The following is a 56,885-nucleotide window of genomic DNA, read 5'->3' as shown; positions in this document are numbered from 1 at the left end:
AACGCCTTGGCCCCCGACTCCGTGGAGACCGGCATGAGTCCGGGGCTGTTCGTGGTACCGGTGCTCGGCGAATTGCGGTCGAAGGAGAAGAGCGCGAGCCGCGAGGGCGTGCCGGTGAGCGAATCCGTCAGCTTGTCGGTGGCCAGCTTCAGCTGCGGCAGCGCGCTGCCGACGGACGCCGACATGTCCAGCACCACGGCGACGTCCAGTCCGCAGGATTCCGGCATCGGGGGATTCGTACGGGACTGCTGCCAGATCCCGCCGGAGGCGACGTACGGGGTGGCCGACCAGTTCGTGCTGAACATGAAGTCGCTGGTGGAGGAGTACGTCTGACCGCTCGCCAGCTCGGGAGTCCTGAACCGGTACGGCGAGCTGACCGAATCCGAGCCGCTGCCCGGCCCCGTGCGCAGGGACGGGTTGGTGTACCAGCCGTCCGGCACACCGTCCTCGACCTGCCGCACCCAGAACCGCTTGCCCTCGTTGGCCTCGCCGCTTCCGGTGTCCGGCACCGTGAAGTTGCAGTCGCCGTCGGAGTCGGATTCGCACCGGCCCCAGTCGTCGGTGACGGGTGCGGTGGCGTCCTCACTTTCGTACAGGGCGAGCCGGACCCCTGCCAGCGGGGACACGTCGGCGTCGCCCTCGCGGTCGGCCCCGGTCTTCACCGTGATGACTGAGGTGCCTGCGGCGGGGGTGGGTACGTCGGCGATGGCCGTCGCGACAGCGGCGGGCGAGCCGGTGAGCATCAGGGCCAGGGCTGCGAGCCCCGCCCCGAAACCGCCCCGGTGGCGGCGGGACGTGCGGATATGCCGTCTCACGAGTGGACTCCTCGATTCGGGATTTCACCGAGGCAACAACTTATCCGTTTGTACTTTTATGTCCATGTATGCCCCACCCTGCGTGTCGCCGTTCGGACCGCGGTGCGGGCCACGCACAAAGCCCTTCACCTCGGGGAACCTGGGGGCCTCACCCGTTCACCGCACCGACTGGGTGAGGGAACGGCCGGACCTGTTTACACACGCCGGTCCGCGCGCAGGTCTCCCCGGTCACCGCCTCACCGATGCCCCCGGGCCCGTCCACATCCGGAGTTCCCATGCGCAAGACCGTCCGCGCACTGCCCCTGCTTCTGGCGCTGTCCGCCGTCCCCCTGGCCGCGTCCCCCGCCCACGCGGGCGGCACCTGCTTCGCGACGCACGCCGACGCCCCCCTCTACGCGGGCAGCAACCCGTGGACCGGGATCGTCGGTTACCTGGACCCGGGCATCCCGGTGCACGGCACCCGGCCGGGCGCGGACGCGCTCTGGCAGGTATCGCGCACGGACAACGGCGCGCAGCTCGGCTTCATGCGCCCGCAGGACCTGCGCTGCGACGGCGGCTGACGCCCGCACTCACCGGGCACGGACGCGCCCCGGGCACCGCCGCCCCGGCCGCCCGGTCCGCTACTTGACCGGCCGCAGCCCCAGCGGTCCCGCGATCTCCTCGACCATGACGCGGCCCGCCTCCTCGGCCAGGTCGTCGTCGCCGGCGTCCTGGCCGGTGTCCAGGCCGTCGAGCTCCTGGAGGGGCTGGTTCAGCCGGATGTGGGCGATCAGCGACTGGAGCGCGCGCAGGGTGGCGGAAGCCGTGGAGCCCCAGTTGGAGAAGTAGGAGAACTGCCACCACCACAGGGCCTCCGTGGCACGGTCCTCCTCGTAGTGGGCCAGGCCGTGGCGCAGGTCCGTGACCAGGTCGGCCAGGTCGTCGGAGATACGGGCCGGGACCGGGGCCTTGCGGGGCTCGTACGGGTCGAAGACCTCGGAGTAGACGTCGATCGGCTCCAGCAGGGCCGCGAACCGCTCGCGCAGCCCGTCCGCGTCCGGCTCGGCGCCCAGGTCCGGCTCGTAGCGCTCGTCGGGAAGGATGTCCTCGTACGCGCCCAGCCGGCCACCGGCCAGCAGGAGCTGGGAGACCTGGAGGAGCAGCACCGGGACGGCCTCCTCCGGCTCCTCGACCATGGACACCTCGGTGACCGCGACGATGAACGTCTTGATCTGGTCGGCGATCTGGACCGCGAAGTCGCCGGGGTCCTGCGTGACAGTGTTCAGCGTGGCGTCAGACATCGAGGAGACCTCCCGTGGGCACGGTCGCAGACGGTGAGCAGAAGATACCGGCGCTGAACGCAAAGCCGCCGTGAGACCGGCAGCCGATGGCCGGAAGGCGATCAGACATCGAGATCAGACATCGAGCAGACGCCTCCCCTCGAAGGCGCGGCCGAGGGTGACCTCGTCCGCGTACTCCAGGTCGCCGCCCACCGGCAGGCCGCTGGCCAGCCGGGTGACGCGCAGACCCATCGGCTTGACCATCCGCGCCAGGTACGTCGCGGTGGCCTCGCCCTCCAGGTTGGGGTCGGTCGCCAGGATCAGTTCGGTGATGGAGCCGTCGGCGAGACGGGCCAGCAGCTCGCGGATGCGCAGATCGTCCGGCCCGACGCCCTCGATGGGGCTGATCGCCCCGCCCAGGACGTGGTACCGGCCCCGGAACTCACGGGTCCGCTCGATCGCCACGACGTCCTTCGGCTCCTCGACCACGCAGATGACCGTCCGGTCGCGGCGCGGGTCGCGGCAGATCCCGCACTCCTCCTGCTGGGCCACGTTGCCGCAGACCGCGCAGAAGCGGACCTTGTCCTTGACCTCCAGCAGCGCATGGGCGAGACGGCGCACATCCGTGGGCTCGGCCTGGAGGATGTGGAAGGCGATCCGCTGCGCGCTCTTGGGACCGACGCCGGGCAGCCTGCCCAACTCGTCGATGAGGTCCTGAACCACGCCTTCGTACAACGGAACGCCTTTCGAGCCGGGTCGGCTGCGTCGTGGTACGTACCGTAGGGGGTACGTACGGTCTTGGATACGTCCGCGGTGCCGAGCGGTACGTACGGGGGTCGTGAGCGGTACGGGGACGTGAGCGGTGCGTCCCCGGTCAGAAGGGGAGGCCGGGCATGCCGCCCAGGCCCTGGGCCAGCGGGCCCAGCTTCTGCTGCTGGAGCTGCTGGGCGTTCTCGTTCGCCGCCTGGACCGCCGCCACGACGAGGTCCGCCAGCGTCTCGGTGTCCTCCGGGTCCACCGCCTTCGGATCGATCACCAGGCCGCGCAGCTCACCGGAGCCGGTGACCGTCGCCTTCACGAGGCCACCGCCGGCCTGACCGTCGACCTCGGTCCTGGCAAGCTCCTCCTGCGCCTCGGCGAGGTCCTGCTGCATCTTCTGGGCCTGCTGCAGCAGCTGCTGCATATTGGGCTGGCCACCACCGGGAATCACGGTCACTCCAGGCATTTCGACGACAAATGTTTCGGTAAGCCGAGCCTACGTGGTCCCCGGGCAGCGCGCCCCACCCACTGGCGAGCAACTCTTTCGAGTGAGTGCGCGTAGGCGATGGCAGGACTCCTATACCTGACCAGAGGCCCAGTGCGCCCGGGAATACCGCGATTTCGACCCCACGGCCCACCATTCGGCGGTAGGAAGGGGTGCGTCCCGGTACACGCAAGCGCACCTCCCGTCACGCAAGGTTACGCACGAGGAACTGCGGGTCGCACCGGGGCCGGTGAGCAGCGAGTGCACAGAGGGCGGTGATCCGCCCATCGTCGAGTACGCGGTCGAGAACACGCGTCGCAACACAGCATGCAGAGGAGTACCCCGGTGAGTCAGCCGGAGATGCAGCCCGAAGGGCCGCCCCGCAACGAATCCGGTGTGCCCGGTCCGGCCGCTTCCTCCGGTGCGGGCTCCGGCGCCCGGAGCCATCGGGCGCGGGGCAGGGACCTGACCGGGACACCGTTCCCGCTCGGCGACTGGGGCGAACCCGCCCAGCGGCTGGACGAGCTGTACCGATGGGTCGAGAAGGACGCGCTGCGCACCGCCGACTGGTATCTGGGCGACCGGGTGTGGAAGCGGCGCGGGGCCCGGGTGCTGCGGATGGGCACGGCGGCCGGGGCGGTCGCGGGCGCCGCGCTGCCGCTGCTCGACCTGACCGGCGCGCTGCACGGCGCGGCCGGCTGGGGGTATCTCTCGCTGCTGCTGGGCGCCGCGTGCATGGCGTGCGACCGGTACTTCGGGCTGACCTCGGGCTGGATAAGGAATCTCGCGACGGCACAGGCCGTGCAGCGGCGGCTCCAGGTGCTCCAGTTCGACTGGGCCTCGGAGTGTGTGCGCGAGATGCTGGGACCGACCGAGGGAACGGCGAGCGAGGCGGCCGAGCGGTGCCTCGGAGTGCTGCGGCGCTTCTCGGAGGACATCACGGAGCTCGTGCGGTCGGAGACCGCGGACTGGATGGTGGAGTTCCGGGCCGGTCCCGCGCCGATGGGCATGCAGGCGCTGGTCTCCGGCGGTTCGGGCGGCGGGCGCACCGAGCCGGGGACGCAGCCGGGAAGGTTTCCGCTGCAGTCGATGGGCCGGCCGAACATGCCGCGGCAGCGGCCGCCGGAGTCCCCGCGGTGACCGGACACCGGTAAGCACCGCGGGGCGCGACAGCGGGCGGCGGGGAGCGGAGAGGTCCGCGCCCCACGGCACGGGTCCACGCCCCACGGCGCAGGGTCCGCGCCCCACGGCCTCTCAGCTGAAGATGATCATCGAGCCCTGGGCAAGGCTGCGGGTGACCGCCGCGTGCAGGCCGAGCCAGACGTGGCGTTCCCGGGCGAACGGGTTGTCGTCGTACGGGATCGGCAGCGCCGGTTCCTCCAGCTCGGTGGGCGCGGCGGGCGGCAGCGGGGCGGGCGGGGGGTTGGCCGGATCGATGCCGATGGCCGGGCCGACGTACTGGAGCTCCCGCAGCAGCCCGTGTGCCGAGCCGAGCGGACCGCCGCCCTCCAGCAGGGCGTCGGTGGACAGCGGCACGGCAAAGTCCACGGGGACGTAGGCGCCCGCGTGGTCGTAGTGCCACACCAGGTGCGACTGCTGCGCTGTCGGCTCGAACATCTCCAGCAACTGCTCGTAGTCCCCGCCCAGTTCGTCGACCGGGGTGACGCCGAGGCCGCTGAGCTGGAGGAGGTAGGCGCGGCGCAGGAAGTGCAGCGCGTCGTAGTCGAAGCCCGCGACCGGGGCCACGTCACCGGTCAGTCCGGGCATGTACGCGTAGACGGGCACGGGCGGCAGCCCTGCCTCACCGAGCGCTCTGTCGTAGACGGCTATCTCTTCGGCGAAGGGGTTGTCGGGGCTGTGGCACAGCACATCGACGAGGGGGACCAGCCACAGGTCACAGGCCACGAAGTCTCGCTCTCATACGGGGATGCGTGTCGGTACACGTGCGGGATCGGTGTCGTACGCGTGCGGCGACACGTACGGGATACGTGTCGGTACGCGGACGGGACGGGACGGGTACGGAATCGGTGTCGGTACACGTACGGGGACGGGTACGGGATGCGTGTGGAGACGGGCGCGAGGACGGGTGCGATGGTCGGGACAGCGTAATGCGGTCGGGACGTCGCGGACAGTGGTCCCTCGGGACCGGCTCGCCCCCGCTCGTCCGCCGGGCGCACGGCCGGTGCTCCGGGCGTACGGGTCAGAGCTCCGGGCGTGCCCCGTCCTCCGGCCCGTCCGCCGGCCGGGTGTGTCCCGGACCGGCGGGCTCCCCGGCCGCAAGCCGGTCCGCCCAGCTCAGGGCATGGCTGTTGTAGTCCTCGACGGCCCTGTGCAGGGCCCCCCGGTCGCGGTGCGAGATCGCGGCGACGAGTTCGGGGTGCCCGTTCCACAGCCAGTTCCGTACGTGGGCGTCACCACGCAGGTACGGCACGGCGAACACCCAGGCATGGACGCGCAGCCGGTGCAGGAAGTCGGTGATGTAGCTGTTGCCGACGAGCATGCCCAGCTCACGCCAGAAACGCAGGTCGTAGCCGATGAGGATGTCCAGATCGCCGCCGCGCGCCGCGCGGCAGGCCTCCTCGGCGCGACGGCGTACGGAGACGAGGGCGTCCCGGTAGGCCTCCTGTGCCCCCGGCGCGGGGGGCGGCCCCGTGAAGACGTCGCGGATGACCGCGTCCATGACCAGGGCGCGGGCATCCACCATCGCGCGGTAGTCCTGGACGGTGAACTCGTGGACCCGGAACCCCCGGTGCTGGTCGGATTCGAGCAGGCCCTGCGCGGAGAGATCGAAGAGCGCCTCGCGGACGGGCGTCGCGGAGACGCCGTACTGCTCGGCGATCTGTTTGACGGTGAACTCCCGTCCCGTCTGCAAACGACCGGCCAGCACCTCATCACGCAACGCGTCCGCGATCTGCTGCCGCAGCGTACTGCGGGTGACCGCTCCGCTCGCGCGCATGGCGCCCCTCCCCATTTCGGCCTCGGGCCACCTTAGACGAGGGGAAGGGGGAGGGGCGCGACCGTGTTACGCGGTGTACTCGTCTGCCACGGACAGAGCGGCGTCCAGAGCGGCCAGGCCTTCCTTCGCCTCGGCCTCGGTGACGTTGCAGGCAGGAACTGCGTGGGTGCGGTTCATGTTGACGAAGGGCCACAGACCGTTCTTCTTCGCGGCGGCGCCGAAGGCGGCCATCGGCGCGTTGGCCTCGCCCGTCGCGTTGTACGGGACCAGCGGCTCGCGGGTCTCCTTGTTGCGGACCAGGTCCAGCGCCCAGAACGCGCCGAGGCCGCGGACCTCACCGACCGACGCGTGGTTCTTGGCCAGTTCGCGCAGACCGGGGCCCAGCACGTTCTCGCCGATGTGGGCGGCGTTCTCGATGACCTTCTCGTCCTCCATCACGTGGATGGTGGCCACGGCGGCGGCACAGGCCAGCGGGTGGCCGGAGTAGGTGAGGCCGCCGGGGTAGGGACGGGTCTCGAAGGTGGCGGCGATCTCGGCGGAGATGGCGACGCCGCCGAGCGGTACGTAACCGGAGTTGACGCCCTTGGCGAAGGTCATCAGGTCGGGCGTGACGTCGAAGTGATCGGCGGCGAACCACTTGCCGGTGCGCCCGAAACCGGCCATGACCTCGTCGAGGACGAAGACGATGCCGTACCGGTCGCAGATCTCGCGGACTCCGGCGAGGTAGCCGGGCGGTGGCGTCATGATGCCGGCCGTGCCCGGGATGGTCTCCAGGATGATCGCGGCGATGGTCGCGGGGCCCTCGTACGCGAGGGTGTCCTCCAGATGCTGGAGTGCGCGGGCGCACTCCTCCGCCTCGGTCTGCGCGTAGAACGGCGAGCGGTAGAGGAACGGCGCCCAGAACCGGACGACGCCCGCCGAGCCGTTGTCGGACGCCCAACGGCGGGGGTCCCCGGTCAGGTTGATCGCGGTGGAGGTGGCGCCGTGGTACGAGCGGTAGGCGGAGAGCACCTTCGTGCGGCCGGTGTGCACCCGGGCCATCCGGACGGCGTTCTCGACGGCCTCGGCACCGCCGTTGGTGAAGAAGATCTTGTCCAGGTCGCCGGGGGTGCGCTCGGCGATGAGGCGTGCGGCCTCGGAGCGCGCCTCGATCGCGAAGGCGGGCGCGAAGGTCGTCATCTTCGCCGCCTGCTCCTGGATCGCGGCGACGACGGTGGGGTGCTGGTACCCGATGTTGGTGTAGACGAGCCCGCTGGTGAAGTCGAGGTAGCGGTTGCCGTCGTAGTCCCAGAAATACGCCCCCTCGGCGCCGGCGACGGCGAGCGGGTCGATCAGGCCCTGGGCGGACCAGGAGTGGAACACGTGCGCGCGGTCGGCGGCCTTGACGGCCGCGCCGGCGGCGGAGTCGACAGGGGGATGAGGGGTCATGCGACGAGCGTAGGCGGCGGCGGGCGGCGGCGGGTATGGCCACCTTGTATGGCCTGGGCCGTCTGGTTCGGCAGGGTGTCGGGTCGCCGCGCATTCCTCGGCCCGTCGGAAGGGCGCGCACGAGCGTGGTCCGCCTCGGCCCGCCGGACGGGCCCGCACGAGCGTGGTCCCGCCTCGGCCATTGAGCGGGCGCGCACGAGCGTGGTCCGCTTCGGCCCATTGAGCGGGCGCGCACGAGCGTGGTCCGCTTCGGCCCATTGAGCGGGCGCGCACGAGCGCGGTCCGCTTCCGCCAGGCGGCCGCCGGTCACACGGGCGGCGCGCGCCGCACCCGGCCGGGGGCGCCGCGCCCCCGCACCGCGCCCCCGGCACCGCACGAGCGCGCCGCTATTCTCGACCCCGTCCGGCGTGTCGTCGTACGGGGGAGGACCACACACCATGGAGAAGCTCGGGGCCACCGATCCGCTACGCATCGGCGCCTACCGCCTGCTGGGCCGGCTCGGCGCGGGCGGCATGGGCCAGGTCTACCTGGCCCGCTCGGACCGCGGACGTGTGGTCGCGATCAAGCTCGTCCGCGAGGAACTGGCCGAACAGCAGGAGTTCCGCGACCGGTTCCGGCAAGAGGTGCGGGCCGCCCGCCGGGTCGGCTCCACCTGGACCGCCCCCGTGCTGGACGCCGACACCGAGGCCGCCGTCCCGTGGGTCGCCACCGGGTACGTCGCCGGCCCTTCCCTCCAGGCCACCGTCTCCGGGCGCGCGAGCACGTCGAACGGCCCGGCCCCGGGCGCCCACGGCCCGCTGCCCGACCGCTCCGTCCACATCCTGGGTGCCGGTCTCGCCAACGCCATCCGGGCCATCCACACCGCGGGGCTGATCCACCGCGACCTGAAGCCGTCCAACATCCTGCTGACGATCGACGGCCCGCGCGTCATCGACTTCGGGATCGCGCGAGCCCTCGACACGGTCAACGACAGCGGCGTCACCCGCACCGGCGCCCTGGTCGGCTCGCCCGGATTCATGTCGCCCGAGCAGGTGCACGGCGAGCGCGTGACCACGGCGTGCGACGTGTTCTGTCTGGGGTCGGTGCTGGCGTACGCCTCGACCGGACGGCATCCGTTCGGCACGGCGGCCACCGGGGTACACGCGCTGATGTTCCGGATCGCGCAGGAGGAACCGGACCTGACCGGGGTGCCGGCCGATCTCGTGGAACTGATCCGGGACTGCCTCCGCAAGGACCCCGGGGCCCGCCCGTCCACGGACGCGATCCTGGAGCGGCTGGACGAGGGCGACAGCGCGGAGCCCTGGCTGCCGGGCGCGCTCATCGCTCAACTCGGGCGTCACGCGGTGGGGTTGCTGGACTCGGAGGACCCGACGGGCCCGGTCCCGGACGACGTGGCCGCGAACGACGGGGTCCCGGACAGCGTCGCCCCCGCCGAAGCGGCCCCCGCCGACATGTCCCCCGCGGACGTGCCCCCCGCCGGCAGCGCCTCGTGGCCCTCTGCCACGACCGGAGCCCCGACGGCCACCCCCGCCACCCCGCCGCACCCGGGCCAGGGATACGGCTATCCCCAGCAACAGCACCCCAGCCAGGGCAACACCTACGGCTATCCCCAGCAGCAGAGCCCCAACCAGGCTCACGCATACGGCTATCCCGGACAACAGGACCCCAACCAGGCTCACGCATACGGCTATCCCGGACAACAGGACCCCAACCAGGCTCACGCATACGGCTATCCGCAGCAGCCGGGCTTCGGCTCCACGCCCCCGTACGGCCCGCCCCACCCGGCCGGAGGCCCGCCGCCCGCACCCGCCGGGCCCGCGCGCCGGAGCGCCGGCTCGACGGTCGCCCTCATCGCGATCGCGGTAGTCGTCGCCATCGGGGCCGGCGGGTCCGTCTACGCGCTCATGAGCGACCGGGGCGCCTCCACCACCGCCTCCCCGTCGGGCGGTTCCTCCCACTCGGCGTCCCCCGACGGCTCGCAGGACCCGTCGCCCGGCGACGACGGGCAGAACGGCGACGACGAGGGAGCCGTCCCGGAGGCGTACGTGGGCACCTGGTCCGGCAGCGTGGACAACGCCACCGGCCACTCCACCCGCGAACTGGTCATCCGGCAGGGCCAGGTCGGAGAGGCCGTCCTGACCCTCACCGCCGAGGGGCCGCTGGACACCGGCGGCACCTACCGCTGCGTCTTCGAGGCGGACCTGGCCACCGAGCCGGCCGACGGCGGACCGGTCGGCCTCGGTCCGTCCACGGTGACGGAGGGCGAACCGATGACGTCCTGCACCCCCGGCAGCTCCACCACCCTCACCCTGCTCCCGGACGGCACGCTGAGCCGGGTGAACACGGACTCCGGCGAGAAGATCACGTACACGAAGTCGGGCTGACTCAGAACAGCCCGCGCACCACGAGTCCGACGCCCACACACAGGACGGCCAGCGCGGTGAGGACGCTGCCGTACGGGGTGTAGCGCCGCAGCGAGGGCAGCCGCCGCTCGGCCAGGGCGGCGGCCCTGTTCCCTCCGCCGGACAACAGCAGTCCGGCAGAGGTGAGAGTGAGGGCCATCCCGACCCCGTAGCCGATGACCAGCAGGACGCCGAAGAACGTACGGCTGAGCGCGATGGCGCCCAGCAGGACGACGAGCGCGGACGGACTGGGCACGAGCCCGCCCGCGAGCCCTACTCCCAGCAGGGCGGGCAGCCCCTTGCGCCGGGACGGACCTGCCCCGGAACGCTGCCCGTGGACGTGACCATGGACATGCTCGTCCCCACCGTGCCCGTGCCCACCGTGCCCATCCCCACCCGCACCGCTGAGGCTGTGGCTGTGGCTGTGGCTGTGGCTGTGGCTGTGGCTGTGGCTGTGGCTGTGGCTGTGGCCATGATCGTGCGCGGCCGGGCCGCCCGCCCTCACCGCCCGTACCGCTGTCACCGCGAGTGACGCCCCCAGGACCGCGATCACCGCCCCGCTGGCCGCGCCCAGCCACCCCAGCAGCCGTTCACCCAGGAACCCGCCTCCCGCGGTCAGCGCCAGCCCCACGGCCAGCACCCCCGCGGTGTGCGTCGCCGTCACCGTGGCGCCGACGGCGAACGCGGCCCGCACACCGCCCTCCCGGCGGGCCAGACAGGCGGCGACCGCCAGCTTGGCGTGCCCGGGAAGCGCCGCGTGCCCGGCGCCGAGCAGCATCGTCAGCAGGACCGCGAGAAGACCGACCGGCACCGTCAGGTCCCGGCCGGAGGTGAGTCCCGTGAGCCGTTCCTCCAGGGCCGGGAAGAGGATCGCGCCCCGGTCCACCGCCGGGGCCGCGTCGGGGCGGCCGGGCCCGGCCGCCCCGCCCGCACCCGGTTCCGTACGAAGGTCCGCGGCGACCACCTCCAACGGCCCTCCGCCACCGGACGGGTACTTCCGCAGCACATCGCTCGAACTCCGCGCCGGCACCGACGACCGCACCACGCGTACGCCGTCGCCGACCGCCGTGACCTCCTTCCAGCCGGTCCGGCCGGAGTCCGCCGCCGAGGTGAACACCACGTCGGCCGGGCGGGAGAGATCGGCGTCGGCGCGCAACGCGCAGGTCAGCCTGGCGATGGGCAGCCCGGCCGCCCCCTTGCCGTACGTCAGCTCACTGTGCCCGACCCGCCACGTCAGCGGCTCGCCGCCCACCGCGGCCCTGGTCCGCCGGGCGAGCGCCGTGCACCGCTGCGCCGCGCGCCCGGCCGCCTCCGCCGGGGAGACCGTGCCGTCACCGTTCCGGTCGGTCGGCCCGCGGTCCTGGGCCGTCGGGATCTCCGCGCTGTCGACCACGGCCGTGTCCGTGATGCCGTCCCGTGCGAGCCGTAGCCCGTCGTAGTGGTTCAGGCTGAAATTGCCCAGCGGGTGGGCCGGTTGGGCGGCCGCGGCGGCGGAAGGCCCCGCGAACAGGCAGAGAAGCAGTGCGGCAGGCAGCGCACGGGCGGTTCGCATCATCGGTTCGGTAACTCGGTTCTGTTCGGCTCGTGTTGCTTCAGGTCTTCAGCAGACGTCGCGCCAACAGCGCGTGGTACGGGGAGAAGTGCGGGTTCAGAGCAAGCGCCTCGCGCAGATGGCGGTCGCCGTCGGGCAGTCCGAGGGCGCGCTCGATCACGCCTCGGTGGTAGCGGAAGAGCGCGTTGTCCCAGCCCGTCCGGGCGGCCTTGCGGGCATAACCGAGAGCCTCGGAATCGTGCCCCGCGCGGTGCAGCGCCCATCCCAGCGCATCGGCGACGACGACGCTCCGCGCGCGTGTCCACTCGCCCCGCATGAGCTCCACGGCGATGTCCGGATCTCCGTGATCGGCGACGTACAGAGCGAGATGCGGATCGACCGGACCGCCCGACACCCGCAGCAGCCGTACCTGCGCGTCCAGCGCCGCCCGCTCGGTGCGGACCCGGGCGCCGTCCTCCCCGCCCAGTTCCACGGCCTCCGCCAGGAACTGGGGCAGCGGTGTCCGCCCGGTCAGTTCCCGGTACATGTCCAGGGCCTTCGCCGTGTCGCCGCGCGCGGCGCAGACCCGGGCCAGCCCGGATTCCCCGTACGGGTGACCGGGTACGGCGTCCACCGCGAGCCGGAAGTGCCGCTCCGCCCGGTCCACCGCACCCTGCGACCACGCCAGCTCACCCAGCCTGGCCTCGGCGAATGCCCGTTCGTCCGAGGTGGCCGCGCTGTCCACGGCTCGCTGGAGGGCGATCGCGGCGTCCTCGGGTCTGCCGTTGGTCTCCAGGTCGTACGCCGCCCTGCTGTAGGCGGCACCCGCCGGGGCGATGTCCAGCAGCCGCTGTACGGCTCTCCTGGCCGCCGGGTAGTCGCCGAGCTGGATCTGCGCGTCGGCCAGTACGGCGTAGGCGTCCGGGCGGTCCGGCGCCATCCGGGTCGCGCGGAGCCCGAAGTCGCGGCCCCGGGCGAACGCGTGGCGGGCGTTGGCCACCACTCCCTGCCCCGTCACCGCGGCGTAGTTGTCCTCGCGTCGCAGCGACAGGGATCTGCTCAGCGCGCGGTCGGCCGCGTCGAGAGGGCCCGCGTCGAGCGTGATCCGCGCCTGTTCGGCCTCGGCACGCGCCAGGTCCGACCAGGCGGCGGGGTCGTCCGGAAAGCGTTCCGTGCGGGCGCGGGCGGTGGCGACCGCGAGGTTCGCGGCCCCGGACGGCCCTTCACCGGCCTGTGGAACGGCGGCAGGGACGCCGGCCTGCGGAGCCGTGGTCATCGGGCGGGGGCCGTCGGCGGGGCCGAGGGACAACAGTCCGGCCAGGCACCCGGCGACGGCCACCGCTCCGCCCGCCGCGCAGAGCGGACGCCTCACGGGCCCGCGTGCGGGAGGTTGAGGTAGGGGAACGTGCTCTGCGCGTCGGCGACCTCCAGCGCGGCCACCGGCTTCGGCAGCAGCCCCGGCGGCGACGGCTGGGCGGGCTCGCCCTCCAGCATGCGCAGCAGGGGGCCGTCGATGTTGTCGTTGAGGCGCCGCCCGTTGGGGAAGCCCTGCGGGTCTCCGTCGACCACACCCATGGCGCGCGGTGCGGCGGTGACCGGCGTCATCAGGTTCAGCCGCAGCTCCTCGGCCATCACGATGCGGGCCGGGTCGGCGTCCGCGTTCATGGTGTGGGTGTTCAGGTCGAAGCCGAACTTCGATCCGTTGTCCTTGCCGATGCCTTTCAGGAACAGGGCCTGGATGTCGGTACGCGGCGTGGCCGGTGCCTTGAACCCCTGGGCGGTCTCGATGCGGTGGGGCGGTACGGGATCGAGGGTGTCGGCCAGGAAACCGGCCTCCAGATGATCGTCCTTCGGCGCACGTGCCTGGAACCGGTCCTCGGGCCCGCCCGGCTCGGAGAGGCCGACGGTGGATCCGTACACGGCGAACGCCACGTGCGGGTTGCCGTGGCGCGAGACCTGCCGGAAGGCGGGGGCCTGCTCGGCCAGGCCGCGCCGCAGGTCGGCTCCCTGCCGGGAGACCGCGGCCCAGACTCCGATCACCGGATTGCGTGCGGGGTCGCCGTTCAGCGCCACCTCGCGCTTGGGCACCTGGATGATCAGGCTGTTGACGTTGAGCGCGGACAGCGGCTGGGCGTCCGGCAGCCAGCCGGGGACGGGGCCACGCGTGCCGACCGTGTAGAGGCCGAACACCTGGGTGTCCGCCTTGAAGGAATCCGCCACCTGACCGGCCAGCGTCCGGCCGCCGCCAGGGAGTTCACGGGTCGCCTGGGTGCGCAGCTTGCCGTAGTCGGGCATCAGGAGCCGGCCGGTGTGGGTGGGCGCCGCGATGGCGTCGCTCAGCAGCGTCTGCGTACCGTCGGCCGTGACCCGTTCCAGGCTGTACTTCTGGCGCACCCCGAGCGAGCGGTCGTCCAGTGAAGTCACCGGCTCCGGACCGACCTTGGGGCCCAGCCCGAAGGGACGCCGGTCGTCGTCCCTGAACGTCCAGCGGTACGTGGTGTCGGGTGCCCCGTCCCCGTCGGCGTCGGTGTGGATCTCGTACCGCGCACCGGTCGCGAACGGGTAGTCGACGAGTGCGTTGGCGGCCGTTCCCGGCAGCTCGAACGGCCGGACGTTCGCGATCAGGGTGACCATGTCCGGGTTGTCGGGGCTGCTGAACGCGTAGACGTCGGTGAGGTCGGCCGCGGTGTCCGTCAGCGCCGACGGTGCGTCGATATGACCGCCCGCCTCACTGCTTCCGGTCAGGGGTCCCCAGAGGGATGCGGTGGTCAGCGCGACGGCCGTGGCCGCCAGTACGGCCATGCGTCCGCGTGGTGATCGGCGCGGAAAACTGTTTGTCCGATGGTCAGTTGTGGACATGCGGCGCTCCGGTGCTCGGGTGCGGGACGCGACCAGAGTGGTGCGTTGTCGATCAGGAGGAGGATTCACCGCGCCGCTCAGACCCGAACGCGTGGTGGTTTCCATCGAACAGGTGAGGCGCGGTTTGATCATGCGCACATGTATGCATGAATGGACATGTCCGGCAGGCAGTCCCACACGGTCGCAGCATGCCGCTGTGCCGTCAACTTCAGGCTGTCCAAAACCTGTTGGCCTCTTCCGGACCCTCGCGTCCGCAATCCCCCCACGCTTCATCAGACCTGGAAGGTTTCATGAATATGCGCGCGATCCGCCGCCTCACCGTTCTCGCCGCAATTGCCGCCCTGTCCGTGCCGTTCGGCATGGCGAACGCCGGAGCGACCGACACCCAGGCCCCGGCCACCCGCACGGCGGCCGCGGCCGACCCGTTCCCCGGCGTGTACATCTCCCCGTGGGGTGACGCCGACGTCGAGCTCAGCGACGAACTGCTGGTCTGGATGCGGGACAACGGCATCACGCTGAACGCCATCAGCCCGTTCGCGATGGCCCCGGACGGCCGGAGCTTCTCCATGCCGATCGGCTCGACGGCAGGGGACGGCCTCGACTCGCAGGGGCGGATCTTCTACCCCGGCGGTCTCAACTTCCACAACGCGGCCTCCGACAAGACCATCACGCTGAAGCCCACCTACATCCGTGTGATGCCGTCGCCCGGCTACTCGGCGGGTGTCACGGTGGACGGTGTGCCGCGCGCCGACGAGCTGATGGTCGCGGACACGACCCCCGCCGAGGCCCTGCTCGGTGCCCGCCCGAGCCCCACCGGCTTCCGCCTGGAGAAGGTGCCGTTCCGCATCACGGCCGAGGCGTCGCAGATGTTCGCCGAGGTGACCGGCGCCGAGGGGCCGCGCGTCGGCAGCCTGCTCGGCACCCTCACCCCGAACTTCGACTACATCCCGGGCCGGACGCCGACCGGCTTCCCCGGCCTCTGATCCGTACCGGCCCCCGCGCTCGAACACCCCTGTTCACGGGCCGGTGTCCGGACTGATCCCCTTTCGGGGGACCGGCCGGGCTCCGGCCTGTTCGGGCCGTCGGCATCCGGCCGGTATATGTGCACGTCCTGTGAAGTCCATGGCATAACCTACGGTCCTCGGCCGCGCCCCGGTCCCATCTACGGGTGTCACGCGGCCCCTTTACCGTGGGGGTAGACGTCATCATCATGCGTACACGAAGAATCTCCGCCGCGACCTCGCTCGCGGTCCTCTTCAGTTCGGTCGTCCTGGTCGGCGGTGCGGCCGGCCCCGCCGCCGCCGACTCCAGCAAGCTCCTTCCTGTCACGTCCTTCGGCGACATCGTCACCGACGGCGTGAACAAGCACGTCTTCATCAGCGACCCGACCGGCGGCCAGGTCGTCGTCACCGACTACAGCGGTGCGGTCGTCGCGAAGGTCCCGTCGCTTCCCGGAGTGACCGGGCTCGACCTGTCCGCCGACTCGGCCACGCTCTACGCCGCGGTGCCGGGCGCCGACGCCATCGTCACGATCGACACCACCGCGCTCACGGAGTCCGCCCGGTACGACACCGGCAGCGGCACGGGCCCCAAGCACCCCGCGCTCGCGGGCGGAAAGCTCTGGTTCGGCTACGGCTCGGGCGGCGCCGGCCAGATCGGCTCGCTCGACCTGACCGGCGCCGAGCCGGTCGTGAGCCTGGGCCAGGAGACGGACGGCACCTGGTACGCGGCGCCCACCCTGGCCTCCGCGCCGGGCGCACCCGACGTGCTGGCGGCCGGCATCGAGGGCCAGAGCCCGACGGAACTGGCGACGTACGACGTGTCCTCGGGCACGGCCACCCGGACCGCGTTCACCCGCGCCGACGGGAGCAATCTGGGCGACCTCGCGCTCAGCCCGGACGGCACCCAGGTCGTGGTGGCCAGCGGCGCCCCGTACAAGCACCAGGCGTACCGGACCTCGGACCTCGCGCCCGACATCGCGTACCCGTCCGACGCGTACCCCAACGCCATCGACATCGCCCCGGACGGGACGGTCGCGGCCGGCATCTTCGCCTGGTACGACCCGGATGTCTACGTGTACAAACCGGGCGTCACCGCCAAGCCCGTGCGGACGTACGAGTTCCCCAACACCGGGAACTCCAGCGGTTCGGACACCCTGGCTCCGGCAGGGCTGGCCTGGGCGCCGGACAGCAGCCGGCTGTTCGCCGTCACGGAAAACAGCTACGGCGAGCGCTCCCTGCGGGTGCTCACCGACCCCAACCGGTCCGTGACCACGGTCACCGTCAACGCCCCGGCGAAGACGAAGCGCGGCAAGAAGCTCATGGTCACCGGCATGGCGGCGTCGAACGCCCCGTTCACCGCGGGTGCCACGGCCACGGTGACGCGTATCGACCTCGAATCGCCCCAGGCCAAGACCCTGCCCCCGGTGGCGCTGAAGCCGGACGGCGCGTTCCACTTCATCGACACGCCGCCCGCGGGCGGCACGGTCACGTACAAGGTGTCGTACGCGGGAGACGCCACCCACTCCCCCGGGTCGGGCAGCGACAAGGTCGCCGTCTCCCGTGCGGCCACCTCGCTGTCCCTGAACCGCAACAAGGCGCTGTACGCGTACGGCACCGACGTGTCGTTCACCGCGCACCTCGGCACGACGTACAAGAACCGCACCGTCGAGCTGTGGGTGGACCCGTTCGGCGCGGACAAGCCCAAGAAGCTGGTGAAGACCGGCAAGGTCAACTCCAAGGGCAATCTGTCCACCACGGTCGACATGACCCGGGACACCACCGTGACCGCCGTCTTCAAGGGCGACGGCCGCTACGCGCCCAGGACGGTCACGTCCACGGCGTACGCCAAGGTGGCGGTCTCGACGACCATCTCCAAGCAGTACAAGAACGTCAAGATCGGCTCCACCACGTACGCGTACTTCCACAAGAAGACCAACCCGGTCTTCACGACGAAGATGACGTACTACAAGAACCGCAGCCACCTGCTCTCCCTGCAGCTCTACTACGCGGGCAAGTGGTACGACGCGGGCTCGCAGTACTTCAAGCTCGGCACCGCCGGCTCCATCGTGACGCTGGAGGGCACGCACGAGACGGGTTACCGGATGCGGGTCCGTGCCTCGTACGTGAACGACTCGTCGGGTGACAACGTGAACTCGACGACCCACGGCGCCTGGAAGTACTTCTACTTCACCAAGTAACCGGGCAGGCCGCCCCGCTGCGGGACCGGACGTATGCGGTCCGGTCCCGCGGCCGGACGTCGTGGGACCGGCCCGCAGGCGGGCAGCGCCCTACATCAGCGGCTTGACCGACATGAGCAGGTGCTGGTGGGACGGCTCATCGGCGCCCGCCGCCGCCTCCCGGTCCTCATGCCCGGTGACCATGGCGCGCTGGCCGGGGCCCATCAGCCGGAACCGGACGACCGGGGTGTCGAAGGTGGACAGCGCGTCCATCAGATACGAGGGGTTGAACGCGACCGTCAGCTCCTGGGCGCCCGCCAGCTCGGCGGGCAGCCGCTGGGACGCCACATCGTCCTCGTAACCGGCCTGGAGCAGCACCGAGCCCTCGCCGAAGACGAAGTGGAGCGGGCTGCCCCCGTCCGCCACGACCGAGACCCGCTTCACGGCCTCCACCAGGGGTTCGCGCTCGGTCACCGCCGTCATCGGGTCCGAGAGCGTGAACAGCTTGTCGTGGCGCGGGAGCCGGCCGTCCAGCAGCCGGACCGTCGTCCGCATCCCGTCCAGCTCGAAGCCGGCCGAACCACTGTCCAGCGCCAGGCTGACCAGGCCCGCCCGGCCGAAGGAGCGGGCGATCTCGCTGAGCCGGCGGGCCGAGACGACGACATCGGCCGACACGTCCGCCGCCGCGGGCTTCCACGCCAGCCTCCGGACCGCGAAGCGGTACCGGTCGGTGGCCGCCAGAGTCATCCGGTCCCCGTCGAGCGCCAGCCGGATCCCGGTCAGCGTGGGCAGGGTGTCGTCCCGGCCCGCCGCCACCGACACATCGGCGACGGCATCCGCGAACTCCTGCCCGTCCACGGCCCCGAGCACCTCGGGCAGCGGCGGCAGGGCCGGATGGTCGTCGAGCGGCAGCACCGACAGACCGAATCCGGCACCGCTGCCCGTCACGGTGAACCGGGATCCCTCGACCGCGCACTCCACCGCCCCCTCGGACAGCACCCGGCACACGTCCAGCAGCCTGCGGCCCATGACCAGCACCCTGCCGGGCCGCGCGGTCTCCGCCGGCACCTCGATGCGGGCGGACGCCTCGTAATCGAGGCCGGAGACGCTGAGCCTGCCGTCCGCCGCCTCCAGCAGCAGACCGCCCAGCACGGGAACGGGTGACCTCGTCGGCAGCACTCTGGCCGCCCAGGCCACCGCGTCCGCCAGCTCGCCGCGTTCGATCCGGAACTCCATGGTGGTGACCTCTCCTTGTGCGCCGACCGTCTCCGGTATCCGACGCTAAGGGGCACCACTGACATTGATGCCGGTACTCAGGTCCCGGTGGTTGTGGCTCCACCACTGACTGACGCCAACGCGGCACGAAGGCGGCTGCGGCTGCGGCAGCGGCCACCCCCGTGAGCCGATGCCGCCGTCCCCCGAACCTCTCCCCCGAAAGGCCCGCAGCCGCGTTCGGACTCTAGGACGTGGGGGCAGGCGGGGGAAAGAATCAGTTCGCACGGTGTGGTCGGGCAGGGGTATCAGTTCGCACAGCCGAACCGGTACGCTGCACTCCGGTTTTTTGACGGGACCACGGCAACACGGGACCACGGCAACAGGGGACGGGGGCGACGCGCGTGCACGCGCCGAGTCGGGCGGACGACGTCATACGCATGCACGGCCTGGCCCGGTCGGGCGGCTCCCAGGAGCTGCTGCGCTGGCTGTCGGGACGTGCGGACGGCTGGGCGGGGCTGCTCGGCGGTGACGGCACCGTCCTGCACGGCGTGGCGAGAGCCCCCGACCGGGCGAGCGCCGGATCGGCCGCCCTCGCGGCCGAGTCCGCCAAGGAGCTGACCGCACGCGGAGCCCGCTCCTTCTCCCTCGACAGGGGGGCGCACACCGCGCTGTTGTTCACCCTGGAAGTACCGCCCGACGTCCCCGCGCCCGTACTCGCCGTGGTCGGCAGGCGCCCGCTTCCCGAAGGGCTGGCCACGCTCCTCGCCGACGCGGCCCTGCCGCTGGCCATGTGCTGGGCGGCCGAGACCGTCGAGCGCAAACGCCGTCGCGTCGATCTGGCGGAGTCCCGGGGCCGGGAAGCGGTCCTGCATCTGCTGATGACCGGCCAGCTGTCGATCGCGCACCAGGTCGCGGGCGCGCTGAAGCCCAGCCTGCCGGACCCGGTGCGGGTCTGTGTCGTCGAGTGCCCGGGGCCCGACCGCGACGAGGTGGCCCGCGTCTGCACCGACCTCTCCGGCGGGCGGTCCTGGATCGTGCGGTGCCCGGTGTACGCACGCCATCTGATCCTCATCGTCCCGGCGGCCCCCGGGCAGGCGGACGGGGGACTCGGCCCGCGGGTCGCCTCGGTGGTGGACGGCTGCGTCGTCGGCGTCAGCGAGGACGTGACACTGGCCGACACGGCGACCGCCTACCGCCAGGCGTTCCACGCGCTCGCCGTGGCGCGGGGCCTTCCGGAGCGGCACGCGCACTTCGGCTCGGCCCCCGAACTCGCCCTGGTGGCCGGTGCCGAAGGCGCCCGGTGGGCGGACGCGCTGCTGGCCCCGCTGCTGACCCATCTGCCGCGCCGCGGCCAGGACCCGGGCAGCCAGGAACTGGCGGCGACGCTCACCTCCTGGCTCGCGTTCTCCTCGCACGCGACCGACCACCTGAAGATCCACCGCAACACCCTGGCGGCGCGGCTGCGGCTGATCGGCGAACTGCTGGAACTGGACCTGGACAAGGTCGCCGACCAGTCCGCGCTCGATCTGGCGCTGCGCATCCGCGCCACGCCCGCCCTGCCCAGGCCCGCCCCGAAGAGGCACGGAATGCCGGGGCACGCGCTGTCCGGGCAGTCCGGAGCTCCGCCGGAGCCGGTGCGCCCGACAGAGCCCGTGCGCCCGAGGGAACCGGTGCGCTCGTGGGAGCCGGTGCGCTCGCTGGACGAGATCCTGCGTCTGCCGGCGGTCCGTTCCTGGGCGGCGCAGCAGCTGCGGCCGCTCGGCGCCCCGGGGGAGACCGGCGGCCCGGCGGATCCGTACACCACGCTCCGTACCTGGCTGGCGTGCGAGGCCCAGCTCGCGCCGGCCGCGGCCGCGCTGGGCATCTCCGTGCCCGGGGTGCGCAAGCGGCTGACCCGGCTGGAGAGCGTGCTCCAGCGCTCGCTCCTGCGCACGCCGAGTGCCCGCTACGACCTGTGGCTGGCGTTCCGGGCGCAGGACCTCGCGGACGGCGGATGACCGCAGCGGGGGGGGGGGGGGGGGGGGGGGGGGGGGGGGGGGGGGGGGGGGGCGGCGGGGCGGGGGGGGGGGGGGGCGGGGGGGGGGGGGGGGGCGGGGGGGGGGGGCCCCCCCCCCCCCCCCCCGCTGCGGAGGAGTCGGGCCGGTCAGCAGCTGAGGTTCGATCCGGCCGTGGTGCCGAGGATCTGGACGAAGGCCTGGTACTTGTCGATCCGGCTCTGGACCTGGGCGGGGTTGCCGCCGTTGCACTCCAGGGAGCCGTTGATGGAGCGGATCGTCTCGCCGAATCCGGCACCGTTCACCATGGCGTTGTGGGCCGTCATGGTGCCGGGTCCGTTCTGGGTGTTCCAGTACCAGAGGCCGGTCTTCCAGGCCACGGACGCGTTCTGCTCGACCAGATAGGGGTTGCCCAGCAGATCGATGCCGAGCGCGTCACCGGCCGCCTTGTAGTTGAAGTTCCAGCTGAGCTGGATCGGGCCCCGCCCGTAGTACGCGGCCGTACCGGCCGGACAGCCGTAGGACTGGCTGGTGTCGCAGTAGTGCGGGTAGTTGGCCGTGTTCTGCTCGACCACGTACACCAGACCGCCCGTCTCATGGCTGACGTTGGCGAGGAAGGCCGCGGCCTCCTGCTTCTTCACCGTGTCGCTGCCGGTGTTGGCGAAGCCCGGGTAGGCGCTCAGGGCGGCGGTCAGACCGCTGTACGTGTAGAACGAGTTGCGGCCCGGGAACATCTGGTTGAACTGGGCCTCGCTGACGACGAATCCGTCGGACGAGCCCGGCTCACCCGGGTTGGTGCCGCCGCCTCCGCAGCTGCCCTGGTCGGCCCAGACGTCGGAGCTGCCGGGGGTCTCGTTCTGGGTCCACCACTTGGCGGTCCAGTTGTGCCCGTTGTACGAGGCTGCGCCGCCGCCCGTATAGACGGACGAGGAGTTCCAGGCTGCCGCGCACTCGGCCGCCGACGCGGTGGTGGCGGGAAGGACGACGATCGTGGCGACGACCGCGCTCAGCGCGGCGAGCAGGCCCATGACGCGTTTGATCATGTGAGCACTCCTTCGGCGCGGCGCACCGAGCTCATCGGTGCGCCGCCATGGGGGGTTCCGTCACTCAAGCGGGATGGTCTGGACCTGTCAAGGTCTAGACCATCGTGAGGAAACCTTCCCATCACACGGTCCCGGCACACCCGAACACCGGCCCCGCCACGCCCCGGCGTCCCCCAACAGGGCGTATCCCGAGGGGGGTCGACACGGATCACGCGGGGAAACGACGACGGGCCCGAAGGTAAAACCTTCGGACCCGTCCAGCATGCGGGACACCGCAGCGGTGCGGCCGTATCGCCGTTCAGGACCCACACCTTGATGCACTGTCAATTTCCCCAGCGTTCATCGGCACGCATCGCGCCCAGCGGATCCCGTCGGCCTTCGTCAGCAAGTGAGCCGGGATCCGGGGTCCACATCCACGACGCCCGCGATGCGCTCGTACGCCGCGACCCGCGCCCGCACCGAGGCAGGGTTGCCGCCGTCGCACTCCAGCGCCCCGTTGAGCGACCGGATCGTCTCACCGAAGCCCGCGCCGCCGACCATGGCGTCGTGCGACGTCATGGTCCCGGGACCGTTCTGGGTGTTCCAGTACCAGAGTGCGGTCTGCCAGGCGACCGAGGGATCCCGCTCCACCAGCCAGGGATCGTTCAGCAGATCCAGGCCCAGCGCGTCGCCCGCCGCCTTGTAGTTGAAGTTCCAGCTGAACATGATCGGCCCCCGCCCGTAGTACGCGGACCGACCGGCCGGGCAGCCGAACACCTGGCTGTAGTCGCACTTGATCCAGTAGTTGGCCTCGTTGATCTCCTTCACGTATCGCAGGCCGACCGATTCGAAGTCGGCATGCGTCAGGAACGCGGCGGCCTCCCGGCCCCTCGTCGCCTCCGTCCCGGTGTTGGCGAACCGCGGATAGGCGTGCAGGGCGTCGATCAGACCCTGGTACGTGTAGAAGGGGGCGCGTTCCGGGAAGATCGCGTCGAACTCCGCCTCACTGATGACGAAGTCGGAGACCCCGCCCGTACAGGCGCCCCGGTCGGTCCAGACGGTGGCGGCGCCCGGGTTCTCGTTCCGGGTCCACCACTTCGCCGTCCAGTTGCGGCCGTGATGCGCGACGGTACCGCCGGCCGTGTAGACGGACGAGGAGTCCCAGAGGGGAGCGCACGCGTTCGCGGGGGCGGGTACAGGGGCGGGCGAGGCGGCGCTCGCGGGGGCGGGGAGAAGGGCCACCGTCGCGACGGCGGCACCCAGTGCGGTCAGAAGGCTCTTGATGCGGTTCAGCGCTGCTCACTCCTTCGACAAGGCGCCCGAACCGGCTCCGGCATGCCGTCCGGGCATCCCGACACTCCATCCCGATTGGTCTGGACCTGTCAAGGTCTGGACCAGCCACCCTTTGCCCCAACGGCGGGCGAACACCTGGCGACGGAACCCGGTACTCGCCACCGCCCGCACCCCGGGATGCCTACGGTGACCCGCACCCGTACGGGCGTCCGACAGTCAGGGGAACGGGTCGTGGAGTGGTTCAGCGCCGAGAACATCGTGGCCGTGCTCACCGCGGTGCTGGGCGTTCTCGCCTCCGTGGGCGTGCTCTGGTACGAACGCCGCGTGCCGCGCCGCAAGCGCATCGGGTACCGCGTGCAGATGGACACCCCGATCGGCAGCGAGGTCAGCCAGGCGCGGGCCAATGTGCGGCTCGGACTCTTCGACGAGACCCCGGACATGGCCGACGCCACCCTCGTCCTGCTCCGCGTCGAGAACGACGGCTCGCAGTCGGTCGACCGAGGGGACTACACCGGACCGGACGGACAACTCCACGGGCTGGTGGTCGAGTTCACCGATCGCCGGGTGCGTGGCATCGCCGTCACGCACTCCCCGGGCGCCGACCACCTGATGGACCACTTCACCCCGTCCGAAGGACTCCGCGGCAGCGGGTCCCTGATCCGGCTGCCGCGCGTCCCGCTCAACCGGGGCGAGCACTTCAAACTCCTGGTCCTGCTGACCGGTTCACGCGTGGGCAGCCCCGTACGGATCACCGGCGGCATCCGCGACGGCGAGGTACGGCCGAACACCGCCGCCCGGCCGGACGAGAAGCCCCCGCTGTTCGGCCGGGCCGCCCGGTTCATCACCGTGGCCCTGACCGTCTGCGTCATCACCCTGGCCTCCATCATCCTGGTCCGGGACGACACCCCGCCCCCGATCGGCTGCGCCCGCGGCGAACTGACGGTGACCGGCTCCACCGCCTTCGAGCCCGTTCTGGACGAACTGGCGGAGAAGTACGGCAAGGCGTGCGACGGCGCCACCGTCATCGTCGACCCGCACGGCAGCACCGCCGGGATAAGGGAGCTGGCCGAACGCGGCGCCGAGGCGGGGAGGTCCGGCTCCCCCGCCCTCGTCGCACTCTCCGACGGCCCGAAGCCGAGCGGCTTCCCGCAACTGCGCGAGAACCGCGTCGCCGTCTCGCTCTTCCGCCTGGTCGTCAACGACAAGGTCCCGCTGAAGAACCTCACCCTCGCCGCGATCCGCGCCGTGTACCGGGGCGACATCCGTAACTGGAAGGAACTCGGCGGCCCGGACCTCCCCGTGCTCCTGGTCAGCCGGGACGCCAACTCCGGCACCCGCGAGGTCTTCCAGCGCCGCGTCCTGGGCCGCAACGAACCCGCCCAGTCCTCCCGCGACTGCGCCACGAAGGACGACCCCGAGGCCCCGGTCATCCGCTGCGAACTCGACTCCACCGACCAGGTCCTGGCCGAGGTCGGCCGACTCGACGGCGCCATCGGCTACAGCGAACTGCGCACCGGGACCAAACCGGCCGGGGCGCACCAGATCGCCATCGACGGCGCCACCCCGTCCGTCGACACGATCGGCACCAGCAGCTACCCGTACCGGGAGATCGAGTACGCGTACACCTACGGCAGCCCGCCCGCCGACTCGCTGGCCTCCAGCTTCCTCGCCTACCTCGGCCGGGGCAGCGGCCAGGACGTCATCCGCACCCACGGCCACCTGCCGTGCGCGACGCCGGAGGGACTGCGGATCTGCGGGGAGGACTGAGACCGTGTACACGCCAGGGCCGGGCGCTCGTCATGCCCGGTCCGCGTCAGCCGAGGTCGCCCATCCAGACACGACGCCCCAGCTCGTCCAGCTCGGTCTTCAGCCGACGGCATTCCGGCAGCGCACGGCCCAGGAGGCGTCAGTAGTCGGGGCCGTGCCCCGGAACCCGGACATGGGCCAGTTCATGGGCCACCACGTAGTCGACGAGGTGCATCGGAAGCTGGAAGACCACCCAGTGCAGGGAGATCGTCCCGTCACCGGCCGCTCCGACCCGGTAGCTGCCCCAGCGGTGTCCCAGGTCCCGCACCCGCACGGCCGGTTCGGGAAGGTCCATGCGAGCGGCCCAGGGCTGGAGCCGCCCCCGCATCCAGCGCTGCCCCGCCCGGCCGTACCAGTCGGCGAGCGCCTCACGCGCGAGCACCGGATCTGCCGCGACACCTCCGTCCAGCCTCAGCCGCCCCGCGACGAGGCGGACGGCGGGCGTCGGCCGGTCTTCGTCCGGCGCGTCGTCGACGACGAGGATCCGGTAGTCCCGCCCCAGGTACCGGTGGATCTCGCCGTCCCTGAGGGACCGTGTGGGGTGGAGCTGCCGGCGCTCCTGGCTGAGGCGCGCCTTGGCCTCGATCCAGCCCGCACTGGAACGTACGAAGTCCTCGGCCCGCCGGACCGCACACCCCTTGGGCACGTTCAGCGTGAGCGATCTGTCCCGCTCGACCGTCAGACCGAGGCGCCGGCGGCGGAGACTGATCCGCACCCTCAGCTCCCGGCCGTCGACGACCAGCACCCCGTCCTCGGGGCGGAGGAAGTCGATCCGGCCGTTGCCGATCTCACCCCCTGGGAGTAGGCGACCTTGATGCCCTCCTTGTCCGCGAGCTCTCGGGCCTCGCGGATGTTCAGGTGGTCGTCGCGGTCGAAGAGGACCCATACCTCGGGGTAGTTCCAGTCCTTGGCCGTCAGCCCCGCGTCCTCGGCCTCGCGCCGGACCTTGCGCAACGTGAGGACGGCGTCCTTGACCATGGCGTAGGGCTTCCGGTGCTTGCCCACGGCGTTCTCGTTCTCGAAGTGGTGATCCACACCGCGGCCCGGTGTCGCCGGTGTGCCGTGCTTCAGGATGATGTCGATGTACTGGGGCTCGGTGACCTCACCCTCGGTGAAGATGTACACCTGGCGAGCGCGGTTCGCACGCCCCTTCCCGCCGCCCTTCTTGCGGGAAACGCTGTCCCCACCCCTTGACCTGGCCATCAGCCCTCTTCCGCCTCCATCCGCGCCAAGTCATCCGTCCGCGCCAGCCGTCGCCCGATCTGGCCCTCGGAGACCTTGGGCACCGCGCCGAAGGACCCGGCGAGATACGACGCCATGAGGTCCTCCTCGTCCGTCGGCTCCCAGTCGGCGACCGACGACAGCTCCGTCGCACCGCGCTCGTCCTTCTCCGTGAGCCAGAGCTGTCCCGGCTCCAGGAGCCGGCCGCCGCCGGGCGTCCGCAGCAGGGACGGATCGTGGCCCGTGAAGACCAGCTGGGCGCCCTCGGGGTTCACCCACGGCGCCTGGAAGAGACGGACGACCTCTGCCGCGAACCGCGGGTGCAGGCTCGCGTCCAACTCGTCGACGAGCAGGACGGCGCCCGTGTCGAGGGCGAGCAGGAGCGGACCGATCAGGGCGAACCAGGAGCGGGTCCCCCAGGACTCCGAGGACCAGTCCATCGCGGTGCGTTCCCCGCCGCTCGCGTGGATGAGGTGAACGACCGGGCGCCCGGACTCGGACCGCTCGACCTCCACCCCCGCGATACCGAGATCGGCGACCCGCAGCAGTTCCTCGGCCCGGCGCCGGAAGTCCTCGTTCCGCAGAAGCTTCGTGGCCGTGTAGTCCTCGCGCTGGGTGCGCTCGGTCTCGGGGGTGACGTCCCAGAGGTTGTTCTTGAACCAGTCGAAGACCGGGGTGAGCTGCTCGTGACCGTCGTTGGCGGCGCGTGTCAGGAGCAGGGCGTCCTGCCGGGTCGTACGGGCCAGGCGGGCGCGGTCGTGGAGCCGGTCGCCGGGAAAGTCGAAAACCTTGTCACGGGCGGCGTCCCGGTCGAACCACACCTGGCGGCGGCCCTTGGGGTAGGCGTAGAGCCATTCCGCCTCCACCCGCCGGGCGCCGAGCTCGAATCCGTACGTCCAGCGGATGCCGTCACCGAGGACGAAGTCCGCCTCGTACAGAGAGGTCTCGGCCGCGGCCTCGGGGTCGAGAGCGAACTCGTCCCGGGGGATGCCGTCGTAGGACGTCCATTCGGCGTAGGAGCGCAGGACCGCGTGCTTCATGTTCTTCAGCGCGGCGATCACATTGGACTTGCCGGAGGCATTGGCTCCGAAGACACCGACAACGGTGTGGACGGGGAGACGGCTGCCGTCGGAAAGGGCGAGTTCGCGTGCCGCGGCCCGCTCCCTCTCGCTCCCCTCGGACGCGACGAACGACAGTTCCTGCTCATCGCGCAGTGACCGGACGTTCGCCACCCGGAATCTCAGCAGCATCCTGGCTCCTTCATGGCGGACACATTAGTCACACCATCCCGCCCACGTATGCGGGTGCGGAATGCGGCGGTGGCCGGCAGGTCGTGCCCGCCGGCCACCGCCGCCGTGCTCCTTACAGGAACGAGTTGATCTCGATGGTCTCGGTGCGGCCGGGGCCGACACCGATCGCGGAGATCGGGGCGCCGGACATGTCCTCCAGCGCCTTCACGTACGCCTGGGCGTTCTTCGGCAGGTCACCGAAGGTCTTCGCCTTGGTGATGTCCTCGGACCAGCCCGGCAGCATCTCGTAGACCGGCTTCGCGTGGTGGAAGTCGGTCTGGTTGTACGGGAGCTCCTCGACGCGCTTGCCGTCGATCTCGTACGCCACACACACCGGGATCCGCTCCCAGCCCGTCAGCACGTCGAGCTTGGTGAGGAAGAAGTCGGTCAGGCCGTTGACCCGGGTCGCGTACCGCGCGATCGGGGCGTCGAACCACCCGCAGCGGCGGTCACGGCCGGTGGTGACACCGCGCTCGCCACCGATCCTGCGCAGCGCCTCGCCGTCCTCGTCGAGCAGCTCCGTCGGGAACGGACCGGCGCCGACACGCGTCGTATAGGCCTTGAGGATGCCGATGACCCGGCTGATCTTCGTCGGACCCACACCGGAACCGGTGCAGGCGCCGCCCGCGGTCGGGTTCGACGAGGTGACGAAGGGGTACGTGCCGTGGTCGACGTCGAGCAGGGTGCCCTGGCCGCCCTCGAAGAGGACGACCTTGCCCTCGTCGATGGCGTTGTTCAGGATCAGCGTGGTGTCGGCGACGTAGGGCTTGATCTGCTCCGCGTACTGGAGCATGTCCTCGACGACCTTGCCGGCCTCGATCGCGCGCCGGTTGAAGACCTTGGCCAGAAGCTGGTTCTTCTGCTCCAGGGCCGCCTCGACCTTCTGCTCCAGGATCGACTCGTCGTAGAGGTCCTGGACGCGGATGCCGACCCGGTTGATCTTGTCCGCGTACGTCGGGCCGATGCCACGCCCGGTCGTACCGATCTTGCGCTTGCCGAGGAAGCGTTCCGTGACCTTGTCGACCGTGACGTTGTACGGAGTGATCAAATGGGCGTTACCGCTGATCAGCAGCTTGGACGTGTCCACGCCGCGGTCGTTCAGCCCACTCAGCTCGGAGAGCAGGACCGCAGGGTCGACGACGACACCGTTACCGATGACCGGGGTACACCCCGGTGACAGGATTCCGGAGGGGAGGAGATGAAGTGCGTACTTCTGGTCACCGACGACCACCGTGTGGCCGGCATTGTTGCCGCCTTGGTAGCGCACCACATAGTCCACGGATCCACCGAGGAGGTCGGTGGCCTTTCCCTTGCCCTCGTCACCCCACTGAGCACCGAGCAGCACAAGTGCGGGCACAGGCGTACACCCCTTCCGGGCGGGGCATGTCCAAGGTCAGGGGGCGTACGTAAACGCCGTACATGCCGTACGACGTTGTACGACAAGGCCTGAACCGTCGAACCGGGTGCCCCGGAATAGACGAAGCCCCTGGCGCAATAGCGCAAGGGGCTCTTGCACCAAGATGCTACCCGAGGAAGGACCGAGGTGTCGGCTGCCCAGCCCCCCGGTAACGGTGCGCCCCATCTGCTGGTGGTGATCGATCCGGTCGCCCGCCGCACGGACGGCGAGTCCGTCCGGATCGCGAAAGACGTGCTGAGCGCAGGTTCGCACGCCAAGATCTGCCTCCCCGACGGGCCCGAGGAGTTCGCCCGCGCCCTGGCTCGCCGGGGTACCCGGAGGCCGGTGGTGATAGGCGACGACCGCGCGCTGCGGCGTGCGGTCGCCCTGCTCCACCGGGAGCGAGAACCAGCCATGAGCGCCCTTTCGCTCGTCCCGGTCGGGACCGGGGCCACGCTGGAACTCGCGCATTCGCTCGGCGTGCCGAAGGGCGCGGTGGCCGCGGCGCGCACGGCGCTGGACGGGGCGGTACGCCGACGGGACCTGCTCGTCGACGACAGCGACGGCGTCGTCCTGGGCGCGCTGCGCATCCCGCCCCTGAGCGGCGCCCCGGGCACGCGGCCGGACCGCTCGGGCGTCTCCGCGGTCTGGGACACCTGCCGCTCCCTGGTCCGCACGCTGGTGAGCCCCGTGCCCTCGGAGCCGGTGGCCGCGCCGGGCACGCACCGGCTGCGCGTCGAGGCGGACGGTCTCGTGCTGCACGACCTGGACCGCGCGGTCGAATCGGTGACGGTGACCTCGGGCAGCGGCGACGGCGGCCTCGCCGAGGTGACGATCCACGCGCCGGACGGCGATCCGGTGACCACGGAGGCCAAGGCCGTCACGGTCTCGGGCACGGACTTCCGCTACCGGGCGGACATACAGGACGGCGGTCCGGTGCGGACCCGGACGTGGACGGTGCGGCCGGGTGCCTGGGGGCTGATGCTGCCGGTGGTCCAGGGGTAGCCTCCGCTACGGGGGAGGGCCGGACCGATCGGGTGAGCCGGCGCCGGTCCCCAGGGACCTGCTGAACCGACCGGCCCGCCCGCACCCGCACGCGATGTGAGCTACGCGCCTGCCGGACCCTCGTGCCGCCCGCTGCCTGCCGCCTGCCGCCTCACAATGGCGCGATGTGCTGAACCGATCGCTCCGTTACGGAACCTCGCGGGGCCCACAGGCGTCGTCTCCAGCATGGAAGACCGACGGGAAGCCCTGACCGGAGTCGCCGGATTCGCGATGGCGGCGGCCGGCGCCGCTGCCGGAATGCTCATCTGGGCGCCCTACGCGCGCCGCCGCATCTTCGGCGGTCTGGAGGGCGAGGCCGAGTGGGAAGTGGTCTGGCAGGGCCTGCCGGTCATGGTCCTCGGCGGCATCGCGGCGGCGCTGGGCGCCCTGTACCTCGTACGGCGGAAGTGGCGGCAGGCTCTCGGCTTCGGCGCGCTTCTCGCGGTGATGGCCGTCCTCGGAACGACGTTCCAGGTGCTCGAAGGGCCGCCGTCGCTCTGCGGTCCGGTCTGCTGAGGGCGCCCCGGAAACCGCCGGGACCCGCCGGCCTCCGAGTCCTCCGAGTCCTCCGCTGTCCTCCGAGGGGCGCCAGAGGACAGCCGGCCCCGCCCGGTCACAGCCCGCCCTGAACCCTCCCACCCGGTCACAACTCGACGCGCAGCTCCTTCACGCCCCTGATCACATAGCCCGGGTTCCACTCCGGTTCCGCGGCCAGCCGCATGCCGGGCGCCCGGCGCAGCAGTTCACCGAAGGAGGCGGCCAGCTCCACCCGGGCCAGTGGCGCGCCCAGACAGAAGTGGATGCCCGCACCGAAGGTGATGTGCGGGTTCTCCCGCCGGGAGAGGTCCAGCGTGTCCGGGTCCGTGAACCGGGCCGGGTCGCGGTTGGCCGAGCCGAAGAGCAGGGCCACCTCCGAGCCGCGCGGAATGACCGTGTCCCCGATCTCGATGTCGTCGAGCACCCAGCGCTCGAACATCTGCAACGGGGTGTCGTACCGCATCAGCTCCTCCACCGCGGTGGGCAGCAGTCCGTGGTCCGCCCGCAGCGCGGCGAGCTGTTCCGGGTGGCGCAGCAGCGTCCACCAGCCGTTCACGGTGGTGTTGACGGTCGCCTCGTGTCCCGCGTTCAGCAGCAGCACACAGGTGGAGACCATCTCCTGCTCGGTGAGCCGTTCGCCCTCGTCGTGGGCGGCGATGAGCGCGGAGATCAGGTCCGTGCCCGGGTTCCCGCGCCGTTCGGCGATCAGTTCACGCAGATACGCCGAGAAGTCGACGGACGCCCGGACGGCGGCTCGTGCGGTCTCCTCGGACGGGTTGAGTTCGAACATTCCGCAGATCGCCGCCGACCAGGGCCGCAGCGGAGCCCGGTCGGATTCCGGAATGCCGAGCATCTCGGCGATCACGGCGACCGGCAACGGCTCCGCGACGGCCGTGAGCAGATCGCCCCCGCCCTGCGCGACGAAGTCGTCGACCAGTGCGGACGCCAGCCGCTCGACGGTCGGGACGAGCTGTTCGACGGTGCGTGGCGTGAACGCCTTGGAGACCAGGCGCCTGATCCGGGTGTGGTCCGGCGGTTCGAGGTCCAGCAGCCCCTGCCCGTTGAGCGTTTCGAAGGGCTCGTGCTCGGGGGGCGGCGGTGTCCGGCCGAACTCCTCGTGCGTGAACCGGTGCAGATAGGTGCGGCCGAGCCGTCGGTCGCGCAGCAGCGCCGACACATCGGCGTAGTGCGGGACGAGCCACTGGCCGGTCGGCTCGAACCAGTGCGCCCGGCCGGTCGCGCGAAGCTCGGTGTAGGCGGGGTACGGGTCGGCGACGAACGCCGCCGACCAGGGGTCGAACAGTGCGTCCTGGCCGGAGTCGGGGGGCGTGGGCTGGTCCATGGACCGACGCTAACCGGCCATTCACGCCTGGGCCAGCCCTGCCGGGAACCAGGCCCGCCCCGCACCGGACCGACCGGGCGGAGGGGCCGGAGCATCCGCCTCCGCCCGCCCCTCCCGGACGACCCCGGACGACTCGGAGCGGGGGTGTCCTCAGGACGGCGTGACCAGCCGGGCCTCGTACGCGAAGACGGCGGCCTGGGTCCGGTCCCGCAGGCCCAGCTTCACCAGGATGCGGCTCACATGGGTCTTGATGGTGGACTCGGCGACCACCAGGTGCGAGGCGATCTCCGCGTTGGACAGGCCTTGGGCGATCAGGACGAGCACCTCCGTCTCGCGCTCCGTGAGATCGCCGATCTGGGCGAGGGCCGGTGGCCTCGGGGCTGCGGCGAGCTTGGAGAACTCGGTGATCAGGCGCCGGGTGACCGTGGGGGCCAGCAGCGCCTCGCCCGATGCCACCACGCGTACACCGTCCGCGAGTTGCCGGGCCGAGGCGTCCTTGAGGAGGAAGCCGGACGCGCCTGCGCGCAGCGCCTGGTAGACGTACTCGTCGAGGTCGAAGGTGGTGAGCACCAGCACCTTGGCGTCCGCGTCGGCGGCGACGATCTCGCGGGTCGCCTCGATGCCGTTGAGCTCCGGCATCCTGATGTCCATCAGCACCACGTCGGGGCGGAGGGCGGCGACCTGGGACACGGCCTCGCGTCCGTTGACGGCCTCGCCGACGACCTCGATGCCCGGCATCGCGTTGAGCAGCACCGAGAAGCCCTCGCGGACCATCATCTGATCGTCGACGATCAGCACCCGGATCGGGGTACCGGCGGAGCCCGTCACGCCTGCCCCCCGGCCGGAGCGACGGACGGGGCGGGGGCAGGGGTATCGGACGGGGCGGGGGTGTCGGACGGGACGGCGGCCTGCACGGGGATGAAGGCGGTGACCTCGTAGCCGCCCTCCGCCGTCGTCTCGGCGGTCATCTCACCGTTCAGCATCGCGACCCGCTCCCGCATCCCCGTGATCCCGTGCCCGGCACCGGGTGAGGGCTTGACCGGACCGGTGGGCGGACCGTTGACGACGCGCAGCCCGAGGCCGCCCAGCACATAGCCGATCTCGACCTTGGCGGTGGCTCCCGGCGCGTGCCGCAGACTGTTGCTGAGGGCTTCCTGGATGATCCGGTACGCCGACAGCTCGACCCCCTGGGGCAGTTCGCGCACCGCGCCGGTCACGGTCTTCTCCGCCGGCAGCCCGGCCTCACCGACATTGGCGAGGAGCCCGTCCAGCTCGGCCAGGGTGGGCTGCGGGGCGTCCGGCGCCTCGTAGTCCTCGGCCCGTACGACGCCGAGGACCCGGCGCAGTTCGGTGAGGGCCGCGACGGCGTTCTCCCGGATCGTGAGGAAGGCCTGCTCCAGCTCGGGCGGCGGATTCTCCACCCGGTAGGGGGCGGCCTCGGCCTGGATCGCGACGACCGACATGTGGTGGGCGACCACATCGTGCAGTTCGCGGGCGATGGTGGTGCGCTCCTCCAGCAGGGTGCGCCGGTCGCGTTCGACGGCGGTGACGGTGCGCTGCACGGTGACCTCGCGCTCCGCCTCCCGCCGGATCTGCACCACGCTCACCAGCAGCAGCGCGAACGCGGAGACCACCGCCATGGCCGCGGTGGACCCCACGAAGTCCCACCCGGCGACGTTCTCCAGGAGCGTGCCGAACAGCACGGTAAGGCCCCACATCCACGCCGCGGCGCGCGGCCGGGTCCTGGCCGCGACGACGGACAGCACCACCAGGTGGGCGAAGAAGGTGCTCGGCCCCCACGGCCCGTCCTCGCCGCCGACGGCCATGGTCACCGGGACGAGCGCCATCGACATCCAGAACGCCCCGACCGGCCTGACCAGCGTCATCGCGACGCAGGCGGCGGGCAGCAGCCCCGACACGAGGACACCGGCGTTGCCGGTACGGGAGAACCCCGCCACGAAGGTGATCAGCGCGGCCGTCAGGACCACCGCGTGCGGAGTCCACGCGGCCCGTGCCCGCAGCCCTTCCGGCAGCCGCTTGGTCAGCAGCCCGTCGGTCCGCATCTGCGGCGACGGGCGGTAGGCGAACGCGTCGTGGATGAGGTCCTGGCGCAGGCCTGCTATCGCCCTTGCGGCCACCCGGAGTTCCGGACTTCTGGTCTTGGTCTCGGTCACGTTTCCACGGTAGGGGGCCCGGCGTCCCGGGTCGTCAGCACCGATGCGGATCCTGAACCGTCCGTCGCAAGTACTACCCGGGTCCCCCCGCCACGTACCGCCGGCCTCACCAGGCCAGCTGGGCGATCTCCTCGGCGACGACCGCGCACGCGTCGGCGGCCGGATCGATCAGCGGAAAGTGTCCGACGTCCGGCAGCAGCGTCAGCCCCACCGTCTCGCCCTCCTTCGCCGCCGCGTCGACGAACGCCTCCGAGACGGCCTGCGGCACGGTGAGGTCGGTGGTGCCCTGCACCACGGCGGTCGCGATGCCGGTGGGCAGCAACAGGGCCGGATCGGCGTGCACGCTCCGCTCGGCGAAGTCCTCCGCGCTCCCCAGGAACTGCCCGATCGCACCCGAGCAGACATCCAGTGCGACGGCCGAGGCGAAGTCCGCGATCGGAGCGAGCGCCACCACACCACGCAGCGCGGGCGGGCGCGGCAGCCGCCACGGCGAGCCCTCCGGCAGGACGTGCCGGGCAGCGGCCCACAGGGCCAGCTGCCCGCCCGCGGAGTGCCCGGTGACAACGGTCCGGCGGGCGTCCGCCGCAGGCAGGTGGAGCGCCAGCAGCTCCGGCAGCGCGTCCATCGCCGCCGCGACATCGTCGAAGGTCTCCGGCCAGCGGCCCGCGACGGGGCCCGAGCCCCGCTGCTGCGGGAGCTCGCTGCCGCACCGGTACTCGACGTTGGCGACGGCGAAGCCACGCCTGGCCAGGAAGTCCGCGAACGGCGACACATGGTGCCGGTCGTACGGTGCCCGCCATGCCCCACCGTGCAGGACGACCACGACGGGGGCACCGGCACGCCCGTCACGCGGGGCGTAGAAGTCGATCACCTGGTCGGGGTGGCTGCCGTAGGCGGCCGAGACATCGGGGGCGACCACCGGATGCGAGAACGCCGACTCGGTCTCGGCTGCGTCCTGATCACGCGCGGCAGAATCCGACATGCTGCTCCAACCGTCCCTGTGACATGCCCAACTGGCTTGACCTGCGGGGACGGTATCAGTACGGCAGCGTCCGCTCCCCCGCGGCAGGTGATCCGGCGTCAGGCGGGGCCGGGCCCGGCGTAGTACCTGCCGTACAGCCCGCCCCGGAGATCGCCGAAGAAGGGGACCCAGGGACTTTCCCGGGACTCCTCCTCGGAGAAGGCCACCGGGTCGACGCGTGCGAACTCGTCCCGGACCCTGTCGGCGAAGCGGGCGAGCTCGGCGTACGGCGCCGGCGCGGCCCGCTCACCGCGGGCCGGCTCGCGGTCCGCCTTCCTCGCCCGCTGGTGCAGAAGTTCCAGCAGGTGGCGGAGCGAGGAGAGGTCCGTGTGGACCTGGCGCAGGTCCCCGTCGAAGAGCTCCAGCTCGTCGGGAAGGGCATGCACCGTGCCGTCGCCGAGGTGGAGGAAGAGATACCAGGCCTGGACCGCACCGAGGAGCAGCAGTACGCCGGACTCCTCCTCGACCATCTCCACCTCGTCCCCGAGGTCCACCACCGGACGGCCCTCCCCGACCGAGCAGCCGTCCTCGGCAAGGGCCGGGGCCAGCCAGAAGGGGCGCTGCGGAAAGCCGATGTCGCACAGCGCGCGAAGATCCTCCGGGCGGTGCACCACATCGGCGAGGACCTGGCGCGAGGCCCGTATGTGGCCGGAGCGGTCGATCCCGTCCTCGCCGGCGAGGTCGTTGTCGATGTCGAAGAGCATCCGGTGCCACCCCCTGGCCATCCGCCATCGGCCGTCGTCACGGCCGTTCCGCTGCCCGTTCCGCTGCCCGTCCGGCGACCGGGGCGAGCCGGTCACCGGACGGACCCGGCAGCCTACTCCGCCGGAGCGGCCGTACCGGTCAACACGTCCGCGAGCACCCGCGCCGCACGTTCCGCGTCGGCGAAGCCCACGTACAGCGGGGTGAAGCCGAACCGCAGCACATCCGGCCGCCGCAGGTCCCCGACGACGCCGCGCGCGATGAGTGCGGCCATCACGGGTTCTGCGTCCTCGCAGCGCAGCGCGACCTGGCTGCCGCGTTCCGCGTGGGCGGCGGGGGTGGCGGAGGTGACCCGGCCCTCGGGGGCATAGGCCTCCACGCACTCCAGGAAGAAGTCCGTCAGCGCCAGGGACTTGGCCCGGACCGCCTCGATCCCGACCCCGTCCCAGACGTCGAGGGACGCCTCCAGGGCCAGCATGGACAGGATGTCGGGCGTCCCGACCCGGCCCCGTACGGCGCCGTCCGCAGGGGTGTAACCGGATGTCATCGCGAACGGGTCGGCGTGCGACGTCCACCCCGGCAGGGGGGAGTCGAAGGCCGCCTGGTGCCGCTCGGCGACGTACAGGTACGCGGGCGAACCGGGGCCGCCGTTGAGGTACTTGTACGTACAGCCGACCGCCAGGTCCACCCCGTGCTCGTCCAGTCCGACGGGCAGGGCGCCCGCGCTGTGGCACAGGTCCCAGACGACGGCCGCGCCCGCGGCGTGCACCGCCGACGTGAGGCCGGGCAGGTCGTGGAGCCTGCCGGAGCGGTAGTCGACGTGGTTGAGCAGGACGGCTGCGGTACGCGGACCGAGCGCGCCCCGCACGTCGGCGGGGGCGACCGGGACGATCCGGTGGCCGGTCATCCGGGCCGCCGAGGTGGCGATGTACCCGTCGGTGGGGAACGTGGAGGCGTCGACCAGGATCTCGTCGCGGCCCTCCGGCGCCAGCCGGGTGGCGGCGACGACGGCCTTGAAGACGTTCACGCTCGTCGAGTCGCCGACGACGATCTGCCCGGCCGCCGCGCCGACGATCGGGGCGATCCGGTCGCCGATCCGCTCCGGCGCGGTCCACCAGCCGCTCTCGTCCCAGGACCGGATGCGCAGCTCGCCCCACTCGCGGGCGAGGATGTCCTGGATCCGGGCCGGAACATGGCGGGGCAGGGCACCGAGCGAGTTGCCGTCCAGGTAGACGGTGTCGTCGAGGGTGAACAGCCCGCGCAGCGGTGCCAGCGGGTCCGCGGTGTCGAGCGCCTGTGCGCGCTCCTGGAGATCAGACATGGCTGCGGGCCGTCCAGAGCTCGGGGAACACGTTCTTCGTGGCGCGCTTCTCCAGCCAGGCGACCCCGGCGGAACCGCCCGTCCCGGTCTTGGAGCCCATGGCCCGCCGGGTCGCGACGAGGTGGTCGTTGCGCCAGCGCCACACGAGCTCGCCCACGTCGGTGAGCGCCTCGCCGAGGCGGACCAGCTCGTCGTGCTGGTCGGGGTTGGCGTATATCTCCGCCCAGACGGCCTCGACCTCGGGCGACGGCTCGTACTTCCGGGTGAGGTCGCGGCCGAGCACCGCCTCGGGCACGGCGTGGCCGCGCCGGGCGAGGAGCGCCAGCGTCTCGTCGTACAGACCCGGCTCGGCCAGTGCCTTCTCCAGCTCGGCGTGGACGCGGGGCGCGCCCCGGTGCGGTACGAGCATGGAGGCGGACTTGTCGCCGAGCAGGAACTCCATCCGCCGGTACATCGCCGACTGGAAACCGGATCCCTCGCCGAGCGCGGACCGGTAGGAGTTGAACTGGGCGGGGGTGAGCTGGGCGAGCGGCGTCCACGACGCGTTCAGCGCCTCCAGCTCCCGCACGGACCGCTTCAGCGCGTCGCGTGCGACGGCCGTCCGGTCCTGGCGCAGGGCGTGCGCGGCGGTCTCCCACTCATGGACGATGACGGTGAACCACAGCTCCATGACCTGGGTGGTGACCAGGAAGACCATCTCGCCGGGGTCGTCCGAGCGGAGGTGCTGGAGGTGGGTCAGGACATCCGCCTGGACATAGTCCTCGTACGGAGTCGTTCCCGCGAAGTCGAGGTGCGGGGTCTGCGCACCGGTGGCTTCGGGGTCGGGGTGAATCGTCGACATCGCTGTCTCCTCGACACGAGCTTCCGGGTAGCGGTCCGCCCCCACCGTGAGGTGGTGGAGCTCCGGTCCCCTGCCCGCATCCTAACGACCTCTCCCGCCTACGGCAGCGGCCCCGCGGACAGTGATCGTCCACGGGGCCGGCAGAGGTGGGCGCCCTATCCGAGGGTTTCGGCGGCGGTCGGCGAGGAGTCGCGGAGGAACGTCGAGCAGCGCTCGTACTCCTCCTGTTCACCGATCGACTGCGCGGCGCGCGCGAGGGCGTGCAGGGCGCGCAGGAAGCCCCGGTTCGGCTCGTGCTCGAACGGTACGGGGCCATGGCCCTTCCAGCCGGCCCGGCGCAGGGCGTCCAGGCCCCGGTGGTAGCCGGTGCGGGCGTAGGCGTACGACTCGATGACCCGGCCGCCCTCGAACGCCTCGTCGGCGAGCTGTGCCCAGGCCAGCGAGGAGGTCGGGTACTTCGCCGCGACATCGGCGGGCGCGGTGCCGGCGGCCAGCATCTCGCGCGGCTCCGGGTCGTCGGGCAGGTGGGTCGGGGCGGGGCCCCCGAGCAGGTTCTCGTGGATCGACATGGGTTCAAGTGTGCCTGGCACCGGGCCCGCCCGGACACCAGGTGCGCACAATGTCCGCGCGGGCGCCGGGACTACCGGCCGGTTTCCGGCGCGGGTTCGAGCGGAGGGCTCGTGACGCCGCAGTTCACCGTGCACTCGGGCTGCGCGGCCTCCTCGGCGACGGGCGGCGTACGCACCGTCGCCCAGGCGATGAGGGCACCGAGCACCAGCAGCCCGGCGCACATCGGCATGGCCCGCCGGAAGGTCGCGGCGAACTCCCCGGCGTCCCGGTAGGCCTCCGGCCCCATCCCGGCGAGCAGGGGCAGGGCGGCCACCGCGATCAGCCCGGCGGCGCGGGCGGCGGCGTTGTTGATTCCGCTGGCGAGACCGGCCCGGCTGGTGTCCACGGAGGCCAGGACGGTCGCGGTGAGGGGTGCCACGAGGGTGACCAGGCCGATACCGAGGACGGCGACGGCGGGCAGTACGTCGGTCAGGTATCCGGTCACGGAGCCGGACCCCGGGCCCACGCGCAGCATCAGCAGCATGCCGGTGGCGGCGATCAGCGGACCGGCGGTGAGCGGGATGCGGGGGCCGATGCGCCGCCCCAGTTCGCCCGAACGGGCCGAGAAGAGCAGCATCAGGACGGTGGTCGGCAGCAGGGCGGTGCCCGCGCCGAGCGCGGAGTAGCCCGCCACGACCTGGAGCTGGATGGCGGAGAGGAAGAAGAAGCCGCCGAGCGCCGCGTAGACGCAGAGGGTGACGAGGTTGACGACGGTGAACTGCCGGGACGCGAACACCGACGGCGGCAGCATGGGGTCCGGCCGCCGCCGCTCGACCTGGACGAACGCGACGCCGAGCAGTACCCCGCCCACCGCCGCCCCGATCACCGCCGGGGACGCGCCTTCACCCGGCGCCTCGATCAGCGCGTACGTCACCAGCGCGAGCGCGAGGGCCCCGAGTACCGCGCCCAGGACGTCGAAGCGGCCCTGCTCGTCCGGGTTCCGGGACTCCGGTACATGGCGCAGGGCGACGGGCACACAGAGCGCGGCGAGCGGCAGGTTGAGCAGGAACACCCACCGCCAGCCGGGCCCGTCGACGAGCCAGCCGCCGACGAACGGTCCGACGGCGGCACCGACCCCGCCGAGCCCCGACCACAGCCCGACCGCGCGGGCCCGGTCGTCCGGATGGAAGCTCGCCTGGATCAGCGCCAGCGACCCGGGGGTGAGCAGGGCGCCGCCGACGCCCTGGAGGGCGCGGGCGGCGATGAGCACATCGGCGTTCGGCGCGAGGCCGCAGAGCAGTGAGGCGGCGGCGAACCACACGACACCGACGACGAAGACCCGGCGCCGCCCGTACCGGTCACCGAGCGCTCCCCCGAGCAGGATCAGACCTGCCAGGGTCAGCATGTAGGCGTTGACGGTCCACTGGAGGGCGGCCAGGCCGGTGCCCAGGTCCTCCCCGATGCGGGGCAGGGCCACGTTGATGACCGTGGAGTCGAGCATGGCCATGCTCGACCCGAGGACGGTCGTGAGGACGACCCAGCGGCCGGTGGGGGAGGCGACACGGATACCGCCGGGACCTGCTGAGCTCTCCGCCATGGACTCAGCATCGCAAAATCAGGCCCCTCCGGCGATTGAGGAACGGGGCCCGAGGGCGGCTCCCCGGAACGGCCCGCGCCCCCGCCTCACCCCCAGGACGCCGCTACGCGGCCTCCCGTACCGCTTCCACCCCACGTATCAGCGCCGCGACCCCCGCTTCCACCTTGCTCCGCGCACACCCCACGTTCAGCCGTACGAAGCCCGCAGCGCCGTACACGCTCCCCGGCATCACCGCGACGCGTTCCCGGTCGACCAGTACGCGCTGAAGCGCCTCGTCGTCCGTCACGCCCACCCGTCGCAGGTCGATCCAGGCCAGGTATCCGGCCTGCGGCGGCTCCCACTCCAGACCCGGGAACGCCGCGTTGAGCCGTTCGGCGACCAGTTCCAGGTTCCCGGCGACATACGTGCGCGCGGCGTCCAGCCACGCCGCGCCGTCCCGGTACGCGGAAATGTGCGCGGTCAGCGAGAGAACCGCCGGCGAGGCCAGGCCTTCCGCGGTCTCCATCCGGCGCAGGTACTCCGTCCGGTCCTCCGCGCGGCCGATGATCCCGTACGAACCGGTCAGCGCGGGGAAGTTGAACGCCTTCGAGGCGGACGTGATGAGCGCCCAGCGCCCGTCGCCCCCCACCTGTGTCCACGGCACGTGCGGGCGCCCGCCGTGCACGAAGTCCGCGTGGATCTCGTCGCTGATCACGGCGACCCCGTGCCGTTCCGCGAGCGAGGCCATTCCGGCGAGCTCCGCCCGGGTCCACACCCGCCCCGACGGGTTGTGCGGCGAACAGACGACGAGGACCTTGCTGTCCTCCCGCGCGAGCTCCCGCTCCAGCGCGGCCGTGTCCCCCAGGCCGACGCCCCGCAGTTCACGGCCGAGCCCGGTGACCGCCTTGCGGAACCCGTCGTACGTCGGGGTGTGGACGACGACGCCGTCCCCCTCGGCCGTCCACATCTGGAGCAGCTGCGACAACTGGCTCAGCACCGACGGCCCGTAGACCAGCCGGCCGGTGTCGATCGTGGTGTCGTACCGGGTCACGTACCAATGGGCTATCGCCGCGCGGAAGTCGCCCAGCCGCCAGTCCGTGTAGCCGAACACTCCGTGGTCAAGCCGGGCACGCAGGGCGGCCAGCACCTCGGGGGCGGTCTCGAAGTCCATGTCCGAAATGGTGAACGGCAGCAGTCCGTCCACACCGAACCGGTCCGCGACACCGTCCCACTGCACACTCCAGGTGCCGCGCCGGTCGATGACGGTATCGAAGTCGTAGGACGTACTCACAGCTGTTCCCTCACATCGTTCCTGCCGGGCACGGACATGCGTGGGCCCGGCAACCCCAAGGGATTGCCGGGCCCACGCAGACATCCGTACGGACGGACTTACTTCAGCTTGGTGCCGGTGGACCGCAGGTTGGCGCAGGCCTCCGTGACGCGCTTGGCCATGCCGCCCTCGGCGGACTTGCCCCAGCTGCGCGGGTCGTAGACCTTCTTGTTGCCGACCTCGCCGTCGACCTTCAGGACGCCGTCGTAGTTGCGGAACACGTGGTCCACGATCGGGCGGGTGAAGGCGTACTGGGTGTCGGTGTCGAGGTTCATCTTCACGACGCCGTTCTCCAGCGCGGTGGCGATCTCCTCGGCGGTGGAGCCGGAGCCGCCGTGGAAGACGAAGTCGAACGGCTGGCTGCCGGCCGGCTTGCCGTACTTGGAGGCGACGCCCTCCTGGAGGTCCTTGAGGAGCTCGGGACGGAGCACGACGTTGCCCGGCTTGTAGACGCCGTGCACGTTGCCGAAGGACGCTGCCAGCAGGTAGCGGCCCTTCTCGCCCAGGCCCAGGGCCTCGGCGGTGCGCAGCGCGTCGTCGACGGTCGTGTAGAGCTCGTCGTTGATCTCGTGGGTGACGCCGTCCTCCTCGCCACCGGTCGGGGTGATCTCGACCTCAAGGATGATCTTGGCGGCGGCGGCCTTGGCCAGCAGCTCCTGGCCGATGGCCAGGTTGTCGGCCAGCGTCTCGGCCGAGCCGTCCCACATGTGCGACTGGAACAGCGGGTTCAGACCCTTGGCGACGCGCTCCGCGGAGACCTCGATCAGCGGACGGACATAGGTGTCCAGCTTGTCCTTGGGGCAGTGGTCGGTGTGCAGCGCGACCGTGATGTCGTACTTGGCGGCGACGATGTGCGCGAACTCGGCGAGGGCGACGGCGCCCGTCACCATGTCCTTGTTGTACTGGCCGCCCAGGAACTCCGCCCCACCGGTGGAGATCTGAACGATGCCGTCACTCTCGGCCTCAGCGAAACCGCGCAGCGCAGCGTGCAGGGTCTGCGTCGACGTCACGTTGATGGCCGGGTAGGCGAACTTGCCTGCCTTCGCCCGGTCGAGCATCTCGGCGTAGACCTCGGGGGTTGCGATGGGCATCTGTCCGCTCCTTGGGATGTGCGGGTGTGCGTTGCTGGTTCCCTGACCTGGGGGCGACGTCATCGTCGCCCCCATCTTCCCAGACTCTGGCCTCGGCTCCACCCGGTGTACTCCCCCAGCGCTCCCGGCCTCCCGGCACAGAGATACGACAAGGGGGGCCGGTTTCACGTGAAACCGACCCCCCTTGAGGGAAACCGCAGGTCAGGACAGGTCGAGGTCCGGAACCGAGTAGACGTGGACGTAGGGAAGGCCCGCCTCGGCGATGGCCGGAGCCGCACCCCGCTCCACGATCACGGCGACGGCGACGACCTCGCCTCCCGCCTCCCGCACCGCCTCGACGGCGGTCAGCGGCGAACCGCCGGTCGTCGAGGTGTCCTCGACGACCAGGCAGCGGCGGCCCTTCACATCCGTGCCCTCGATCCGGCGCTGCATCCCGTGGGCCTTCTGCGCCTTGCGCACCACGAACGCGTCCAGCTCCTGCCCGCGGGCGGCGGAGGCGTGCAGCATCGACGTGGCGACCGGGTCGGCACCCAGCGTCAGCCCGCCCACGCAGTCGTAGTCCAGCTCCGCGGTGGCGTCGAGCATGACCTGCCCGACCATCGGAGCGGCCTTGCCGTCCAGCGTGATGCGGCGCAGATCGATGTACCAGTCGGCTTCGAGACCGGAGGAGAGCGTCACCTTGCCGTGTACTACGGCCTTGTCCTTGATCTGCTGCAACAGCTCAGCACGTACGTCAGTCATGGCTACGAGGATAAGGCGCCCGCTGTCGCCCCGTACTCACGGACCGCGGCGCCCCGGACACATGAACCGCAGCCGTCCCCGCCCTCACAGGCTGCGCCAGCTCCAGGTCGTCGCGATCTCCAGGGGCTCGATCGGGGTGACATAGCGGGGTGCGGTGTTCAGTCCGTTCGGCGGGCCCGACTGCGGCTCCACACAGACGGCCTCGTCCTGCTCGTCGTAGATCACGACCCACTCGGTCCGGCTCTTCACGGTGAGCTCCAGCCGCTCCGGCCAGGTGAGGGTCACATCGACGCCATCGGGCATGCCGAAGCAGTCGTCCCACGGTCCTGCCAGGGGAGGAATCCGGCGCCCCGTCGGCAGATGGTTCTCGCCCCGTTCCTCCTGCCATGCGGCGTCGAAGGCGATCCGGACGTCCTCACCACTGCCGAGGTTGCGCCGGAACCACGGGTGCCAGCCGGCCTGGGCCGGGAAGGAGTCCCCGTACGTCTCGACGCCGAACGCCAACGTCAGTGCGGACTCGGTCAGTTCGAAGGTCTGCGTCACCCGTCCCGGGTACGGCCACGGGTCGGCCAGGTCGTAGTAGAAAGCGGCCTCCGTCCCGCTCGCCCGCGCGGTGCGCCAGGCCGTGTCACGGCCCGTGCCGTGGATGGCGTGCGGCGGGGCGGTCAGCGGAAGCTGATGCAGCACATCGCCGTTGTGGAACTGCCCGTTCTCGGTCCGCCCGCACCACGGCACCATCGGGAAGCAGCCGTACCGCTCCCCCTGCCGCAGCAGTTCGGTACCGCCGATCCGCAGGCTGCTGATACGGCAGCCGTTGGCGGGGTTCACGGTCAACTCTGCGTCGCCGACGGACAGCCGGACGTCCTTCTCGCTGCTGCTCACACGACGACCCTACTGGCGCTGCTACCTCCGGCGCCGCAGCGCCCGTCCCACCACCACCGCGGAGGCGAGGGCGAGCGCGGCGGCGGGGGCCACCCAGCGGAGCGTGGCACCCGCACCGGTCGAGTCGGGCGACGGCACAGGGGCGTACCGGCCGCGCGGCGGAGCGTGGTCGACCTCCTCCGCGCTGCGGCCGATCATGGTCCGCCGGGCATGCGCGGCCTCGGCCGGGGGCCCGTCCGGGACGGAGAACTCGATCCCGGCCACCGGGTCGAGCGACGACGGCGGCACCGGGGTGTCGAAGACCGAGGCCTGGTCCGACGACGGCTCCCCCGGCCCCTCTCCCTCGGCCGCGTCGTGCGGGGGCACGGCATCGGCGGAACCCGGGACGTCCGCCTCCTCGGCCGCCTCTTCGATGGCCTGCTCCACCGCCTCGCCGACGGCCTGCTCCTCGGCGGCGGCGTCCGCACCGGGCGCGCCCGCGCCGTGCGTACCCCCGCCCGCGGCCTCCTCGCCCTCGGCCTCCGCGCCCTCGGGCCCGGCCCCGCCGGACTCGTCCGCGCCATGCGTGCCCTCGTCCGCGCCGGTCGCGGCCCTGTCCTCGCCCGCACCGCCCGCGGCCTCGCCCGGACCGCTCGCGAGCGCGCCGGACGCACCCCCGCCCGTGTCCCCGTCCTCATCGGACGCGACCCCGCCCGTATCCGCGTCCGCCCCCGTGTGCGCGGCGAGGGATTCCGTCACCAGCTGCTGCGCGAACCGGTCCAGCAGGCGGTGGGCCGCCGACAGCGCGGCCGCCGGGTCCAGCTCCAGCAGGCGGCCGTCACCGCTCACCGTGCCCTCGAAGGCGATCGCCGTACCACCGTCGCGTCCGGTGAGGCGGACGGTCAGGGCCAGCCGGGCCGAACCGCTGCCCCGCGCCTCCACCCCCTCGCCCGCGACGGACAGGCCGTACGCGGCCTCACCCGCGCCCCCGCCCGCCGACGGGGTGAGCCGCAGCGTGCCCCGGTAGGTGATGGTGTGGCCGCCGACCCGGATCCTGAGCCGGCCGGCGAGCGGGCCCGCGGACGTGTCGGCGTCCTGCTGAAGACCCGGCACGCAGCGCGCGACCCGCGCAGGATCGCTCAGCGTCCGCCGAAGGGCCGGGACGGGAACCGGAACGAACACCTCATGCTCCATGGAAACCGAGCCTACTCAGCCCCGGCCACCACGTCAGCGCTTCGGCATCCCCGGGAGGCCCGCCGCCACCGGCCCGGCACGCCCCGCTCACCGCTCGTCCCAGTACCGCGGGTGCACGAGCGTCGAGGGCGCCTGGCCCCGCAGCCGACCGGACTCCGCCCGCCGTCCCGCGTCCCGCAGCGAGGGGACCGTCAGGGAACGCAGCGGCGGCGCCCCGGGGGCCAGACCGAGGGCGGGGGCCGCGGCGGGGCCGGCCAGCACGAAGCCCCAGCCGCGCGGGCGAGCCCTCCGCTCCGTCGCCCGGTCGGGGCCGGCCTCGAATCCGGCGTACCGCCCGCTGATCCGATAGGGGCGGGTTCGCAGCCCCGCCGCCCGCATCGACGCCTCGACCGTCCAGTACGTGCGCGGGCGGCTCACGGCCGGCCCCGCGTGCACCACCAGCCGGCCGCCCGGTGCGAGGACCTGGGCGACCAGCCCGTAGAACTCCGCCGAGTAGAGCTTCGTACTGGCCGAGATCCCCGGGTCCGGCAGGTCCGCGACCACCACGTCGTAGCGGTCGTGGGCGATCCGCAGCCAGCTGAACGCGTCCCCGGTCACCGCGGTCAGCCGGGGGTCGCGGAGGGCGTGCGCGTTCAGCGCGGAGAGCGCGCGGTCCGTACGGGCCAACCGGGTGACGGCGGGGTCCAGCTCCACCACGGTCGCGCTCCGCACGTCCGGGTAGCGCAGCACCTCACGGGCCGCCAGACCGTCACCACCGCCCAGGATCAGCACCCGGGCGTGCGGCCCGTCCATCGCCGGGTGGACCAGCGCCTCGTGGTAGCGGTACTCGTCGCGGGAGCTGACCCGCAGGCGCCCGTCCAGATAGAGGTCGAGGGAGCCCCGGTCCGCGCCGGTCAGCACGACCTCCTGGACCTCGGTCTGCACGGCGACCCGCACCTGGTCCCCGTACACCGCACGCCGCGCCGCCCGCTCGAAGTCGTCGGCCAGCACGGCGGCCGAGGCGAGCACCGCGATCACCGTCACGTTGGCGCCGATCAGCAGCCAGCGGGACCGGGCCGTGAGATCCCGCCCGAACACCCATAGGACCAGTGCCCCGCCCGCCGCCGCGTTGACCGCCCCGGTGAACAGCGCGCCCGTGAGCTGCCCGAGCATCGGCAGCAGCAGGAACGGGAACGCCAGGCCCCCGACCAGCGCGCCCACGTAGTCGGCGGCGAAGAGGTCGGCCACGGCCCCGCCGGCGTCCTGCCGGTCCACCCGCTGGATCATCGTCATCAGCAGCGGAATCTCCGCACCGATCAGGACCCCGATCGCCAGCGAGAACCCGACCAGCGCGTACCGCGACTCCCCGATCCAGGCGAACGAGGCGTAGAGCACCAGCGCGGAGAAGCCACCGACCAGGGCGAGGGCCGCCTCGATCAGCCCGAAGCCGACCGCGGCACGGCTGCGCAGCCGTTTCGCGAGCAGCGAGCCGATGCCCATGGCGAACACCATCACGGACAGCACGACGGACGCCTGGGTGACCGAGTCACCGATCAAGTAGGAGGCGAGTGCGACCAGTTCGAGCTCGTACACCAGCCCGCAGGCGGCGCAGACGAAGACGGTGGCAAGCACGAGATACCTGCCGGTTCTCGGTCGCACGGGAAGCCGTGCCGCGCCCCCACGCAACGGCACCTGCTGGTCGATCATGCCGCGAACGCTACGTCACTGAAACGTCGCCGCTTGTCACCCACAAGGGTGCAATCAGCGCGCTTTTCATGGAGTTGGCGCCGGTCACAGGGCCGCCGCCGGCATCCGCACACCCACCCGGGTCCGCGTCACCACCAGCCGGCCCTCCTGCGGATACGCGTGCCAGGTGCGCCACCGCACCTGGCCCTCGGTCCGCTGGGCGAGCATGGCGGTGAAGGCGTGCGGGCTCCCCGGGAACGTCCCGGCCAGTCCATGGGGGTGGTCGGCGACGAGCGCCAGCAACTCCTGCGCACGACCCGCGAAGGAGCCCGCACCGAGGGTCTCGACACGCGCCGCGAACTCGTACTCCCAGTCCCCCAGCCGCTTGGAGACGCCCAGCGGCAGGGGGGTGCTGCTGCCCGGGATACAGGCGACGGTTTCGGAACAGCTGCCGCGCTCCTCCTCCAGCAGCACCTGGTGAGAGGCGCCGAGCAGGCGTAACTGCAGTTGCGCGCCGCCGAGATGAAGGTCGAGTACAGCGAGTGCCGGGAGCGGTTCACGCCCCAGCGCCCAGGCCAGATCGGCGGCACGGGTGTCGGAATAGGCCGTATGGAGGGTCGTGAGCATGGGTCGGCTCCGCAAAACACACATGGACACGTGGACAGGGGGCGCCCCGACGTGGTGCACGTGGGAGGTGGGAGGCGCCCGATCAGGTCCAACTGGGGTCCGAGGGCTGGATGTTCTCTTCACCGAGGGAATCACGAACCGGGTCGCACTCGCAGCGTTTTTGCCCAACTTGGCGTGGTTTCCATCCCCTCGGGGGCCTGCCGGTTCAGGTGTTCAACACGAACGCGCGACAAAGCCCAACGAAAAGACGCCCGGCGGGACTTAGAGCGTCATGCCCTCGGTCCCGCCGGGCGCCCGGCCCGGCTTGCCGGCCCGGCTCACCGGCCCAACTGCCCTTTCTCAGCTGCCTCCGCCGCATCCGCCCCCGCCACCGCACGACGATCCCCCGCCGCACGAATGGCCGCCGGAGTGACCGCCCGAGTCGCCACCGCCGACGCTGCCGCCACCGCAGGACGAACCGCCGCCATCGCCGGCCCACCAGCTGCCACCGCCCGCCGCACCGGCAGCGCCGCGCCGATTCCCCCGGCTCCGCCGGCCCAGCGGCTTCCTGCGGTTCCCCGCGCTCACCAGCAGCGTGACGAGGAGCACGATCCCCACGACCACCACGACCCCGATGATCAATCCCTTCATGGACCCCACGTCCTTCCGTTCCCCCGAAGCGAGGCCCCCGCTCCGCACCGATTTCCCGCGTGCCGGGGGAATTCCCCCGCCCCCGCACCGTCAAAGCGGACTTGAGCAACTCCAGAGCTTCCCCCCGCAGCCCTCCCCTCGCGGTACACGCCCCCGCACGGAGACCACTCTCCCTGCGTCATGGGGCGGGAAATGGGTCAGGATGGGCGTGGAGACCCAGGGCGCGACGGCCCTTCGACGGGGACACGAGTGAGAACGGTGGAGACATGAGCACCAGGCCACTGCTGAACCGAAGGCTGGACGGACTCGGGACGACGATCTTCGCGGAGATGTCGGCACTGGCGATGTCGACAGGCGCGATCAACCTGGGCCAGGGCTTCCCGGACACCGACGGCCCCGAGGAGATCCGCGAAGCCGCCGTCCGCGCCTTGCGGGAGGGCAGGGGCAACCAGTACCCGCCCGGTCCGGGCGTCCCCGAACTGCGCGCCGCGATCACCGAACACCAGCAGCGCTTCTACGGACTCTCCTTCGACCCCGACACCGAGGTCCTGGTCACCGCCGGCGCCACCGAGGGCATCGCCGCCACCATGCTGGCGCTCCTGGAGCCGGGCGACGAGGTGATCGCCTTCGAGCCCTTCTACGACTCCTACGCCGCCTGCATCTCCATGGCCGGCGCGAAGCGCGTCCCGCTCACCCTGCGCGCCCCGTCCTTCCGCCCGGACCTGGACGAACTGCGGGACAAGATCACTCCACAGACCCGACTGCTGCTCCTCAACACCCCGCACAACCCGACCGGAATGGTCCTCTCCGCCGAGGAACAGGACACCATCGCCGCACTCGCCGTCGAGCACGACCTGCTCGTCGTCACCGACGAGGTGTACGAGCACCTCGTCTACGACGGCACGCACCGCCCCCTCGCGGCCCTTCCCGGCATGCGCGAGCGCACCGTCTCCCTCTCATCCGCCGGCAAGACCTACTCGTTCACCGGATGGAAGGTCGGCTGGGTCACGGCGAGCGGCCCTCTCGTCTCAGCGGTCCGGACCGCCAAGCAGTACCTGACGTACGTCAGCGCGGGCCCGTTCCAGTACGCCATCGCTCAGGCGCTCCGCCTGCCGGACTCGTACTTCGACGGCCTGCGCTCCGACCTGCGACGCAAGCGCGACCTGCTCGGCGACGGGCTGCGCGCGGCCGGGTTCGAGGTCTACCAGCCGCAGGGCACGTACTTCATCACCACCGACATCACGCCCCTGGGCGAAAAGGACGCCTACGCCTTCTGCCGCACCCTCCCCGAGCGGTGCGGCGTCGTGGCCGTCCCCAACTCCGTGTTCTACGACGACCCCGAGGCCGGCCGCGGCCAGGTCCGGTTCACCTTCTGCAAGAAGGACGAGGTCCTCCAGGAGGCCGTCGCCCGGCTCCACCGCTCGGCATCGTGAACACGACTCCTTCGTACCGAACGCGGTCCCGCCGGGGCCACGATCTGCCCTCTTTGAATCAGCGCGGGTGAGAGACCCGCCCCACCTCACCCTTGGACGGCACGCCGGGCGACGAAGGACCGTCCCGCATGGAGCGAGGCCCTGGCGTGAAGTCCTCACGCCAGGGCCTCACGCTCGAAGCGGCCACCACCGGCCCACCCGTCGTCGCGGCCGGACATGGCTCAGGACGACCGCCTCGCGGCGCCCCTGGGTTCCGGAGCGGTCGCGCAAGAGGGCCGCCCCGAGGGCACACCCCCTCAGTCCGTCCCGGCACCGGCTGCCGGGGACCTGCCAACGGCGACCTGCGCCAAGGCGATGAACTGCGGTATCAGGGGATGTGCGCCGAATTGCGGGTAGACCAGGTTGAGTGGCACGCGTGGCGCGTCCGGAATGGCAAGGAACGACACAAATGAATGGATGTGCTGCCGGCCGACGAACTCAGGAACCACGCCCACGCCTTTGCCTGCCGCAACAGCCTCAAACCATTCGTCAAAATTACGACAGACGACGGAGACCCCGGGCCGGCAGTCTGCGGGCCATTCGGCCAAGTTCGTCGTCCCGCTCACTTCATTGATGACAAGTTGATGGGCGGCAATGTCGCGCCAGTGAATCTCGTCCCGCCCCGCAAGCCCCGAGCGGGTGGAGACGGCCGCGACCCTTCGTTCATGCAGCAGGGTGACAACCTCCATACGGGGGGCATCAATTCGGCCTCGCAGAATCGCGAGGTCAACCTCCCCGCGGTCCACACCCGCGAGCTTGGCATCATGCCGGCGCACCTGCACCGACATGCCCGTCTCCTCTTCGAACCCCGCAATGGCCTCCTGGGGCCAGCCCGTGGGGAAACCCCAGGCAAAGCCCACCCGGAATGTTTCGGCGTCCGGACCGGGCTGCAACGCGGATTGCAACTGCGGTATCAGAACACGAAGTTGATCGTAAAGACGCTCGCCATCAGGGGTGAGTGCCACTTGACGCGTAGTTCGCTCCAGTAGACGCTGCCCGAGCAGTTCCTCCAACCTCCGGATGTTTCGACTGAGTGTCGGCTGGGACACGTTCATACGCTTCGCTGCCCGGGTGAAGTGTCTCTCATCCGCCAAGGCCAAGAACCCGCGCAGGTGGTGCAGCTCGATTCTCATGGACAGCAGGATACGTAGGGACTCGAAGGCACTCTCGGCGCCACCGGTCGACCCTGTCAGCCATGATAGTGAATGCACCTGATCGCCTGCTCCCTGGAATCTCAGGAGAATGACCCTATGAACCTTGCAATCACGGAACGCGGAACCTTCTTTCAGCCACTGCGGGGTGACTAGAATTCACAAACACTTACGGAACGGCGTGGTCGTATCTCAGTCATTTACAGTTGCTGTCCACACGCAGCGCCCCGGCTCCCGGATCGGGGCACTGCGCGCCGCACCGTCACCAAGGACGGGCGAGAGAGCGTTCATCCACGGCTGTCATTTCTCATACTCTTCGTCCGTCACGCGTTCCTTCCACTCGGTCGGCCCGTCGGTGACGGCGATATGGGTCATGAAAGTGCCCGGTGCCGCACCGTGCCAGTGCTCCTCGCCGGGGTGGCAGATCACCGTGTCACCGGCCCTGATCTCCTGACGTTCGCCGTCGCGGGACTGCACGACGCCCACGCCTTCCGTGACGTGCAGCACCTGACCTGCGGGGTGGCGGTGCCAGGCGCTGCGGGATCCGGGCGTGAACAGTACGTTGCGGACTTCGGTGTTGACAGTCGCTCCGATCCGCGGCCACAGCCACACATCGCCGGAGAACCGATCCTCCGGCCCCTTGATCGAGTCACCGGGGTGGCGGTTTACATCCATGGCGTGAACTCCTTGTCGATGGTTACTACATGGGATTGTTCCGACCCGCCGGAACTGGATGCCGCGCCCTCGGCACCTCTCCGGTCGGCGCTGTTCACCGATCGGCGGCCTCGTGCCGGTCGGCTCCGGCTGTGGCCCTTTCGGCGAACAGGATCAGTACCGAGGCGGCGATCGATACGGTCGCCAGAGCGACGCTGGTCATGCTGAACGCACCAGCCGGTGACGTGCCTCGTGTGACGAGATCCAGGTAGACGGTGCCGATCACGGCCACTCCCAGGGTGCCGCCGATCTGAAGTGTCGTATTGAACAGACCGCTCACGTCCGGCGCGTAGCGGGCGTCGACGGACTCGGTCAGGTGGGCCAGGGTTCCGCTGAACGCCGCCCCATAACCCACGCCGCCGATGCCGAGGAGGACGATCAGCCAGCCCGTGCTTTGCGCCCCGGCCGCCACGGCGGCGAACGAGACAGCCATCAGCAGACCGCCCATCGGGGCCGCGAGCATTCTGGTGCGTGCTCCGGCGCGGCCGAGGATCGGGCCGACCAGGGCGAACGTTGCCACCCAGGCGATCGGGATCAGGCCGGAGTAGACCGCGCTTTTGCCGAGCCCCTGCTGAAGATAGAGCGCGACGACGAAGAGAAGCGCGAAGTAGGCGGCGCGAGTGGCGGCTTGGGAGACGAGGGCGAGGGCGACATGCTTGCGGGCGAGCAGGGCGACGTTCATCAGGGGATCCCCCGCGCGCCGCGCGATGTCGCGTTCCACTCTGGCGAACAGGGCGAACACGAGCAGGGAGGCGGCGAGACACGGCCAGGTCCACAGCGGCCAGCCGGCGTCCGGGCCGAGGACCAGCGGGGTCACCAGGAGGAACAGCCCGAGCGACAGCAGCGCGACACCGGGTGCGTCCAGCTTCTTCTGTTGCAACGTCGTGTCGTCCGGCAGGAAGACGTACGAGGCAGCCATCAGGAGGACGCCGATCGGGACGTTGATGAGGAAGATGGGCCGCCATCCGGCCCCCATGATGTCGGCGGACACCAGGACCCCGCCCAGCGCCTGACCGATGACGGAACTCGCCCCGAGGACACCGGTGTACGCCCCCAGAGCCCGACGACGGGCGGAGCCGTCGAAGTGAACCTGAATACCCGTCAGCACCTGGGAGACCATCAGTGCCGCGCCCACGCCCTGCACCACGCGAGCGCCCACCAGAGTGGCGCTGTTGGGAGCGAGGCCGCAGGCCAGCGACGACAGGGTGAAGACGGCGAGTCCGACCAGGTACGTCCAGCGTCGGCCGCGAATTTCACCCAGTCTCGCGCCAGTGATCAGCAGCATGGCGTACGCCAGCGTGTATCCGGAGACGATGAGCCCCAGCTCGCCGCTGGTCGCGTGCAGGCGGTCACGGATCGACGGGACCGCGACGTTGACCACCGCGATGTCCACGTTTCCGAGGAACATGCCTCCGAGCAGCGAGGCCAGCATCCAGCCCGGCCGCTTCCCGCGCAGTTCGGACAAGCCGCGCCGCTCCACGGCCGGAGCCGGATCGATCGCAGACGACGTCTTCAAGGAATCCACTCCACGACTGTAACTACTAGTATGTACAGCCCGCAACTCGGACTTCCGCAGGGGTGTTGGCCCTGCGGGGCGACCAGGTGCCGCTTGCGCGGGCCCCTGGGCGCCCTCGCGGTCGTCCTGCGGGAGAGCCCTCAGACCGCGTCCCGTTGGACCAGTTGGAACTGGATTCCGTTGGAGGTCTGCGGCTGGGTCCAGGCATTGAGGTTCGGCCCGACCGGGACGGGATCGCCGGTGGTGAGCTCGACCCCGAGACCCTGAACGGCCTGCATGATCAGGGATACGTCGTCGACCTCGACCCCGATGTGCTCGATCCGGGCCTGGTTGCCCTCGCCCAGCCGACGCCGGCGGGCCTCATCCGTGGTCGGCTCGATGAGCTCGATCCGCCCCTCTCCGCAGCGGTAGAAGGCGATCCTCACGTTCCGCTCGGGCACGTCCTGGGCCCGCTCCAGCCGCATCCCCACGCTCTCCAGGAACGCCCGAGCCTCCGTGATGTCGTCGACGATCACGCCGATGTGGTCGATCCGCTTGAACATGTGTGCCTCCCTCTCCGGCTGATTTGTTTACGCGTTCTCTTTCGAGAAGTTGTTGTGCAGGCCCGCCAACTGCGGCAGATTCGACATGTTGAGGAGGAGCAGGTTCGTCGTCCCGTCCCGATTCTCGAAGTGGTGCACGGACCACGCCGGGATGAGCATGATGTCGCCCTCCCTCAATTCGACCGTCTCCTGAGTGTCGTCGAAGATCACGGACCCTGATCCGGACCGTACGAAATACAGGTGCCACCAGGAGTGCGCGTGAGGTGTGGTGCGCCCGCCCGGCTGAACTTCCTGGAAGGTCATCGACGTACCCGGGACGATTTCGTGGCGCCCGTCGGGCGCGGCCAGGGTCAGCGTCCCGTAGGGCGTGTGCTCGGCCGCCTCGATCTCCTTGGCCAGGTCCGCCCATCGCCAGACAACGGGGGCCGGTTCCTCGGACCCATGGCGTTTCCGGAATTCATGGTAGGGAAACTGGCTTCCGGTCTGCACCGACATGCTCTTCCTCCCGGGGTACATCGTTTCGGTCTCGGATGTGCGCGATCATGTCGCGCACGGACAGATCGGCATCTCTGATGAACTGCGAGGCCATCGCGTGCCGGGGCAGGGCATGGGTGTAGAACCGCGGCCCCTCGACCGGATAGCCCACCGCCCAGGCGGTGCGCAGCTGCTTGCCGGCCACCGTGACGAGTCGGCCCCGCTCGTCGATGTCGATGCCACCCGGCTCGTACGAGCCGTTGGCGTACGGGCGGACCACACCGCGCTTCACGAGGTTCGCGGTGAGCGTCGACCTGTCGCGCTCGGGGTGGAAGGCGTCGAGCCGGGCGACGACCAGCGCATCGGCGTGGTTGGTCTCCGCCCCGTCCGCGTAGTCGGTCCGGATGGCGAACTGGGACGCCTCCCGGTCAAGGACCACCCGGCACCCCGGTCCGCCGGCCAGATCCACGACGCCCGCTCGCAGGAGCGCGAGAAGCTGGTGGTTGCGGTGGCGGGGCGGTCCGAACGAGATCCGGTTCATGATCCCGACGTACTTGGAATTGAACGTCCGATGGGAGGCGGGGGTGAGACCGGAGAACTCGACGGCTTCCCGCAGGCTCGCCCGGGTGTCACGAATGACGTCCGTCGCCGCCTTCAAGGGACTCGTCAGGTTGCCCAGCTCGGCCTGCTCCAAATCACGCTCCACGTGGTCCGTGAAGAACGTGTCGAAGGCGCCCTGGTTCTCGAATTCCCGTCCACGCAGCGGATCGAGGACCGCCTCGAACGCCCGCGGGCCGTCCGAGGTGAATTCGCCCGCCTCTTCCGCGCCGGGGAACCGGTCCCGCACCGTGCGGTAGGCGTACCCCATCTCCTTCAGCAGGAGCGGCAGAACCTCTTCCTCGAAGTCGAGCCGGGGGTCACCACGGAGCCGCGCCGCCTGCTCCCTCAGGCTCTGCACGGCTTCCTTGGTGAAGAAGCGCGGCCGATGCTGACCTGTGAGCCCTTTCTGGTTCACCCCACGTGCGGCGAAGGGCAGGCACTGGCGTGAGAACAGCCGGATGCGTGGCTCGCGCCCGGATGGGCGGTACTCCGTTTCCGAACCGGATCCGTGGAACCGGCCGCCGCGGCCGACGGTGAGTTCGGAGATCACGTCGTGCGCGGTCAGTCCGAAGCCCTGCACCGCGACGACGGAGTCCGGGGCGATCTCCTGGAGTCGGTCGACCGGGTACGGACTGGGGCAGTAGACGAGCCGGGGGTTGACGGGGGCGTGCTCCCGCACGAACTCCTCGTACGCGCGGTCCTCCTCGGTGGGGATCCGCTCGCAATGCCCGGTGGCCAGGAAGACGTAGTCGCTGGGCAGGACGTGGCCCTTCGACAGATGGAGGGCGAAACCTCCGCCTTCCCGGGCCTCCAGGTCGACAGCGCGGTCCCGGTGGTGCACCACGCGGATCGCGGGCGGCAGCGACCGTACCGTCTCGTCGAAGACCCAGCTGAGGTACGAGCCGAGGATCTGTCGCGGCAGATAGGTGTGCTCCCCCACCGCGTCGCCCGCATCGCCACCCGTGGGGTAGAACGCGGTGGCGAACTCCCGGTAGCCGTTGCTTACCGCCCACTCGGTGAACGAGAGCCCTCGGTCGCCGCTGAACATGGTCACCTGACTGGCCAGGGTGTTGGTCAACAGGTGGGCCGGTTGGCGTGCGGGGTGCGCGCCCTGACCGCCCTCACCCGGATCGATGAGGTGGACGTCCAGCACGCGGCCTTCGGGCAGTTCGCCGGCGAGCTCGGACAGCCGCCGCAGAATCCCCAGGCCGCGCGGGCCCATGCCGATGATGGCTATCCGGTGGACCTGCCGGAGCATCATGGCCTCGCTCCGCTCGCCGTCGCGGTGGCTTCCAGTCCGTCGAGGGCTTTCTCATGGAGGCAGACCCAGTCCGACGCACCGGGAAGTCGGGGGAATCGCCGGGCCACCTGCGGGTCGTGGCCGGGAATGATGTGGTCGTCGCCGTCGGCCAGTGCCTCGATGGTGTCGTAGCCCTCCAGCATGGGCGTGAGGTGGTCGAGGATCGGGAACGGGCTGCGCAGCCGGATGTTGGCCCACAGGTGGGTGGCGTCGCTGGCAAGCACGACCCAGCCGCGTTCCGTGGGCACCCGGACCACCTGGGTGCCCGGGGTGTGACCCGGCACCGGGTGCACGGTCACACCGGGCAGGATCTCCGCCTTGCCTCGGTGCAGCACCAACTGGTTCTCGAACAGGCCCTGGACAGCGGACTGCACGTTGACGGCTTCGAACGGCTTGCGCACGATGTGGTGGCGCATGGCGGGCCCGGTACAGAACCTGAGCTCCTCCTCCTGGAGGTGTATGCGTGCGTGAGGGAAGCGGTCCAGATTCCCCGCGTGGTCGTAGTGCATGTGCGTGATCACGACGTCGGCGATGTCCTGGGTCGCGATTCCCAGGTCGGCCAACGCGGCGACGGGGTCCCGGAACAGGGTTCGCCCGCGGCGCACCGCCATCTCCTGGGGGAAACCGGTGTCCACCAGCAGGAGGTGCCGGTCGTTGCGGATCACCCAGAGGTAGAAGTCCATGGGCATGTCGCTGCCCCGGGCGAACTGGCCTTCGTCGACCAGGAAGTTGTCCCGCGCCGGCCGGTCGGCGTGCGTGCCGAACCGGAGCGCCAGAACCTCGTACGTCGGATGCGTGTCCTCGGCCATTCGGCTCACGCCCCGGCGAAATCGAGAGGCCGGGCGACGGTGGAACGGTCCGTCGCCGGCGCCTCTTCGAAGGGGAAGTGAGTTTCTCCGAAGGCAGGCACAAGGTCGTCGAACCAGGTGGCCTCCGGATCGAACTTCGCGTAGAAGGGACGCC

At 71.2% G+C, this 56,885-nt stretch carries 52 protein-coding genes (2 of these 52 cut by a window edge); 10 read left to right on the top strand and 42 right to left on the bottom strand.

From position 1 onward, the window contains the following. A protein-coding gene (locus ACZ4LX_RS22415) for a hypothetical protein (RefSeq protein WP_467650987.1) crosses the window boundary here: on the bottom strand, positions 1-815 show its beginning. 1,735 nt of this gene lie to the left of the window's left edge; 815 of the gene's 2,550 nt are visible here — the first part of the coding sequence; its start codon is at positions 813-815; its stop codon lies off the left edge, out of view. 275 nt (positions 816-1,090) lie between these two features. Between ACZ4LX_RS22415 and ACZ4LX_RS22410 the strand changes: the two genes are divergently transcribed. Then, positions 1,091-1,375, top strand: coding sequence for a hypothetical protein (locus tag ACZ4LX_RS22410; protein ID WP_467650985.1), 285 nt, complete (start codon positions 1,091-1,093; stop codon positions 1,373-1,375). Between the two features lie 60 nt (positions 1,376-1,435). On the opposite strand, the gene ACZ4LX_RS22405 is transcribed toward ACZ4LX_RS22410, so the two are convergent. The 3 genes from ACZ4LX_RS22405 to ACZ4LX_RS22395 form a co-directional block, all read right to left on the bottom strand. After that, positions 1,436-2,095, bottom strand: coding sequence for a DUF5063 domain-containing protein (locus ACZ4LX_RS22405; protein ID WP_467650984.1), 660 nt, complete (start codon positions 2,093-2,095; stop codon positions 1,436-1,438). A 114-nt stretch (positions 2,096-2,209) separates the two neighbouring features. Further along, complete coding sequence (gene recR / locus ACZ4LX_RS22400; protein ID WP_266780167.1) at positions 2,210-2,809, bottom strand: recombination mediator RecR; 600 nt, start codon at positions 2,807-2,809, stop codon at positions 2,210-2,212. Between the two features lie 139 nt (positions 2,810-2,948). Continuing rightward, positions 2,949-3,284 (bottom strand): YbaB/EbfC family nucleoid-associated protein, encoded by a 336-nt coding sequence (locus ACZ4LX_RS22395; RefSeq protein ID WP_385284656.1) that lies wholly within the window; start codon positions 3,282-3,284, stop codon positions 2,949-2,951. Between the two features lie 378 nt (positions 3,285-3,662). On the opposite strand from ACZ4LX_RS22395, the gene ACZ4LX_RS22390 reads away from it, so the two are divergent. Beyond that, a complete protein-coding gene (locus ACZ4LX_RS22390; protein WP_467650983.1) occupies positions 3,663-4,457 on the top strand; it encodes an SLATT domain-containing protein in 795 nt (264 codons plus the stop codon). A gap of 114 nt (positions 4,458-4,571) precedes the next feature. Here the strand turns inward: ACZ4LX_RS22390 and ACZ4LX_RS22385 are convergent, their stop codons facing one another. The 3 genes from ACZ4LX_RS22385 to ACZ4LX_RS22375 all read right to left on the bottom strand — a co-directional run bounded on the left by ACZ4LX_RS22385 (position 4,572) and on the right by ACZ4LX_RS22375 (position 7,701). After that, positions 4,572-5,222 (bottom strand): hypothetical protein, encoded by a 651-nt coding sequence (locus ACZ4LX_RS22385; RefSeq protein ID WP_467650982.1) that lies wholly within the window; start codon positions 5,220-5,222, stop codon positions 4,572-4,574. Positions 5,223-5,517: 295 nt separating this feature from the next. Further along, positions 5,518-6,273: a GntR family transcriptional regulator gene (locus ACZ4LX_RS22380; protein WP_467650981.1), complete on the bottom strand. Its 756-nt coding sequence runs from the start codon at positions 6,271-6,273 to the stop codon at positions 5,518-5,520. A 66-nt stretch (positions 6,274-6,339) separates the two neighbouring features. After that, positions 6,340-7,701 (bottom strand): aminotransferase class III-fold pyridoxal phosphate-dependent enzyme, encoded by a 1,362-nt coding sequence (locus tag ACZ4LX_RS22375; RefSeq protein ID WP_467650980.1) that lies wholly within the window; start codon positions 7,699-7,701, stop codon positions 6,340-6,342. A 437-nt stretch (positions 7,702-8,138) separates the two neighbouring features. Here ACZ4LX_RS22375 and ACZ4LX_RS22370 point away from each other — a divergent pair, with 437 nt between their 5' ends. Continuing rightward, entirely contained in the window at positions 8,139-10,085 is a 1,947-nt protein-coding gene (locus tag ACZ4LX_RS22370; RefSeq protein WP_467650979.1) for a serine/threonine-protein kinase, read from the top strand. A gap of 1 nt (position 10,086) precedes the next feature. On the opposite strand, the gene ACZ4LX_RS22365 is transcribed toward ACZ4LX_RS22370, so the two are convergent. Genes ACZ4LX_RS22365 through ACZ4LX_RS22355 form a run of 3 tightly spaced genes read right to left on the bottom strand, consistent with a single transcriptional unit; the run spans position 10,087 to position 14,436 of the window. Next, positions 10,087-11,658: a nickel transporter gene (locus tag ACZ4LX_RS22365; protein WP_467650978.1), complete on the bottom strand. Its 1,572-nt coding sequence runs from the start codon at positions 11,656-11,658 to the stop codon at positions 10,087-10,089. A 37-nt stretch (positions 11,659-11,695) separates the two neighbouring features. Further along, complete coding sequence (locus ACZ4LX_RS22360; RefSeq protein ID WP_467721260.1) at positions 11,696-12,973, bottom strand: tetratricopeptide repeat protein; 1,278 nt, start codon at positions 12,971-12,973, stop codon at positions 11,696-11,698. 29 nt (positions 12,974-13,002) lie between these two features. After that, positions 13,003-14,436, bottom strand: coding sequence for a DUF4331 domain-containing protein (locus tag ACZ4LX_RS22355; RefSeq protein WP_467650976.1), 1,434 nt, complete (start codon positions 14,434-14,436; stop codon positions 13,003-13,005). A 347-nt stretch (positions 14,437-14,783) separates the two neighbouring features. Here ACZ4LX_RS22355 and ACZ4LX_RS22350 point away from each other — a divergent pair, with 347 nt between their 5' ends. Beyond that, positions 14,784-15,476 (top strand): hypothetical protein, encoded by a 693-nt coding sequence (locus ACZ4LX_RS22350; protein ID WP_467650975.1) that lies wholly within the window; start codon positions 14,784-14,786, stop codon positions 15,474-15,476. Positions 15,477-15,703: 227 nt separating this feature from the next. Beyond that, entirely contained in the window at positions 15,704-17,692 is a 1,989-nt protein-coding gene (locus ACZ4LX_RS22345; RefSeq protein WP_467650974.1) for an Ig-like domain repeat protein, read from the top strand. A gap of 90 nt (positions 17,693-17,782) precedes the next feature. Here the strand turns inward: ACZ4LX_RS22345 and dnaN are convergent, their stop codons facing one another. Then, complete coding sequence (gene dnaN / locus ACZ4LX_RS22340; RefSeq protein WP_467650973.1) at positions 17,783-18,907, bottom strand: DNA polymerase III subunit beta; 1,125 nt, start codon at positions 18,905-18,907, stop codon at positions 17,783-17,785. Between the two features lie 416 nt (positions 18,908-19,323). On the opposite strand from dnaN, the gene ACZ4LX_RS22335 reads away from it, so the two are divergent. Continuing rightward, on the top strand, positions 19,324-20,883 hold the full coding sequence (locus ACZ4LX_RS22335) for a helix-turn-helix domain-containing protein (RefSeq protein ID WP_467651002.1): 1,560 nt from the start codon (positions 19,324-19,326) through the stop codon (positions 20,881-20,883). A gap of 146 nt (positions 20,884-21,029) precedes the next feature. Here the strand turns inward: ACZ4LX_RS22335 and ACZ4LX_RS22330 are convergent, their stop codons facing one another. Further along, positions 21,030-21,923, bottom strand: coding sequence for a glycoside hydrolase family 19 protein (locus tag ACZ4LX_RS22330; protein WP_467638077.1), 894 nt, complete (start codon positions 21,921-21,923; stop codon positions 21,030-21,032). Between the two features lie 381 nt (positions 21,924-22,304). After that, on the bottom strand, positions 22,305-23,165 hold the full coding sequence (locus tag ACZ4LX_RS22325; protein WP_467638634.1) for a glycoside hydrolase family 19 protein: 861 nt from the start codon (positions 23,163-23,165) through the stop codon (positions 22,305-22,307). A gap of 261 nt (positions 23,166-23,426) precedes the next feature. Between ACZ4LX_RS22325 and ACZ4LX_RS22320 the strand changes: the two genes are divergently transcribed. Beyond that, positions 23,427-24,962: a substrate-binding domain-containing protein gene (locus tag ACZ4LX_RS22320; RefSeq protein WP_467638074.1), complete on the top strand. Its 1,536-nt coding sequence runs from the start codon at positions 23,427-23,429 to the stop codon at positions 24,960-24,962. Between the two features lie 139 nt (positions 24,963-25,101). Here ACZ4LX_RS22320 and ACZ4LX_RS22315 read toward each other — a convergent pair whose 3' ends face one another. The 4 genes from ACZ4LX_RS22315 to ACZ4LX_RS22300 all read right to left on the bottom strand — a co-directional run bounded on the left by ACZ4LX_RS22315 (position 25,102) and on the right by ACZ4LX_RS22300 (position 28,868). Beyond that, a complete protein-coding gene (locus ACZ4LX_RS22315; protein ID WP_467638071.1) occupies positions 25,102-25,746 on the bottom strand; it encodes a YgjP family zinc-dependent metalloprotease in 645 nt (214 codons plus the stop codon). Beyond that, positions 25,719-26,204: an RloB family protein gene (locus ACZ4LX_RS22310; RefSeq protein WP_467638068.1), complete on the bottom strand. Its 486-nt coding sequence runs from the start codon at positions 26,202-26,204 to the stop codon at positions 25,719-25,721. Before ACZ4LX_RS22310 ends, ACZ4LX_RS22315 begins: the two co-directional genes overlap by 28 nt. Further along, complete coding sequence (locus ACZ4LX_RS22305; RefSeq protein ID WP_467638064.1) at positions 26,204-27,472, bottom strand: AAA family ATPase; 1,269 nt, start codon at positions 27,470-27,472, stop codon at positions 26,204-26,206. The genes ACZ4LX_RS22310 and ACZ4LX_RS22305 overlap by 1 nt, the downstream gene beginning before the upstream one ends. Positions 27,473-27,584: 112 nt before the next feature. Continuing rightward, positions 27,585-28,868: an adenylosuccinate synthase gene (locus ACZ4LX_RS22300; protein ID WP_467638061.1), complete on the bottom strand. Its 1,284-nt coding sequence runs from the start codon at positions 28,866-28,868 to the stop codon at positions 27,585-27,587. A gap of 186 nt (positions 28,869-29,054) precedes the next feature. Here ACZ4LX_RS22300 and ACZ4LX_RS22295 point away from each other — a divergent pair, with 186 nt between their 5' ends. After that, complete coding sequence (locus ACZ4LX_RS22295) at positions 29,055-29,912, top strand: diacylglycerol kinase family protein (RefSeq protein WP_467638057.1); 858 nt, start codon at positions 29,055-29,057, stop codon at positions 29,910-29,912. Between the two features lie 225 nt (positions 29,913-30,137). Continuing rightward, complete coding sequence (locus ACZ4LX_RS22290; RefSeq protein ID WP_467638054.1) at positions 30,138-30,467, top strand: hypothetical protein; 330 nt, start codon at positions 30,138-30,140, stop codon at positions 30,465-30,467. A gap of 127 nt (positions 30,468-30,594) precedes the next feature. Here ACZ4LX_RS22290 and ACZ4LX_RS22285 read toward each other — a convergent pair whose 3' ends face one another. The 17 genes from ACZ4LX_RS22285 to ACZ4LX_RS22205 form a co-directional block, all read right to left on the bottom strand. Next, positions 30,595-31,830, bottom strand: a complete 1,236-nt coding sequence (locus ACZ4LX_RS22285) for a cytochrome P450 (protein ID WP_467638051.1) — start codon at positions 31,828-31,830, stop codon at positions 30,595-30,597. A 150-nt stretch (positions 31,831-31,980) separates the two neighbouring features. Then, a complete protein-coding gene (locus tag ACZ4LX_RS22280) occupies positions 31,981-32,658 on the bottom strand; it encodes a response regulator (RefSeq protein WP_467638048.1) in 678 nt (225 codons plus the stop codon). Then, the gene (locus ACZ4LX_RS22275; protein WP_467638045.1) at positions 32,655-34,004 is read right to left on the bottom strand and encodes a sensor histidine kinase; all 1,350 of its coding nucleotides are present in this window, start codon (positions 34,002-34,004) and stop codon (positions 32,655-32,657) included. The genes ACZ4LX_RS22280 and ACZ4LX_RS22275 overlap by 4 nt, the downstream gene beginning before the upstream one ends. Positions 34,005-34,110: 106 nt before the next feature. After that, positions 34,111-34,986, bottom strand: coding sequence for an alpha/beta hydrolase family protein (locus ACZ4LX_RS22270; protein WP_467638042.1), 876 nt, complete (start codon positions 34,984-34,986; stop codon positions 34,111-34,113). A gap of 98 nt (positions 34,987-35,084) precedes the next feature. Continuing rightward, on the bottom strand, positions 35,085-35,729 hold the full coding sequence (locus ACZ4LX_RS22265) for an SUKH-4 family immunity protein (protein ID WP_467638039.1): 645 nt from the start codon (positions 35,727-35,729) through the stop codon (positions 35,085-35,087). A 113-nt stretch (positions 35,730-35,842) separates the two neighbouring features. Continuing rightward, positions 35,843-37,048: a kynureninase gene (kynU, locus tag ACZ4LX_RS22260; RefSeq protein WP_467638036.1), complete on the bottom strand. Its 1,206-nt coding sequence runs from the start codon at positions 37,046-37,048 to the stop codon at positions 35,843-35,845. Continuing rightward, positions 37,041-37,889: a tryptophan 2,3-dioxygenase family protein gene (locus ACZ4LX_RS22255; RefSeq protein WP_467638033.1), complete on the bottom strand. Its 849-nt coding sequence runs from the start codon at positions 37,887-37,889 to the stop codon at positions 37,041-37,043. Before ACZ4LX_RS22255 ends, kynU begins: the two co-directional genes overlap by 8 nt. 155 nt (positions 37,890-38,044) lie before the next feature. Continuing rightward, positions 38,045-38,458, bottom strand: coding sequence for a DUF3151 domain-containing protein (locus ACZ4LX_RS22250; protein WP_393681439.1), 414 nt, complete (start codon positions 38,456-38,458; stop codon positions 38,045-38,047). Between the two features lie 71 nt (positions 38,459-38,529). Beyond that, positions 38,530-40,035 (bottom strand): MFS transporter, encoded by a 1,506-nt coding sequence (locus tag ACZ4LX_RS22245; RefSeq protein WP_467638030.1) that lies wholly within the window; start codon positions 40,033-40,035, stop codon positions 38,530-38,532. Positions 40,036-40,138: 103 nt separating this feature from the next. Then, positions 40,139-41,305, bottom strand: coding sequence for a MalY/PatB family protein (locus ACZ4LX_RS22240; protein ID WP_467638027.1), 1,167 nt, complete (start codon positions 41,303-41,305; stop codon positions 40,139-40,141). 98 nt (positions 41,306-41,403) lie between these two features. Continuing rightward, positions 41,404-42,435 carry a class II fructose-bisphosphate aldolase gene (fbaA, locus tag ACZ4LX_RS22235; protein WP_393059059.1) on the bottom strand — a complete coding sequence of 344 codons (1,032 nt, stop codon included), beginning with the start codon at positions 42,433-42,435 and terminating at the stop codon, positions 41,404-41,406. A gap of 201 nt (positions 42,436-42,636) precedes the next feature. Next, positions 42,637-43,176 (bottom strand): orotate phosphoribosyltransferase, encoded by a 540-nt coding sequence (pyrE, locus tag ACZ4LX_RS22230; RefSeq protein ID WP_311311598.1) that lies wholly within the window; start codon positions 43,174-43,176, stop codon positions 42,637-42,639. An 84-nt stretch (positions 43,177-43,260) separates the two neighbouring features. After that, positions 43,261-44,058, bottom strand: coding sequence for an aldose epimerase family protein (locus ACZ4LX_RS22225; protein WP_467638024.1), 798 nt, complete (start codon positions 44,056-44,058; stop codon positions 43,261-43,263). Between the two features lie 21 nt (positions 44,059-44,079). Next, positions 44,080-45,231: an SRPBCC domain-containing protein gene (locus ACZ4LX_RS22220; protein ID WP_467638021.1), complete on the bottom strand. Its 1,152-nt coding sequence runs from the start codon at positions 45,229-45,231 to the stop codon at positions 44,080-44,082. 87 nt (positions 45,232-45,318) lie between these two features. Further along, the gene (locus tag ACZ4LX_RS22215; RefSeq protein WP_467638018.1) at positions 45,319-46,917 is read right to left on the bottom strand and encodes a polyamine aminopropyltransferase; all 1,599 of its coding nucleotides are present in this window, start codon (positions 46,915-46,917) and stop codon (positions 45,319-45,321) included. Between the two features lie 84 nt (positions 46,918-47,001). Next, entirely contained in the window at positions 47,002-47,523 is a 522-nt protein-coding gene (locus ACZ4LX_RS22210; RefSeq protein ID WP_467638015.1) for a DUF2617 family protein, read from the bottom strand. 339 nt (positions 47,524-47,862) lie between these two features. Next, complete coding sequence (locus tag ACZ4LX_RS22205) at positions 47,863-48,153, bottom strand: hypothetical protein (protein WP_467638013.1); 291 nt, start codon at positions 48,151-48,153, stop codon at positions 47,863-47,865. 266 nt (positions 48,154-48,419) lie between these two features. Here ACZ4LX_RS22205 and ACZ4LX_RS22200 point away from each other — a divergent pair, with 266 nt between their 5' ends. Next, on the top strand, positions 48,420-49,586 hold the full coding sequence (locus ACZ4LX_RS22200; protein WP_467638010.1) for a pyridoxal phosphate-dependent aminotransferase: 1,167 nt from the start codon (positions 48,420-48,422) through the stop codon (positions 49,584-49,586). Positions 49,587-49,882: 296 nt separating this feature from the next. Here ACZ4LX_RS22200 and ACZ4LX_RS22195 read toward each other — a convergent pair whose 3' ends face one another. The 8 genes from ACZ4LX_RS22195 to ACZ4LX_RS22160 all read right to left on the bottom strand — a co-directional run. Beyond that, the gene (locus ACZ4LX_RS22195; RefSeq protein ID WP_467638006.1) at positions 49,883-50,758 is read right to left on the bottom strand and encodes a LysR family transcriptional regulator; all 876 of its coding nucleotides are present in this window, start codon (positions 50,756-50,758) and stop codon (positions 49,883-49,885) included. 318 nt (positions 50,759-51,076) lie between these two features. Continuing rightward, positions 51,077-51,451, bottom strand: a complete 375-nt coding sequence (locus ACZ4LX_RS22190; RefSeq protein WP_467638003.1) for a (R)-mandelonitrile lyase — start codon at positions 51,449-51,451, stop codon at positions 51,077-51,079. 94 nt (positions 51,452-51,545) lie between these two features. Then, the gene (locus tag ACZ4LX_RS22185) at positions 51,546-53,015 is read right to left on the bottom strand and encodes an MFS transporter (RefSeq protein ID WP_467638000.1); all 1,470 of its coding nucleotides are present in this window, start codon (positions 53,013-53,015) and stop codon (positions 51,546-51,548) included. Between the two features lie 131 nt (positions 53,016-53,146). Further along, positions 53,147-53,548 (bottom strand): VOC family protein, encoded by a 402-nt coding sequence (locus ACZ4LX_RS22180; protein ID WP_467637996.1) that lies wholly within the window; start codon positions 53,546-53,548, stop codon positions 53,147-53,149. 27 nt (positions 53,549-53,575) lie between these two features. Further along, a complete protein-coding gene (locus ACZ4LX_RS22175) occupies positions 53,576-54,043 on the bottom strand; it encodes a cupin domain-containing protein (RefSeq protein ID WP_467637993.1) in 468 nt (155 codons plus the stop codon). Then, on the bottom strand, positions 54,006-55,883 hold the full coding sequence (locus tag ACZ4LX_RS22170; RefSeq protein WP_467637990.1) for an FAD/NAD(P)-binding protein: 1,878 nt from the start codon (positions 55,881-55,883) through the stop codon (positions 54,006-54,008). The genes ACZ4LX_RS22175 and ACZ4LX_RS22170 overlap by 38 nt, the downstream gene beginning before the upstream one ends. Further along, positions 55,880-56,731, bottom strand: a complete 852-nt coding sequence (locus tag ACZ4LX_RS22165) for an N-acyl homoserine lactonase family protein (protein WP_467637987.1) — start codon at positions 56,729-56,731, stop codon at positions 55,880-55,882. Before ACZ4LX_RS22165 ends, ACZ4LX_RS22170 begins: the two co-directional genes overlap by 4 nt. 5 nt (positions 56,732-56,736) lie before the next feature. Next, positions 56,737-56,885 carry the end of a KamA family radical SAM protein gene (locus ACZ4LX_RS22160; RefSeq protein WP_467637984.1) on the bottom strand. 1,096 nt of this gene lie beyond the right edge of the window, so 149 of the gene's 1,245 nt are visible here — the last part of the coding sequence; its start codon lies off the right edge, out of view — the gene reads right to left on this strand; the stop codon is at positions 56,737-56,739.

The organism is Streptomyces sp. NPDC026062, assembly GCF_055568375.1.
The sequence above is the reverse complement of the archived record's forward strand: the minus strand, read 5'-3'. Positions and strand labels throughout refer to the sequence as shown.

Bases quoted from the DNA above. Each gene is read 5' to 3' on its own strand.
- ACZ4LX_RS22410 (WP_467650985.1), top strand. From the start codon at position 1,091: ATGCGCAAGACCGTCCGCGCACTGCCCCTGCTTCTGGCGCTGTCCGCC.
- ACZ4LX_RS22405 (WP_467650984.1), bottom strand. From the start codon at position 2,095: ATGTCTGACGCCACGCTGAACACTGTCACGCAGGACCCCGGCGACTTC.
- ACZ4LX_RS22380 (WP_467650981.1), bottom strand. From the start codon at position 6,273: ATGCGCGCGAGCGGAGCGGTCACCCGCAGTACGCTGCGGCAGCAGATC.
- ACZ4LX_RS22375 (WP_467650980.1), bottom strand. From the start codon at position 7,701: ATGACCCCTCATCCCCCTGTCGACTCCGCCGCCGGCGCGGCCGTCAAG.
- ACZ4LX_RS22370 (WP_467650979.1), top strand. From the start codon at position 8,139: ATGGAGAAGCTCGGGGCCACCGATCCGCTACGCATCGGCGCCTACCGC.
- ACZ4LX_RS22365 (WP_467650978.1), bottom strand. From the start codon at position 11,658: ATGATGCGAACCGCCCGTGCGCTGCCTGCCGCACTGCTTCTCTGCCTG.
- ACZ4LX_RS22355 (WP_467650976.1), bottom strand. From the start codon at position 14,436: ATGGCCGTACTGGCGGCCACGGCCGTCGCGCTGACCACCGCATCCCTC.
- ACZ4LX_RS22350 (WP_467650975.1), top strand. From the start codon at position 14,784: ATGAATATGCGCGCGATCCGCCGCCTCACCGTTCTCGCCGCAATTGCC.
- ACZ4LX_RS22345 (WP_467650974.1), top strand. From the start codon at position 15,704: ATGCGTACACGAAGAATCTCCGCCGCGACCTCGCTCGCGGTCCTCTTC.
- dnaN (WP_467650973.1), bottom strand. From the start codon at position 18,907: ATGGAGTTCCGGATCGAACGCGGCGAGCTGGCGGACGCGGTGGCCTGG.
- ACZ4LX_RS22335 (WP_467651002.1), top strand. From the start codon at position 19,324: ATGCACGGCCTGGCCCGGTCGGGCGGCTCCCAGGAGCTGCTGCGCTGG.
- ACZ4LX_RS22330 (WP_467638077.1), bottom strand. From the start codon at position 21,923: ATGATCAAACGCGTCATGGGCCTGCTCGCCGCGCTGAGCGCGGTCGTC.
- ACZ4LX_RS22310 (WP_467638068.1), bottom strand. From the start codon at position 26,204: ATGGCCAGGTCAAGGGGTGGGGACAGCGTTTCCCGCAAGAAGGGCGGC.
- ACZ4LX_RS22305 (WP_467638064.1), bottom strand. From the start codon at position 27,472: ATGCTGCTGAGATTCCGGGTGGCGAACGTCCGGTCACTGCGCGATGAG.
- ACZ4LX_RS22290 (WP_467638054.1), top strand. From the start codon at position 30,138: ATGGAAGACCGACGGGAAGCCCTGACCGGAGTCGCCGGATTCGCGATG.
- ACZ4LX_RS22285 (WP_467638051.1), bottom strand. From the start codon at position 31,830: ATGGACCAGCCCACGCCCCCCGACTCCGGCCAGGACGCACTGTTCGAC.
- ACZ4LX_RS22270 (WP_467638042.1), bottom strand. From the start codon at position 34,986: ATGTCGGATTCTGCCGCGCGTGATCAGGACGCAGCCGAGACCGAGTCG.
- ACZ4LX_RS22265 (WP_467638039.1), bottom strand. From the start codon at position 35,729: ATGCTCTTCGACATCGACAACGACCTCGCCGGCGAGGACGGGATCGAC.
- kynU (WP_467638036.1), bottom strand. From the start codon at position 37,048: ATGTCTGATCTCCAGGAGCGCGCACAGGCGCTCGACACCGCGGACCCG.
- ACZ4LX_RS22255 (WP_467638033.1), bottom strand. From the start codon at position 37,889: ATGTCGACGATTCACCCCGACCCCGAAGCCACCGGTGCGCAGACCCCG.
- ACZ4LX_RS22250 (WP_393681439.1), bottom strand. From the start codon at position 38,458: ATGTCGATCCACGAGAACCTGCTCGGGGGCCCCGCCCCGACCCACCTG.
- ACZ4LX_RS22245 (WP_467638030.1), bottom strand. From the start codon at position 40,035: ATGGCGGAGAGCTCAGCAGGTCCCGGCGGTATCCGTGTCGCCTCCCCC.
- fbaA (WP_393059059.1), bottom strand. From the start codon at position 42,435: ATGCCCATCGCAACCCCCGAGGTCTACGCCGAGATGCTCGACCGGGCG.
- pyrE (WP_311311598.1), bottom strand. From the start codon at position 43,176: ATGACTGACGTACGTGCTGAGCTGTTGCAGCAGATCAAGGACAAGGCC.
- ACZ4LX_RS22220 (WP_467638021.1), bottom strand. From the start codon at position 45,231: ATGGAGCATGAGGTGTTCGTTCCGGTTCCCGTCCCGGCCCTTCGGCGG.
- ACZ4LX_RS22215 (WP_467638018.1), bottom strand. From the start codon at position 46,917: ATGATCGACCAGCAGGTGCCGTTGCGTGGGGGCGCGGCACGGCTTCCC.
- ACZ4LX_RS22210 (WP_467638015.1), bottom strand. From the start codon at position 47,523: ATGCTCACGACCCTCCATACGGCCTATTCCGACACCCGTGCCGCCGAT.
- ACZ4LX_RS22205 (WP_467638013.1), bottom strand. From the start codon at position 48,153: ATGAAGGGATTGATCATCGGGGTCGTGGTGGTCGTGGGGATCGTGCTC.
- ACZ4LX_RS22200 (WP_467638010.1), top strand. From the start codon at position 48,420: ATGAGCACCAGGCCACTGCTGAACCGAAGGCTGGACGGACTCGGGACG.
- ACZ4LX_RS22195 (WP_467638006.1), bottom strand. From the start codon at position 50,758: ATGAGAATCGAGCTGCACCACCTGCGCGGGTTCTTGGCCTTGGCGGAT.
- ACZ4LX_RS22190 (WP_467638003.1), bottom strand. From the start codon at position 51,451: ATGGATGTAAACCGCCACCCCGGTGACTCGATCAAGGGGCCGGAGGAT.
- ACZ4LX_RS22180 (WP_467637996.1), bottom strand. From the start codon at position 53,548: ATGTTCAAGCGGATCGACCACATCGGCGTGATCGTCGACGACATCACG.
- ACZ4LX_RS22175 (WP_467637993.1), bottom strand. From the start codon at position 54,043: ATGTCGGTGCAGACCGGAAGCCAGTTTCCCTACCATGAATTCCGGAAA.
- ACZ4LX_RS22170 (WP_467637990.1), bottom strand. From the start codon at position 55,883: ATGATGCTCCGGCAGGTCCACCGGATAGCCATCATCGGCATGGGCCCG.
- ACZ4LX_RS22165 (WP_467637987.1), bottom strand. From the start codon at position 56,731: ATGGCCGAGGACACGCATCCGACGTACGAGGTTCTGGCGCTCCGGTTC.